This is a genomic window from Rahnella sp. ATs2 (assembly GCF_051851855.1).
Classification (GTDB): domain Bacteria; phylum Pseudomonadota; class Gammaproteobacteria; order Enterobacterales; family Enterobacteriaceae; genus Rahnella; species Rahnella variigena.
The window spans coordinates 1-57,671 of record NZ_JBLYPL010000029.1 but is presented as its reverse complement, the minus strand read 5'-3'; the positions used below and the strand labels follow the sequence as shown (position 1 = coordinate 57,671).

Genomic DNA, 57,671 nt, shown 5'->3' with positions numbered 1-57,671 from the left:
AATTTTTCGCGGACAGTGAGGTTTGCCTGCGTAGCGATTTCACTTCGCAAATGGGCGTTGAGATACAGCGTTTTCATATGGTTGAAGAGCATCTCAATATCGCCATACTCGAAAAGCATTCCGGTTTCTGCATTTTTAATCAGTTCGGCAGTTCCCGTGACATTGGATCCAATCACCGGCGTTTTCAGTAACATGGATTCCAGAACCACCCGCGGTAAACCTTCACTTTTTGAGCCTAATATAAAGGCATCAAAAGCCGCCAGATATTCCAGAGGATTGCTTTGAAAACCGGTGAAGATGACTTTATCCATCATATTCAGTGCGGCAGCCTGCTGGATCAGGCGACGTAAATTCGGGCCTTCACCGACAAAGACCATTTTCCATTTTGCTTCCGGGAAAGCACGGTTAAATTTATCGAGTGCCAGCAGGGTGAAGTGGTGGGCTTTACGATTAATCAGAGAACCGATACTGCCAAAGATGAAAGTATCTTCTGTTGCGCCGAGTTCTGCGCGGATCCTGATGCCATCAGGTAACGGCTGGTTAATATCAATGCCGTTGAAGACGGTAAAACACAGTTCTTTGCGCACGCCACGTTTGAGCAACTGTTCCTGAACCCCCTGAGAAACAGAAATGATGCTGTGGCAAAAACGGTTAACAATGCCCACGACGTCTTTGTTCAGAACCGGTTCGATGCGGCAATGCTGCACGATTTCTGTCGGTAAGCCTGCGGTCGAATAATAGCCTTCCACGTTAGAACTTGGCTGATTATTCATATATAAAATATCAAACTGACCGAGCTCAAGCAGGGAATGGATTTTGCGGATATTGGGGTTTATACGCCAGATTTTATCGACAGAATAAATCGCTTTCTGGCGTAAATTTCCGCTAAAGAAAAACAGCGTTCGCAGGACTTCTTTGCTGATTTTTGCCCAGGTGGGTTGTCTGACCTGAGGAATGAAAAATACCGGCACATTGAGCGAGTTCAATATCTGGCTAATGGTTTCCCCGTTATCCCGGGCGTAGTCATTGTAAAAGCAGCAACTGATTTCAAACTTTTCACGATCGATTCTTTTCAGCAACTCCAACATGCTGTTGGTGCCACCTCCCCATTCTTTGCCGCTGTCGAGCAGCAGAATTTTAGATCGATCTAGTCCCATCGGATAGCGCCCTTGCTCAGCCCGGTTAAAAAAATATGCTACCCATTATAAGAGGCAAATTCTATAAGCTCTACATATTTGATTCTGATACTAAAATCACTCATATCAATATGTTGTATGAATATTTCAAATCCATTTTTTCGAAAATGGGAACCTGCCGCCAGTCAATGTCCCTGAATCCTATTCTTTAGGAAATGTGGTCCATGCTAGATATTGGCGTTCTACAAACTGTATTGCCGGCAATGCAGACAGGCTTTCGCCCAGCACTCTAAACATGCTGTCGGCATACACTTGCGGAACCGGTTGTTTCACGCGGCAGATGCTGATGCCTTTGCGTGATGGTTTGGACGCCGTGATACCGGTCGCTTTCCCCGCCGGGGCGCTGCGCTGGGGTTCGTTGAGCAGATCGCTTGGCCGCACCAGAACGATATCGGAAGGCAAATTCGGCAGCATTTGTTGCAGCACTTTCACCGTGGTCGGATGGGGATGGCCGATGGCGATGGCATAACCGTTCTTGCGGGCGAGCTGAATAGCCCGTTCAAACTGATGGCGGATTTCCGCTTCGTTCTGCACATCATCTAAAAAGACGTTGCGCTTAATCACTTTCACCCGGGTTCCCTGAGCGGCCTGAACCGATTTGGTATTGCCGATGGTCATACTGTCGAGGAAGAATAAGTTGTGAGCATTCATGGCCTGCATGACGTTTTCCATGCCGGTCAGGCTGGAGGTCATGGCGCTGCCCATATGATTGTTGATACCAATCGCATACGGGATATTGCTGATGGCCTGATCGACAATACGCTTCACTTCTGCGGCACTCATCGAAGGTGTCAGCGTATCTTTTTCCAGCGGTTGTTTGCTGAGCGGCGCCATCGGCAGGTGGATCAATATTTCACGGCCCTGCTGATGTGCCTTGTTCATCATCATCTGCGAATCTGGCGCATTAGGGAAAATCGCAACGGATACCGCTTTTGGCATCTGAAGTACCTGGTTTTCCTCATGCTGGCGATAACCGAAGTCATCAATCAGGATGGATAATTTCGCTGCCTGAACCTGACAAACGAAAAACGCAGTACCACAAAGGGCAGCTAAAACGGACTTTTTATATCGCAATGCTATCTTCCCAACCACGGCTGTGGATTTACTGCCTGGCCCTGACGACGAATTTCAAAATACAGCGATGGCTGGCCCTGTCCGCCGCTGTTCCCAACTTTAGCAATGGCCTGACCGGTTCTCACCTGATCGCCAACGCTGACCAGCGCATCCTGGTTGTAACCGTAAAGACTCATATCGCCTTTACCGTGGTCGATAACCACAACCAGCCCGTAGCCCTGTAACCAGTCCGCCAGAATGACGCGTCCGTCGGCAATAGCCCGTACATCACTGCCTTCGCGTGCTGAAATGACAATGCCTTTCCAGCGTAGTTCACCCTGTAGCTGTTCGCCGAAACGATGTATCAACGAACCGTTAACCGGCCACATATTTTGACCAGACGGGCGTCCCAGACCGCCGGTTCGGGCCATCAGTGACTGTTCGCTTTGGGTCGGTTTATAGGTTGAACCTTTTTTCTTCGCTTGCTGTTCTTTCGCTCGCACGGCGGCGGCTTCCCGCGCTTCTTTTTCCGCACGGGCTTTGGCGGCACGTTCAGCGGCGGCAATTTTGTTTTGCAGGCTGGATTCGTTGGCGCGCAGCTCCGTCAGGCTCTGCTCATCTTTTTGCAATGAGGATTCCAGCGCCGTGAGCGTTTGCTTACGGGCGGCACGCGCCTGTTCGAGTTTTTGTTGCTGTGATTGTTGTTCACTCAGCAGGCTTTTTTGTTGTGTTTGCTTTGATTGCAAAGAAACACGCTGTTCAGCCAGCGTGGTGCGGGTCTGTTTCAGCTCTTCGATGGTTTTCTGTCGTTCGGTATTCAGATAGCCGAAATACGCCAGGATCCGCTCATTACGTTCGCTCTCTTCGCCGCTGAGCAGCAGTTGTAAGCCTTTATGCTGACCGATACGGAAGGCAGCATCGAGCTGTTTTGCCAGGATCTCTTCCTGCGTCTTTTGCTGTTTTTGCAACTTATCGATAGAGGCGTTAAGCCCGGCAATGTCTTTGCTGAGTGTGGCGAGGGTTGACTGAGTTCCGCGTAGCTGGCTGCTGGCGGAGGCAATGGTTTTTTCCTGCGCCTGCAATTGCTGCAATAAAGTGCCGCGCTGTTGTTTCTGCTGCTTAACGCTTTTTTCTTTTTCCGCGATATTTTGCTGAATGGTTTTTAGCTGATCTTTATTGTCGTCAGCATGCACACTCACGGAAAGAGAGAGTAAAGAAGCACAAAGTAATAAGGCTGAAGATGGGAAGGCAGATACGGCCTTGTCCTGAGCGGAAAGGCGGGTTCTCATCAGGCTGAAATGAATGAATTTGCTCAAACTTTTTTCCGCTTGTCGACCGTGGATGATAGACAATATGGCTGTCCCTTCTCGTATCGTAACACTAATCAACCGGCTGATGCACAAACAAAAAAGGCGTACCAACGGGTGTCAGTACGCCTTTGTAACAGAGCTTTAAGAGAAATTAGCGTGCGATAAACAGCGGTTTGCCGCTCATTTCTGCCGGAATTTCCATGCCCATCAGTGAAAGCATTGTTGGTGCGATATCAGACAATTTACCGCCTTCAACCGCTTCTGCGTTTCCGCCAATGTAGATTAATGGCACCGGCAGACTGGTGTGCGCGGTGTGTGCCTGACCGGTCGCCGGGTCGCGCATTTGTTCTGCGTTACCGTGGTCGGCGGTGATCAGCAACTGGCCACCGGCTGCTTTCACGGCATCCACAACCTGAGCAACACAATTATCCAGTGCTTCAACGGCGCTCACCGCGGCGTCGTAAACGCCGGTATGACCGACCATATCGCCATTCGGGTAGTTACAAATGATGGTGTCATATTTGCCGCTGGCAATTGCGCCGAGCAGTTTTTCCGTCAGTTCAGCCGAACTCATTTCCGGTTGCAGGTCATAAGTCGCCACGTTCGGGGATTTCACCAGAATGCGGTCTTCGCCTTCAAACGAGTCTTCCATGCCGCCGTTAAAGAAGAAGGTAACGTGTGCATATTTCTCAGTTTCGGAAATACGCAGCTGCGTTTTGCCATGTGCCATCAGCCACTCGCCAAGGGTATTTTTCAGTGATGCTGGCGGATAGGCGCAGGCGGCGTTGATGTCCGCGGCATATTCGGTCAGCATGATGAAATCGCCGAAGTTGATGACTTTTTCGCGGGCAAAACCATCGAAGTCCGGACTGATAAAGGCGCGGGTGATTTCGCGGGCCCGGTCTGCGCGGAAGTTCATGAAGATCAGTGCATCGCCGTCATTGATGGCCGCGGATTCTTCGCCTGCTGCCTGCAATACGGTTGGCTTCACGAATTCATCATTTTCATCACGGGCATAAGCGGCCTGCAGGCCAGTCAGTGCATTATCGGCAGTGAACGCGCCTTTTGCCTGTGACATCAAATCGTAAGCCAGTTGTACGCGATCCCAACGGTTATCGCGGTCCATCGCGTAATAGCGGCCTACGATAGATGCGATACGGCCAGTACCGATTTGTGCGAATTTCTCAGAGAAGAGTTTCAATGCAGCTTCAGCGCTGCGCGGCGGTGTATCACGGCCATCGAGGAAGGCGTGCAGATAAATGGCTTTCGCGCCACGACGGTGCGCCAGTTCCACCATCGCCATAATGTGGTCTTCGTGACTGTGAACGCCGCCCGCAGACAACAGACCCATAATGTGAACCGCTTTGCCTGCGGCAATGGCACGATCAACCGCACCGGTCAGTACGCTATTATTAAAGAAGTCGCCTTCTTTGATTTCTTTGTCCAGACGGGTGAGGTCCTGATACACGATGCGGCCCGCACCTAAATTGACATGGCCGACTTCGGAGTTGCCCATCTGACCATCGGGCAGACCGACGTCCAGTCCGGAGGCTGCGATAAGTGTGTGAGGATGAGTGGCCCACAGATTATCCATCACCGGCGTTTTGGCGTTCAGAATCGCGTTATCTTGTTGCTCTTCGCGATGTCCATAGCCGTCCAGAATCACCAGAACCATCGGTTTTTTGTTGCTCGACATGTCAATTGACCTCAGTTTAAAAGATGAAATGCTCAATAGGCTCGCCCGCTGAAACGGGATAAACAGGCGCGACTAAAGGCATTTAAGCCGGCTGATTTTACCCCAGTGCAGGAAGTGAATAGCCGGAGGAGATCAAAGATGAGGTGAGGTGAGGGTTAACTTTCAGCATAAAGGCGTGTTAATTTTCCGAGACGTGCCGCAGATTGTGGCATTCGCCCGCGCTTACTGGCTGTATTTGCTCCGGCGCGCAGGTATACTCTGAAGCCTTGAATTTTCCCCCAACTGACGGGAGTTGTTACACCCCATGCAAGATATTATGCCGTTCATCAGTGCGCATCCGGTTCTCAGCCTGGCGTGGGTTGCGTTACTGATTGCAGTAATTGTGACCACCTTTAAAACACGTTTCTCTAAAGTGAAAGAGATCACCCGTGGCGAAGCAACACGCCTGATTAATAAAGAAGATGCCATCGTTGTCGATGTTCGCGCGCGTGAAGAATTCCGCAAAGGCCACATCGCTGAATCACAGAATGTGTTGTCTGCTGACATCAAAAACAACAATCTGGGTGAACTGACCAAACACAAAGCACAGCCAGTAATCGTGGTATGTGCCACCGGACAAACTTCCCGTACTGCGGCTGAAGGCCTGATTGCTGCTGGTTTTGAGCGTGTGTTCACACTCAAAGAAGGCATCAGCGGCTGGAGCGGTGAAAACCTGCCTTTAGTTCGCGGTAAATGATTCGCGGTAAATAAGACGTTCAGATAACCGCTACGGCATTAAATTCTACGACTCTGAGGTGGAACCCATGGCTAAAATTGAAATCTATACCAAGGCAACCTGCCCTTACTGCCATCGTGCGAAAGCCCTGCTCAACAGCAAAGGCGCTTCATTCGATGAAATCGCTATCGATGGTGACGCAGATAAGCGTGAAAAAATGATCGCCCGCAGCGGTCGTTCAACGGTTCCTCAGATCTTTATCGACGGACAGCACGTTGGCGGTTGTGATGATTTACATGCACTTGATGCACGCGGTGGCCTTGACCCAATGCTGGGTTAATCAGGGCGGCGGTGGTTTCGCATTACGTGTTTAAAAGGACTATTAACTTAAGGGTACTACTCACATGTCAGAACAAAATAACACCGAGATGGCTTTCCAGATCCAACGTATTTATACCAAAGACATCTCTTTTGAAGCGCCAAATGCGCCTCAGGTTTTCCAGCAAGACTGGCAGCCAGAAGTTAAACTGGATCTTGATACCGCTTCCAGCCAGCTGGCCGAAGGTGTATACGAAGTTGTCTTGCGTGTGACCGTAACGTCTTCTCTGGGCGACGAAACTGCGTTCCTGTGTGAAGTTCAGCAAGGTGGTATCTTCACCATCTCCGGTATCGATGGTAACCAGATGGCGCATTGCCTGGGTGCATATTGCCCGAACATTCTGTTCCCGTATGCCCGTGAGTGCATCACCAGCCTGGTCTCCCGCGGTACTTTCCCGCAACTGAATCTGGCACCTGTTAACTTTGACGCTCTGTTCATGAACTATCTGCAACAGCAAGCTGAAGGCGAAGGTGCAGAACCGCATCAGGATGCCTGATGAAAACCGTCAATGCGTCAATGACAGTGATCGGTGCCGGCTCGTACGGCACCGCTTTAGCGATTACTCTCGCCAGAAATGGCCATCCCGTTGTGCTGTGGGGACATAATCCCGACCACATCAACGCCTTACAACGTGCCCGCTGTAATCAGGAATTCCTTCCTGATGTTCCGTTCCCCGATAATCTGTTGCTCGAAACCAATCTGTCTGTCGCGTTAGCCGCCAGCCGTAATGTGCTGGTTGTGGTACCCAGCCATGTATTTGGTGACGTATTGCGCCAGCTGAAACCTCACTTGCGTCCTGATGCGCGTGTGGTGTGGGCGACGAAGGGGCTGGAGGCGGAAACCGGCCGTCTGTTGCAGGATGTCGCGCGCGAAGAACTCGGCGATGCCATTCCGTTAGCCGTGGTTTCCGGGCCGACATTCGCCAAAGAACTCGCGGCAGGTATGCCGACGGCAATCTCTCTGGCCGCAACCGATGCGACGTTTGCCGACGATTTGCAGCAATTACTGCACTGTGGCAAAAGTTTCCGTGTCTACAGCAACCCGGATTTTATCGGCGTTCAGCTGGGTGGTGCGATTAAAAACGTTATCGCCATTGGTGCAGGAATGTCAGATGGTATTGGCTTTGGCGCTAATGCCCGAACTGCGCTGATTACCCGCGGACTGGCTGAAATGACGCGTCTGGGTGCCGCTTTGGGCGCTGACCCTGCGACATTTATGGGCATGGCAGGGCTGGGTGATTTGGTGTTAACCTGCACAGACAACCAGTCCCGTAACCGTCGTTTCGGCATTATGCTGGGACAAGGCAAAGATGTTCAGACCGCTCAGGACACCATCGGCCAGGTTGTAGAAGGCTATCGCAATACGAAAGAAGTACGGGCTCTGGCGCAGCGTAACAACGTTGAAATGCCAATCACAGAACAGATTTACCAGGTGTTGTACTGCGGTAAAGATGCGCGTGAAGCAGCGATCAGTTTACTTGCCCGTGCGAGCAAGGACGAAAAACACAGCCACTGAAAGGCGTATAAAGTATAGCCACCTTGTTGGTGTTCCCGACAGGGCGGCTTTTTATTACCCGAACTTGCAAAGTCGTAAGGAAAAGTGATGTCGCTAGAAGAATTAGAGCTGGTCTGGAATAACATTAAATCAGAAGCGAGAGCACTGGCTGAGTGTGAACCGATGCTGGCGAGTTTTTTCCATGCGACGTTACTTAAACATGAAACGCTGGGCGGCGCGCTGAGCTACATTCTGGCCAATAAGCTGGGCAATCCGATTATGCCCGCGATGGCTATCCGTGAAGTGGTTGAAGAAGCCTATCGCAACGACGAACAAATGATCTTGTCCGCTGCCCGCGACATTCTGGCTGTGCATCAGCGCGATGCGGCGGTGGATAAATATTCGACTCCGCTGCTCTATCTGAAAGGTTTCCACGCACTTCAGGCTTACCGTATCGGTAACTGGCTGTGGAAGCAGGATCGTAAAGCGTTGGCGATTTATTTCCAGAATCAGATTTCAGTATCTTTCGGCGTAGATATTCATCCGGCAGCGCGCATTGGTTGCGGCATCATGTTTGACCATGCGACCGGAATTGTCATCGGTGAAACGGCTGTCGTTGAGAACGACGTGTCGATTTTGCAATCCGTTACCCTCGGCGGTACCGGTAAAACCTGCGGCGACCGTCACCCTAAAATTCGTGAAGGCGTCATGATTGGTGCCGGTGCGAAAATACTCGGTAATATCGAAGTGGGTGCTGGCGCAAAAATCGGGGCTGGCTCAGTCGTGTTGCAATCCGTTCCTCCGCATACCACCGCTGCAGGCGTACCGGCGCGTATTGTCGGGCGTCCGGAAAGCGAGCGTCCTTCCATGGATATGGATCAGCATTTCAACGGTATTGCGCAGGGTTTTGAATTCGGCGACGGTATCTGACAGGTATGTCCGATGGCATCATTCTGCATGCCATCGTCTTCATTTCCACAACGCTATTCTTTAAGCAATGCGCCCGGATATCCCAGCTGGCGCCAGGCTTCGTACACCACCACTGAAACAGCATTCGACAAGTTCATGCTGCGGCTTTCTGCGAGCATCGGAATACGGATTTTGTGCTGTGCGGGCAGATTATCCAGAATGGATGCTGGCAGACCACGTGTTTCAGGGCCGAACAGCAGGAAATCATTATCCTGATAGCTGACGGCGCTGTGCGCGGGCGTACCTTTGGTCGTCAGTGCAAAAAGACGTTGTGGATTTTCGCTGCTGAGGAACGCGTCATAATTGGCGTGATGCTTAATATGGGCGAATTCATGGTAATCGAGCCCGGCGCGGCGCAGACGTTTATCGTCCCAGCCGAAACCTAAAGGTTCGATGAGGTGAAGCTGACATCCGGTGTTGGCACACAGGCGGATAATATTGCCGGTATTTGGCGGGATTTCTGGTTCAAATAAAACGATGTTAAGCATGCGTCCCCCTGATAGAGGGACGCAGAATAGCAGAAACTTAGCGCTGGTGCAGCGGCAGCCAGATAATCAAACGAAGGCCGCCCAGCGGGCTGTCCTCGGCTCTGACTTTGCCTCTGTGCTGCTGAACCGCAGTATCCACGATAGCCAGCCCAAGGCCGGTACCGCCGGATTCACGGTCACGCGCTTCATCAGTCCGGTAGAACGGACGGAAAATCTGCTCACGATCTTCTTCACTCACGCCAGGACCGTCGTCATCAACGGTGATGGTGATGCCTTCGCTGTCGTGGGCGAAGTTCAGCGCAATGTGATGATGCGAATAACGCAGGGCATTACGCACAATATTTTCCAGTGCGCTGTCGAGTGCCGCAGCGTTGCCGATCAGTTTCCACGGACCAGGCGGTGACGTGACCTCAAGGGTTTTGCCCATCTGTTCGGCTTCAAACTGCGCATCGTCAATCACACCTTCCCACAGTTCATTGGCTTTCAGGGTTTCGCGCGACAGCTCATTTTTGTGCTGGCTGCGGGATAACACCAGTAAGTCATTGATCATACCATCAAGACGTTGCGCTTCATTTTCAATGCGTTGCAGCTCTTTGCCTTCGCCATGGCGACGGCGCATCAGCGCGGTAGCCAGTTGCAGACGCGTCAGCGGGGTACGAAGTTCATGTGAGATATCAGATATCAGCCGTTGTTGCGCCGTCACCATTCGTTCGAGAGCGCTGACCATCTGGTTGAAACTGGCACCGGTCGCAAGGAATTCCTGCGGGCCGGCTTCGAGCTCCGGATGCTGCTTGAGATTGCCGCGTGCAACGTCATCTGCGGCGTTTTTCAACTTACGCGCAGGTTTCGCCAGGCTCCACGCCAGCCAGAGCAACAGCGGGGCGCTGATGAGCATAGTGACGATAAGCAGAAGCAGAGGGCGGTCGAACATCAGGTTGATAAAATCAGACTGAGAACTGCTGGCAGGGCGCATCAGGTAAAGCTGGTAATTGTCTTCACCATCACGAACCGAGAAGGGCCCGACCATTTCCACACGGCCATATTTTTTCTTTTTCGGACGATCTGAGTTATCAGACTGACCGATAAAGTTACGTACAATCTGCATTTCATTGCGCTGAGCGCCAATCACGCGCCCTTCGCTGGTGACCAGCAACAAACGCTGACCCGGCGGAGCCCATTTGTCGATAGCGCGGAACAGTCTGCGCCACCACATCAGATCATTGGCAGGATCGGTCGCCAGCTCAGCTTCGACGTGCTGTTCAATCATCAGGCCCTGCCGTTGTTCGTTATCGAGCAACGGCGTAATCTGGCGTGAATCGAGTTTCGGCACCATCAATACCAGCATTAGCACCAGGGCTAACGTAAACCAGAAAATGGCAAAAATACGTGCCGTAAGGCTGTTTATCATGAAGCAGAAACCATCAGATAACCGCGTCCGCGCAGGGTTTTAAACCACGGATGTCCGTCCTGACGATCGGGCAATTTACGGCGTAAATTAGAGATGTGCATATCAATCGCACGGTCAAACGGTGTCAGGCGTTTACCCAATACTTCCTGGCTCAGATGTTCGCGGGAAACGACCTGTCCGAGATGTTTTGCCAGTAAATACAGCAGGGTAAATTCGGTACCGGTTAGATCCAGCGCTTCGCCATTAAAGCTGGCTTCCTGACGGCCCGGATTCAGCTGCAAGCCATCGACTTCCAGCGTCGGTGAACCGTTGTTCTCATTGGTTTGCTGCTGCTCGCTCCAGTTGGAACGGCGCAACATCGCCCGGATCCGGGCAACCAGTTCGCGGTCATTAAACGGTTTTGGCAGATAGTCATCGGCACCCAGTTCGAGGCCAAGAACACGGTCTAATTCACTGCCGCGAGCGGTTAACATAATCACTGGCGTCTGGTGGCGCTGGCGTAATTCTTTAAGGGTTTCAATGCCGTTTTTCTTCGGCATCATCACGTCAAGTAACAGAAGATCGATGGTATTATCGATTTTCTCTAATGCCTGCTCACCGTCGTAAGCCACCACAACATTAAAGCCTTCCATTTCGAGCAATTCTTTCAAAAGTGAAGTCAGTTCACGGTCGTCATCAACCAACAAAATTTTATTCATTGTATTTACCTCTAGACGCAAAATACGTCATCAATTGCCGCTATTCCATGACTTTACGTACTTTTACAAGCACTGACGCTTGTTTGCAGCAGCAGGTTTAGACTGCTTTTCAATGATTCGCGATGAAGCGATAAAGACTTTAGGAGTATGTGATGTTTAAGGCAGCTTCATTCGGTTTGGCCACGCTTCTGACGCTGAGTTCAGGTGTCGTTTTAGCAGATGGCGCAAAACCAGTGTCGGCGATGCCAGCAGAACATGATAGCACGATGTTGGATAAGCCTCAGGAACGCAACACCATGTTTGATGGTGTAAATCTCACTGAGCAGCAGCGCCAGCAAATGCGTGACCTGATGCACCAGGCTCGTAAAGATCTGCCTCATGTAAATGTAGAACAGATAGAAACGATGCACAGGTTGGTTACCGCCGAAAAGTTTGATCAGGCCGCAGTCCGGGCACAAGCCGAATTAATGGCTCAGGAACAGGTGGATCGTCAGGTCGAAATGGCCCGCATCCGCAACCAGATGTTTAATCTGCTGACGCCTGAGCAAAAAGACGTATTGAACCAGAAACATGAGCAGCGCATGCAACAGATGCGTAAGCAGTTATCTGGATTACAGCCCTCTTCTGCCCAGAAGACGAGTAGTACCAGCACGACCGAGTAAGATCCCTGTTTTTCCTTGCCATAGACACCATCCCTGTCTTCCCCCGCCGAAAGGTGGGGTTTTTTTTGCCTGCAATTTGGGATGGGTTCACAAAAGCGGAAATTAACAAGGTGGAAATCTGCGCGTAACGAACGGGAAATATCTTGTAAAAGCCGTATGAATCAGTAAATTGCGAAGTACAGAGCAGTGTATGCGTATTCTTGCTGACTTGAATCAATTCAGCACCGGTGTTTTGTTATACTATAGGCTCAAACGCTAGTAAGCCCTTTTGGCTGCACAAGAAAAATTCGCCCAACAGGCTGGCTCAAGATTCTTAAGAAATTGCATCTACAAGTTCAGAGGTAGTCATGATCAAAAAAATTGGTGTACTGACAAGTGGTGGCGATGCCCCAGGCATGAATGCTGCGATCCGTGGCGTTGTCCGCTCCGCTTTATCTGCAGATTTAGAAGTCTACGGTATTGAAGATGGCTACCTCGGCATGTACGAAAACCGCATGCGCAAACTGGATCGCTACAGCGTTTCAGACATGATTAACCGCGGCGGTACTTTCCTGGGTTCAGCTCGTTTCCCGGAATTCCGTGACCCGGAAATGCGTAAAGTGGCGCTGCAGAATATGAAAGACCGCGGTATTGATGGCCTGGTGGTTATCGGTGGTGACGGTTCTTATGCAGGTGCAGACTTGCTGACCAAAGAAGGCGGCATCCGTTGTATCGGCCTGCCAGGCACTATCGATAACGATGTTGCCGGTACTGACTACACCATCGGTTTCTTCACGGCGCTGGGCACTGTGGTAGAAGCGATTGACCGTCTGCGTGATACCTCCTCTTCACACCAGCGTATCTCCATCGTTGAAGTGATGGGCCGTTATTGCGGCGACCTGACTCTGGCGGCTGCGATTGCCGGTGGTTGCGAATTTATCGCTATCCCGGAAGTTGAATTCAAACGTGATGATCTGGTTGCTGAAATCAAAGCAGGCATCGCGAAAGGTAAAAAACACGCGATCGTCGCCATCACTGAGAAGTTAGATAACATCGAAGAGCTGGCCAAATACATTGAGAAAGAAACCTGCCGCGAAACGCGTGGCACGGTATTAGGTCACATTCAGCGTGGTGGTGCGCCAGTCGCTTACGACCGCATCTTAGCTTCCCGCATGGGCGCTTATGCTGTTGACCTGCTGCTGGAAGAAGGCCGCGACTATTCTCAGGGCGGTTTCTGTGTCGGCGTAGAAAACGAGAAAATGGTTCACGAGCTGATCTCGGTTTGTATCGCACCAGAGAATAAGAAAAGCAAATTCAAAGAAGACTGGTACGACACTGCGAAAAAACTGTTCTGATACAGTTGATTACGCAATCCAAAGAACCTCCTTTACGGGAGGTTTTTTTTCGCCCGTCTTTTGTTTATTCCAGAAAGTAATAGAAAAAAACCTTTTATTCTTTATACGTTTCATTTTTATCTGGCACGCTCTCCTTAACGAACAAATAAATGAAATCCATAGAAACTATCTCGGGAGAGTACGATGCGTAAATGGGCTGTAGGTTTGGGATTACTGTTGGTGGCAACCGGAGCAATTGCCAAAGATATTCAGATTCTGAACGTGTCATACGATCCAACGCGTGAGTTCTATGAACAATACAACAAAGCGTTCAGCAAATACTGGCAGGCTAAAACTGGCGATACCGTGACCGTGCGTCAGTCACATGGCGGTTCAGGAAAACAGGCCACGTCTGTTATTAACGGCATTGAAGCGGATGTGGTAACACTGGCGCTGGCTTATGACGTTGATGCTATTGCCGAGCGCGGCCGTATCGATAAAAACTGGATCACCCGTCTGCCGGACAACTCTGCACCTTATACGTCCACCATTGTTTTCCTGGTGCGCAAAGGCAATCCGAAACAAATTCACGACTGGAATGATTTGATCAAGCCGGGTGTGTCGGTTATCACGCCGAACCCTAAAACGTCAGGCGGTGCGCGCTGGAACTATCTCGCAGCATGGGGCTATGCACTGCATCACAACAACAATGATAAAGCGAAGGCTCAGGATTTCGTGAAAGCATTGTATAAAAACGTCGAAGTGCTGGATTCCGGCGCGCGTGGCGCAACCAATACTTTCGTTGAGCGCGGTATCGGTGATGTGCTGATTGCGTGGGAAAACGAAGCGTTGCTGGCGACCAAAGAAGTCGGTAAAGATAAGTTTGAAATCGTGACGCCAAGCGAATCTATTCTGGCTGAGCCAACGGTTTCTGTGGTCGATAAAGTGGTGGATAAACGTGATACCCGCACTGTGGCGGATGCTTATCTGAAGTATCTGTATTCACCGGAAGGCCAGACTATCGCGGCAGAAAACTATTACCGCCCTCGTGATCCGCAAGTCGAAAAGAAATTCGCTTCTGAATTCCCGAAACTGAAACTGTTCACCATTGATCAGGTTGCAGGTACCTGGGCACAGGCGCAGAAAGACCATTTCGCGACAGACGGTATTTTTGATCAGATCTCTAAGCGTTAATGACGTTTTACAGACAGGTCTTTCGCAAATAACTCTCTTTGCAACCAAAAAAGAAAACCCCGGCATGCCGGGGTTTTTTTTGCGCAGAAGAAAAAAACAGGCTTACGCTTGTTTAGCTTCTGCAGCCGCTTTCACGATCACTGCGAAAGCATCCGCTTTCAGTGATGCGCCGCCAACCAGTGCGCCATCGATGTCTGGCTGGGTGAACAGCTCAGCAGCGTTAGCCGCGTTAACGGAACCGCCGTACTGGATGATCACTTGTTCAGCAACCGCAGCATCTTGTTTCGCGATGTGGTCACGGATGAATTTGTGAACAGCCTGAGCTTGCGCAGGAGTTGCAGATTTACCGGTACCGATCGCCCAAACTGGTTCGTAAGCGATAACAGCGCCTTCGAATGCTTTCGCGCCCAGAGTGTTCAGAACCGCATCCAGTTGCTTAGCGCAAACGGCTTCAGTTTTGCCTGCTTCGTTTTCTGCTTCGGTTTCACCGATGCACAGAACAGGGATCAGACCCGCTTCTTTCAGCACGCCGAATTTCTTCGCGATGAACTCGTCGCTTTCTTTGTGGTAAGTGCGGCGTTCTGAGTGACCGATGATGATGTATTGCGCACCGATGTCTTTCAGCATGTCGGCAGAGATTTCACCGGTGAATGCGCCGGACAGGTTAGCATCAACGTTCTGAGCACCCAGCGCGATACGGCTGCCAGCCAGAGCGTGTTTAGCCTGTGACAGGTAAACTTCTGGTGGAGCAATCGCAACGCCACAACCTACTACTGTGCTCAGTTCAGTACGCAGAGCAGCAATCAGTTCGTTAACCATGTGGGTGCTGCCGTTAAGCTTCCAGTTACCCATCACTAATGGATGTCGCATGTTTTTTCCTCCAAAAGGGGACGCGAGTGTCGATTAAAATTTCTGCCAAATAAGCAGATTACCTGTGCAACAGTATAGAGATCATTGGACGTAAAGGCTTTGCTTTTTGTCATTAAAAGCCGTCATCTCACGGCTCAGCCAGCGCAAGCTTGACCGGCTCCACGGCGAATGTCAGACCTTTTTCGCCATTGTCTGAAATCACAAAACGCACCGCGCCTACTTCCTGCTTATAAAACTGCTGACCTTTACCTTTCTCAACCATGGACGTCACTTTCGCCACGCTTTGTGGTGCAGAAAGTGTGGCGTCAAACTGACGCATCAGGTTTGCCATGTAGCTGATCGCCAGCGCGCGCGCGGCTTTCTCTTCGGCACCCTGAATCGGCAAATAGGTAATTTGCAGCGTTTTGATTTTGCCGGTGCCTTTTTCCAGCGCCGTCGAGGCGTAAAGATTTTCGTTAATCTTGCTGGCGGCCCGGGTCAGGGAACTGTTCGGCGATTTATCGCTGATAGAACGAAACTCGCCGATCTGCTGGGTCGGATTGGCTTCATTGTATTTGGCGCGGAAATTGATCAGTGTCGTTTCAAACGTCGGTGCGCCAGCCAGCAGGTAAGGAGCTTTGGGCATTTCTTCCGCGCCTGAGTGATCGGCCGGCGGGTCGGCAAGCGCGACATTCTGGCAAGCCAGTATCAACAGCGCGGGCAGCGCCAGACGTAATAAAGATTGAGCAACAGTCATAGGGCATTTCTTATTTTGTTTCAACAGACCGATTAAAGCGGGGAACGGGGGGTAATGTCAAAAGGAGAGCGTAAAGATTCTCGCGGCCGCTGCCTGTGGGTTACACTCCGCTTGATTTAACAATTTACTCCCATTGGACTTTACGGAACGGACTGTCAATGACGTTACAGCATGCACTGTTTTCTTTTAACGGCCGCCTGGGTCGCCGCGATTTCTGGCTCTGGATGGTCAGCTGGCTGATTCTGATGGTGGCTGATTTCTTTTTTGCCGCACAGGAATGGATTACCTATCAGACCGCCGGTTTTGCGCTGGTCGTATTACTGTGGCCGACCGCGGCGGTGCTGGTGAAAAGATTGCATGATCGCAATAAATCCGCCTGGTGGGCATTGCTGTTTGTGCTGGCGTGGATGCTGGTGGCCGGAAACTGGGCAGCGGCAATGCCGCAAACCTGGAGCTGGGTGTTAGGCCGTCTGGCGCCATCCGTGATTTTCATCATGCTGATTATCGACTGCGGCGCGTTTGTCGGTACGCCGGGCACAAATCGTTTTGGCCCGGAACCGGATGACGTTAAATTCCGCTAGTTTTGCAGGAACAGGCTTACCAGTAATGCTCGCTGGTCATGTGGCCCGGCTTGCGTTTGAGATGCTTGCGCATACCCCGCGTGTCTTTCAGGACTTGCTGGGTATCGCGCACCATTTGCGGGTTTCCGCACAGCATCACATGGCTGTCTTCTGCCAGCATCTTCAGGCCGACAGCGCTTTCCAGCGTGCCGTTTTCAATCAGCGCCGGTACGCGACCGCTCAGCGAACCGGCAATCTCTTCGCGGCTGACCACGGTCTGAACGTGTAATTTACCTTCATAGCGACGCTGAAGCTGTTGCATCAGTGGCAGGTAACTCAGGTCAGCCGCGAAGCGTGCAGCGTGAACCAGAACAATATTTTTGAACCGCTCCAGCCCGAGCCCTTCCTGCAAAATCGACAGATACGGCCCGATTGCCGTGCCGGTTGCCAGCATCCACAACGTGTCGCATTCCGGCACTTCTTCGATGACGAAAAAACCTGCGGCTTCTTTGGTGATATTAATTTCGTCACCCGGCTGCATCACGTGCAGGCGCGGGCTGAGCTTTCCTTCCGGCACATTGACCAGATAGAACTCCAGTTCGTTGCTGGAGGGCGGATTCACATACGAATAGGCACGCTGAACGCGTTCGCCATCGATATCCAGAGAGAGTTTGGCGAACTGACCTGCGGTAAAAGGATCGACCGGTGCATTGACCGTGATGCTGAACAAATTGTCTGTCCAGTGCTCAACTTTTTTGACTTTTCCCGTCACCCAATCAGCCATAAAAACTCCCGTTGTTCCTGATTTATTCATGAATACCGAAATTGAGGCCTGATTTTATTTCAAATTTTTCGGATCCCTTATCGGTTAAATGTTATCAGCCTGATCAGCTCTGGTTAGCCAGTATCGATTTTCGTACACCCAGCGTTACACCGCTGGCTTATCCTGCTGCCAGTCTGCAGACGGGATAGTTCACTGCGATACTCGCTTATTCATCTTAATTTGTTAACTTATGCGCCGCCGCCCGTGCGGCCGGTTTTACTGGTTATTTGTTCTGCACTTTTCCATCACTGTCTGATAATGAACTGAAAAATGAAAAAACTGGAAAACATTCACCTGCTTGTAATGCTGATTTTGCTGGTCGCTGTTGGCCAGATGGCGCAAACCATTTATGTGCCGAATATCGCGGATATGGCAACCAGTCTGGCGGTGAAACCCGGCGCCGTGCAGCGTGTGATGGCGGCCTATCTGCTGACGTACGGCGGTTCACAACTGATTTACGGACCGCTCTCCGATAACATCGGGCGCAGACCGGTGATCCTGACAGGTCTGATGATTTTCCTGATGGGCGCGGCGGGCGCAATGATGTCGACCAGTCTGAATATGCTGATCCTGGCCAGTGCGGTTCAGGGGCTGGGTACCGGCGTGGCGGGCGTGATGGCGCGCACTATGCCGCGTGATTTGTACAGCGGCGGCGCATTGCGTCATGCCAACAGCCTGCTGAACATGGGAATTCTGGTGAGTCCGCTGCTGGCGCCGGTCATCGGCGGGGCTTTGTCTGCGTGGCTGGGCTGGCGTGCAAGCTTTGGTTTTCTGCTGATCCTGTGCGCGGGCGTGGCGTTTTCTATGTACCGCTGGCTGCCGGAAACCCGTCCGGAATTCACGGCTGATAATCCGCCGCGTAAAATGCTCGCCAGCCTGCGTTTACTCCTGGCCGACGCCAATTTCAGCCGCTATCTGGTAATGCTGGTGGGTGCGCTGGCCGGTGTGGCGGTCTTCGAAGCCAGTTGTGGCGTGCTGATGGGCGGTGTTCTCGGACTGAGCGGCGTGATGGTCAGCATCCTGTTTATCCTGCCGATCCCCGCGGCATTCTTTGGTGCCTGGTATGCCGGGCGTACCGAAAAAAGTTTCCAGCAGCTGATGTGGCATTCGGTCATCAGTTGTCTGCTGGCCGGGCTGGCGATGTGGATCCCGGGCTGGCTGGGCATCATGAATATCTGGACGCTGATCGTTCCCGCTTCTCTGTTCTTCTTCGGCGCTGGGATGTTGTTCCCACTGGCAACTACCGGTGCAATGGAGCCTTTTCCGTATCTGGCGGGTGCGGCGGGTGCGCTGGTGGGTGGCCTGCAAAATATGGGCTCAGGGCTGGTGGCGTGGATGTCCGCGATGTTGCCGCAAACCGGTCAGTTCAGTCTGGGCTTGCTGATGTTTGCGATGGCGGTGCTGATCTTGCTGTGCTGGTGGCCAATGTCCAACCGGCAGCAGGAGCAGGGCCACACGGTCTGATACTGTTTCCGGCGCATAAAAAAAGCAGAGCCTGAGCTCTGCTTTTTGTCTTTAAGGCATCCGGTCAGATAATAAATTCGTGCAACGCGGCGTCTTTACGGTCGAGATAATGCGTCGAGCGTATACGACGGATGGTGCGGGATTTACCGCGGATCAGCAGCGTTTCGGTGGTCGCCATATTCCCCGTGCGGCTGATGCCTTCCAGCAAATCGCCTTTGGTAATGCCGGTCGCGGAGAAAATCACGTTATCGTTGCGCGCCATATCATCAAGCAGCAGCACTTTACCGGCTTCAATCCCCATCGCCTGGCAACGCGCCAGCTCATCTTCGCCCATGCGGCGATTTTCCGGTGTATCGCCTTTCACGTGATGACGTGCCAGTAAACGGCCTTGCATATCACCATCCAGCGCGCGGATCACTGCAGCGGAAATCACCCCTTCAGGTGCGCCGCCGATGCCGTACAACACGTCCACTTCGCTTTCCGGCATACAGGTCAGAATAGTTGCCGCCACGTCACCGTCCGGGAATGCGAACACACGCACGCCGGAGGCCAGCATTTCACGGATAGCGTCGTCATGGCGTGGTTTCGCCAAAACAGCCACAGTCAGTTCTGTCAGGGGTTTATCCAGCGCTCTGGCGACATTTGCCAGATTCTCAGCCAGCGTCAGGTTCAGATCGATAGCGCCTTTGGCACCCGGCCCGACGGCGATTTTTTCCATGTACATGTCCGGCGCATTGAGGAAAGACCCTTTGTCGCCGACGGCCAGAACGGCCAGTGCGTTGGATTGTCCCATTGCAGTCATGCGCGTACCCTCAATCGGATCGACCGCGATATCCACCGCATCGCCATTCCCGGTACCGACCTTTTCACCGATATACAGCATCGGCGCTTCATCAATTTCCCCTTCGCCAATGACGATAGTGCCGTCGATATCGACTTTGTTGAGCATGATGCGCATGGACTGAACGGCAGCGTTGTCGGCGAGGTTTTTATCACCCCGGCCCAGCCATTTATAACCGGCGAGCGCGGCAGCTTCGGTCACGCGGGAGAACTCGATTGCTAATTCACGTTTCATTGGAAAGCCTGTAGAAAGAAAAAAAGAGGTCGGTGAGGCAGGGCTCATCTGTGGAGCGATTTTAGCACAACGGGGAATCGGCATAAAAAAACTCCCCGTGCGGGGAGTTTCAGAAAGGTGTTGGCGATAATATCCGGCGATTACTCGTCGTGATCTTCCCACGAGCGAACGCGTGCCACCGCTTTTTGCCAGCCTTTATAGCGGACATTACGTTCCGTCGTTTCAATGCTTGGGCGGAATTCACGTTCGATAGTGGCTTTGCTGCGCACTTCTTCCAGATCGTTCCAGAAGCCGACGGCCAGACCTGCGAGGAAAGCAGAACCCAGCGCGGTGACTTCCAGCACTTCCGGACGCTCAACGCGGGTGCCCAGAATGTCTGACTGGAATTGCATCAGGAAGTTGTTGGCAACCGCGCCGCCGTCCACACGCAGCGCCTGCAGACGTGTGCCTGAGTCAGCCTGCATCGCATCCAGCACGTCGCGGGTCTGGTAAGCGATAGATTCCAGTGTTGCACGGATGATGTGGTTGCTGTTGGCGCCACGGCTCAGACCGAAAATGGCGCCACGGGCATACGGGTCCCAGTAAGGCGCACCGAGTCCGGTGAAAGCCGGTACCACGTAAACGCCGTTGGTGTCTTTCACTTTAGAGGCGAAGTATTCGGAGTCTGTTGCGTCGCTGATCAGTTTCAGTTCGTCGCGCAGCCACTGAATCGAAGCCCCGCCAACAAACACCGCGCCTTCCAGTGCGTAGTTCACTTCGCCGCGCGGACCGCAGGCGATGGTGGTCAGCAGACCGTTTTTAGACGCGACCGCTTCAGTACCGGTGTTCATCAGCAGGAAGCAGCCGGTGCCGTAAGTATTTTTAGCCATACCCGGTTGTACGCAAAGCTGGCCATAAAGCGCTGCCTGCTGGTCACCTGCTATACCGGCGATAGGAATACGCGTACCGCCTTTACCACCAATGTTGGTCTGGCCGTAAATCTCAGAAGAAGGACGCACTTCCGGCAGCATTTCACGCGGAATATCCAGCGCTTCCAGCATACGGTCATCCCACTTCAGGTCGTGGATGTTGAACAGCATGGTACGTGAGGCGTTAGTGTAATCCGTTACGTGAACGCGTCCCTGAGTCATTTTCCAGACTAACCAGGTGTCAACGGTGCCGAACAGCAGTTCGCCACGTTTAGCACGCTCGCGGGAGCCTTCAACGTGATCGAGGATCCATTTCAGTTTGGTGCCGGAGAAATACGGGTCAACCACCAGGCCGGTGTTATGACGGATGTACTCTTCCATGCCATCTTTTTTCAGCTTTTCACAGATGTCAGCAGTACGGCGGCATTGCCACACAATCGCGTTATAGATTGGCTTGCCGGTTTCTTTTTCCCACACGATGGTGGTTTCACGCTGGTTGGTGATACCGATACCGGCGATCTGATCAGAGTTGATGTCGGCTTTCGCCAGCACTTCCACCAGCACCGAGCTTTGCGAAGACCAGATTTCCATCGGGTCATGCTCAACCCAGCCAGATTTAGGGTATATCTGGGTGAATTCGCGCTGTGAAACGCTGACGATGTTGGCATCGTGATCCAGAACCACGGCGCGTGAACTGGTCGTACCCTGGTCGAGTGCGACAATGTATTTTTTTTCGTGAGTCGTATCTGCTGACATAATGTTCATCCTGCGAATAAGTAAGCTGTGGAACAGTTTAGCCGATCAGGCCTTACGCTGTTTGGTTGGCTGCGGTGCTTTATCTTCAACCGGCACATTAATCTGATGTGGCAAATGACGACTAATCAACGCTTTATAACCGGCGGCACCCAGGGCAGCACCCACCAGCGGACCGAAAATAGGCACCAGGAAATAAGGGATATCGCGGGCACCGGTAAAGGCGACTTTGCCCCAGCCAGCGAAGTAGGCGAAAAGTTTAGGACCGAAGTCACGCGCAGGGTTCAGGGCGAATCCGGTCAGTGGCCCCATTGATGCGCCGATAACTGCAATCAGAATACCGATCAGCAGCGGTGCCAGCGGGCCACGCGGCAGGCCGTTACCGTCGTCAGTCAGGCCGAGGATCAGCGCCATCAGAACTGCAGTAATCACGGTTTCAACGAAGAATGCCTGTAATACGCTGATGTGCGGGTTTGGATAGGTCGAGAAGATACCGGCCAGATCCAGACTTTCGACACTGCCGCGCACCATGTTGTGGCTTTGCTCGAAATCGAAGAACAGATTGTAATAAAGGCCGTAGACCAGTGCGGCGGCACAGAAGGCGCCTGCAACCTGTGCGATGATGTAAGGCAGAACTTTGCGTCCTTCAAAGTTCGCGAACAAACATAAGGCGACGGTTACAGCCGGGTTCAGGTGTGCGCCTGAAATCGCGGCAGTCAGGTAGATGGCCATTGCCACACCAAATCCCCAGACGATACTGATTTCCCACTGGCCAAAGGATGCTCCGGCAAGTTTCAGCGCAGCAACACAGCCCGCACCGAAGAAAATGATAAGCCCGGTACCCAGAAACTCAGCGATGCACTGACCTTTTAATGTGGAACTCATGGTTTGGCTCATAGTTTGATCCTGCTAAGGATGATGTTAATGGTTAGTTATAATTTTTCTGTCGTGCGTACGTGAACGTAATCGGATTTTGACGTTCATCATTAAATGAGAACGTAATGTGAATTTATCGTTAACGAGCATAAACGAGAAATAGCGAAATCAAATTTTGTGTGTCGTGTCATAAAAATGAGCGATTTCGCGTATTGGCTTAACTTGATGTAGAGCAAAAAGCACAGGGTTTAACATTTTATACGGGCGTTTGAGCCAAACGAACACCCCGCCGCATGGCACTACGGCGGCTAAGGTTATTCGGTATTAAGGACGATTTCTGGTAAGAGGCACCGCTTTTTAAGCATTTCCTGATACCCGGCACTGTTAAATTGCAACAGACTGCGTGGATAAAGGGGTTCTGGGTAGACAGGGCAAAGCTGGCTACATACAATCACCCGTTAAGACACCCGACGTTTATACGAAATTTTGAATTGAATTCGTTATGAAAATCGACGGAGTGCAGGAATTTTTGAGCCGTGTCCGGACGATGCGGCAGAACATAAGATGTGCGCCTTGCGAACATAAGGGGACCGAAAAATGTCATTTGAAGTATTTGAGAAATTAGAAGCTAAAGTTCAGCAAGCGATTGATACCATCACTCTGTTGCAGATGGAAATCGAAGAACTGAAAGAGCAGAACAATACCTTGTCTCAGGAAGTTCAGCAGGCCAGCGGCAATCACGAGTCTCTGGTGCGTGAAAACGCGCAGCTGAAAGAAGAACAACACGTCTGGCAGGATCGTCTGCGTGCACTGTTGGGAAAAATGGAAGAAGTCTGAGTACTTCCGCCATTCAATGAAAAAGGACGCCTCGGCGTCCTTTTTTGTGGCTGAAAACAGCGGTTTACTCAATATCGAGCGGATCTTCTGACAACACGATGCCGGTATTGTCGGCATACAGATGATCGCCGGAGAAGAAGGTGACGCCGCCAAAATTGACACGAATGTCGCTTTCGCCGATCCCTTCACTGCCTGCGCCCGCAGGAATGGCTGCCATCGCCTGAATGCCGATGTCGAGCTCTTCCAGATCGTCTACCTGACGGACAGCACCGTAAATCACAATGCCTTCCCATTCGTTTTGCAATGCCTGGCGTGCCAGTCCGGCATCCAGCAATGCGCGACGAACAGAGCCGCCGCCATCGACCACTAACACGCGGCCACGGCCATTTTCTTCCAGCAGGTCATAAAGCAAGCCATTATCTTCAAAGCATTTCACTGTCGTGATTTGCCCGCCAAATGAAGTACGGCCGCCAAAGTTGGAGAACAGGGGTTCGACGACATTCACTTCTTCATGGTAGATGTCGCAAAGTTCGGAAGTATCGTATTTCATAGGATTTCATCTGGTTGCTGCATGAGTGTTCAGTATATCCCTTTCCGGCAGATGTTGGCAAAATCATCAATTGTTAAATGTGAAAAGCAGCCCGATAAACGCACATCAGGCCAACTTTACTCAGTTCAGCAACAGACCCATTGCAAACAAGACGTTAGTCAGTAACGCCGCTTTTACCATATGTTCCAGAAGGGGACGTACTTCGGTGGATGTTTTAGCGCGCATCACACGCAGGACGTGTTTTGCCAGCATCGGAATCGCCAGAATAAACAACCAGCCAGTCCAGTGATGCAGATGCACGGCGGAGAATATCGCCAGACACACGACAGCGGCCGTCAAAATGGTTGCATGATAGCGGCGGGCATTGACCGGGCCGAGACGTACAGCCAGCGTGTTCTTGCCATTCGCACTGTCGGTTTCGATATCGCGCAAATTATTGATATTGAGCACCGCGGTCGAGAGCAAACCGGTCGCCGTCGCCGGTAACATCACGATCCAGTCGAAATAACCCGCCTGCAAATAGAATGTGCCCGCGACGCTTATCCAGCCGAAGAAAATCAGCACGGAAATATCACCCAGTCCCATGTAACCGTAAGGGCGCGTGCCGACGGTATAGGTGATGGCGGCGCCAATCGAGAGCAGACCGAGGATCAGAAAACCTACCACGTCGCTCGGTTTGTGGCAGGCAACGGCAATCAGTGCAATCCCGCAAACGATGGTCAGCGCAATAGTCAGCATGATGGCGCGCTTCATTTGTGCGGCCGTAATCAGGCCTTTTTGCATACCGCGCAATGGCCCGACGCGATCGGGGGTATCGCTGCCTTTTTCGGCGTCGCCATAGTCATTTGCCAGATTCGACAAAATTTGCAGACATCCGGCAGTCAGAAGTGCCAGAAGCGCGATAAGCGGATGGAAAACGCCTTGCAGGCTGGCAATGGCAGACCCCATGACGATAGAGGCAAAAGCCAGGGGCAACGTTTTTGGACGCAGGCTTTCCAGCCACGCGCGGGCAGGCGTTGTCGGGGTGCAGGGAGTCATTGTGCTCATAGGTGATTTCGCTCAGGTGAAGAATCAGTCCGAAATCTAAAAAAAATCAGGGAGGCAAACGCCTCCCTGAAGATCACTTTCGGAACGTATGAGCAAATTATAAGATAAAACGGCTCAGATCTTCATCAGCTACCAGCTGGTCAAGGTGGCTTCTAACATAATCTGCATCAATGTTTATAGAGATTCCGTTACTTTCACTCGCGTCATAGGAGATATCCTCCATCAAACGCTCCAGAACGGTATGCAGACGACGTGCACCAATGTTCTCGGTGGTTTCGTTCACCTGCCATGCTGCTTCGGCAATACGACGGATACCGTCAGCCGTGAAATCAATGGTCACGCCTTCGGTCGCCATCAATGCTTTGTACTGATGAGTCAGCGAAGCACTCGGCTCGGTCAGGATGCGCTCGAAGTCTTCAGTCGACAGCGCCTGCAGTTCCACACGGATTGGCAGACGGCCCTGCAATTCAGGGATCAGGTCTGACGGGCTGGCAGTCTGGAAAGCACCGGAGGCGATAAACAGGATGTGATCCGTTTTCACCATGCCGTGCTTGGTCGAAACCGTGCAGCCTTCTACCAGTGGCAGCAGGTCGCGCTGAACACCTTCACGGGAAACGTCAGGACCGGAGCTTTGGCCGCCGCGTTTACAGATTTTATCGATCTCATCGATGAACACGATACCGTGCTGTTCAACGGCTTCGATTGCCTGTTCTTTCAGCTCTTCCGGGTTCACCAGTTTTGCTGCTTCTTCTTCAATCAGCAGCTTATACGCTTCTTTGATTTTCAGTTTGCGCGGTTTCTGTTTCTGAGCACCCATGCTCTGGAACATCGACTGGAGCTGATTAGTCATTTCTTCCATGCCCGGAGGGGACATGATTTCAACGCCCATCGGACCGGATGCCAGACTGATTTCGATTTCTTTATCGTCGAGCTGGCCTTCACGCAGTTTCTTGCGGAAGTTCTGGCGTGCAGCAGAAGGTTCCTGCGCTTCGTCGGCCTGTCCCCAGTTATTTTTCGCTGGCGGGATCAGCACGTCGAGAATGCGCTCTTCAGCCATTTCTTCGGCGCGATAACGGTTTTTCTCGATCGATTGCAGGCGCACCATTTTCACGGCGGAATCGGTCAGATCGCGGATAATAGAGTCTACTTCTTTACCGACATAACCCACTTCGGTGAATTTGGTCGCTTCAACTTTGATGAACGGCGCATTAGCCAGTTTGGCCAGGCGACGCGCGATTTCGGTTTTACCGACACCGGTCGGGCCGATCATCAGAATATTTTTCGGGGTGACTTCGTGGCGCAGCGCTTCATCAAGCTGCATACGGCGCCAGCGGTTACGCAAAGCAATGGCCACGGCGCGTTTCGCTTTATCCTGGCCAATGATGTAGCTGTCTAACTCGCTGACAATCTCGCGCGGGGTCATCTCAGACATAATTTTCGATCCTTACGCTTTAGAAGACAATTCTTCGATAGTGTGGAATTGGTTGGTGTAGATGCAGATGTCACCGGCGATGCTCAGCGATTTTTCGACGATGTCGCGTGCTTCAAGCTCTGAGTTTTCCAGCAATGCACGGGCTGCCGCTTGCGCGTACGGGCCACCGGAACCAATCGCGATCAGATCGTTTTCAGGCTGTATAACGTCACCGTTACCGCTGATGATAAGGGATGCGTTTTCATCGGCCACGGCCAGAAGGGCTTCCAGACGACGTAACATACGGTCAGTACGCCAGTCTTTTGCCAGTTCAACGGCGGCTTTCACCAGATGACCCTGGTGCATTTCCAGTTTGCGTTCGAACAGCTCAAACAGCGTGAAGGCATCAGCAGTACCGCCAGCAAAACCGGCGATCACTTTGTCGTTATACAGGCGACGTACTTTTTTGACGTTGCCCTTCATGACGGTATTTCCCAATGTGGCCTGGCCATCACCACCAATAACGACCTTGCCGTTGCGGCGTACACTTACAATTGTTGTCACGAGCGGTTCCTCGTTGCAGACGGAAAAGATCCCCGCAGGTTTGTGAGACACTGAGCGTGTCTCACAAACTTACGGGGCATATTGAAAGTATAGATTGGGGAAGGATTACGGGTTTTCAACCCCCGGTTGCGACGGGAATGCAACCGGAGATGCCAGCGCCTTTGAGGCGCGATAGTGTGCTGTCAGCACCAGAACGGCTGTTGTACGGGCCGATGACGACGCGACTCCAGCCACCGCCGGTGGTGATCCGGCCTTCAAAACCTTCGAATGCCAGCTTGGCGCGCTGGGATTCCGCCTGCTCAGACCCTTTGAACGAACCGCACTGAACCACAAAGTGCTGAGTTTTTTCCTGCGCTTTCGGTTTTTCTGGTGCGACCTGCGTGATTGCCGCCGGTTGTTGCGGTTTCGCCACTTCTTTCGGCACCTCTTTCACCGGTTCTTTGACCTGTGGTTTCGGTTTTGGCTGAACGGCCTGTGTTTGCACCTGAGCCTGCGGCGCACGTACCGGCTGCGTTTGCGGCGTATACGTTGGCTGCACCTGACGCGGCTGAGTTTGTACCGGTTGCTGCTGCGCGTACGTCGGCTGTTGTTGCTGAACCTGGCGCTGTGCTGGCGCTGTACGCGTTTGTGTCGCCTGATTCGGGTCGTTATACGGCACTTCCGACAATTGTGTCGGCGTCTGGCGCATATCGGCCTGCATCTGCTCGAGCAACTGACGTTGTTCCGGTGTCAGCTGCGTCTTGGATTCCACCTGGCCACCGGCCGTCGGCTCGGTTGGCGTGGTCACGCCCATCTGGCGGTTTTCCAGCTCTTTGATGTAGCGCCAGCGTTCTTCTGGCTTAGGTGGCAATCCATTACCCGGACGGACAGGATGCGTCGGCAATACCACCGCTTCTTCATGTTTATTGTGCGCAATAAAATAGAGGCCACCGACAAACACCACCAGCACCGCAACGGCTAACACCACCATGGTTTTGGAGATCGTTGGGGAACTGCGTTTTTTACTCCGGCTGGTACTTTTCCGCCGCGCTCCTGAGCGCCCACGGCTTACATAGTCTCTTTGTGCCACTATCGTTTCGCTGTGTCGTGATGAATGAAGAAGTGCGTCATGTTACTCAACCCTGAACATTTACTGAAATTAAAATCACTGAACAGCCATCAAAACTGACTCATGCTTTGGGCGCGGCGGTGCTTTCACGCACAACCAGTTCGCTGTCGAGCAGCAATGAACCGCTTTGTACCTGATTTCCCTGTAACTGCTCAAGTAATAATAACATGGCCTGACGACCAAGCTGGAATCTTGGCTGCGCGACGGTGGTCAGCGGAGGATCGGTATACTGGCTGGCCTTGATGTCATCGAAGCCGACAACCGAGAGATCCTCCGGGACGCGCAGACCCATTTTTTTCGCCTGGAACATCGCGCCAATCGCCATAATATCGTTATGACAAAAAATCGCCGTTGGCGGCTCCGGCAGCGACATCAGTTCGGTAACGGCCAGTGCGCCGGATTCATAACTAAAGTCACCGTCTACCGTCAGCTGTTTTTCGACGCTTAGCCCGTTACGGCGCAGTGCCTGCACATAGCCTTGTGAACGGTACTGGCACAGCGGCATATGTTTCGGCCCGGCGATGCAGGCAATGCGCTGATGTCCCAGTTTGAGAAGATAATGTACGGCTTCAAACGCGGCGGTCAGGTTGTCGATGTGTACCGTTGGCAGTTCCAGTTCCGGCGCAAATTCGTTAGCCATCACCATCGGTGGCAGATTGCGCTGTTCTTCCTTGCTGGCGTCGAAAGGTAAATCGGAGCCGAGCAGCAACATGCCGTCAATTTGCTTGGTAATGATCAGATTGATAAAGGTTTTTTCTTGCTGATTCTGTTGGGCGCAATCGCCGATGAGCACCAGATAACCGCTTTCAGCCGCTGTGCGTTCGATCCCCTGGATCAGGTCTGAAAAAAACGGATCGCAGATGTCCGGGACGATCACCAAAATCGTACGCGATTCGTTCCGTTTCAGGTTGCGGGACAGGGCGTGAGGAGAATAACCCACGGCCATGACGGCCTGATCAACCTTCTGACGGGTAGAGGCGGAGACTTTCTCCGGATTCATTAACGCGCGGGATACCGTTGCTGTTGAAACGCCTGCTTGTTCAGCCACATCTTTCATTGTCGCGGCGGGTAATTCTTTCTTGTGCTCCAACGTCTCTCTCCTTGCAACAGCATCAAACTGACACAACAACATCAACATTCCTCACCTGGCTACCGATGATGTGTAGCACATCACATTCTAAACAGAATGTGAGTAGGATTTGTTACCTAATTTGCATTAAAAGTGTGATGCAGATGCTTTTTTCGATCCATCACGCAGAAATCCTGACTAATTATGCGGATTTCCTTAAGGGATCAGCTGTCAATCGGGTCCACATCCAGCGTCCATTTCACTTTTTTAGCCTGCGGCAGGCTGGCAATCAACGGCTGAGAACTTTTGATCAGATGCTGTAAAACGCGCCGTGAAGGATGCTGTAGCAGCAACTGCCAGCGGAAGCGTCCGCTGCGTTTAGGCTGCAAGGCGGGAACCGGCCCTAAAATCCACAGCGAATCATCTTTCAGCGGGCTGGATTCGAGCAAATTGCGTAACTGCTGGAGAAACAGCGCGGACTGCTGATTATCGTGATCTTCAGAGCGGATCAGAATATGGCTGGTAAAAGGAGGAAGAAACACGCTTTTGCGCTCCGCCAGCGTTTGTCTGGCGAACTCGTCATAGCCTTGCTGTAACAGAACCTGCAATAACGGATGTTCCGGATGGTGCGTCTGCAACACGACTTCACCCTGTTTCCCTGCACGACCGGCACGACCGGAAACCTGAGTATAAAGCTGGGCAAAGCGCTCGGCAGAACGAAAGTCCGCCGAGAACAGCGCGCCGTCGACGTCTAATAATGACACCAGTGTGACGTCCGGGAAGTGATGCCCTTTCGCCAGCATCTGCGTGCCGATAAGAATGCGTGCGCCGCCGCGATGGACTTCATTCAGATGTTGTTCCAGCGAGCCTTTACGGCTGGTGGTATCGCGGTCAATTCGCGTGATGGGCGTATCCGGGAACAACGGCGCGAGTTCGTTTTCCAGCTGTTCGGTACCAACACCGACGGAAACCAGTTGTGTCGATCCGCAGTGCGGACACTGATGCGGCACAGCGCGCTGGCTGTCGCAATGGTGGCAGCGCAGCTGGCGCTGATTCTGATGCAGGGTGTAATAGTGGTCACAGCGCTGACATTCGGCAATCCAGCCGCATTCGTGGCAAAGCAGTGCAGGTGCATAACCCCGGCGATTCAGGAACAACATCACCTGATTATCGGCTTTCAGATGTTCCTGCATTTTTTGGATCAGCGGCTGCGACAGCCCGACTTTCAGCTGCAACCCTTTTAAATCCAGCAAATTCTGCCGGGCAAGTTTGGCATTCCCGGCGCGCTTGGTCAGTTTGAGCTGGCGATATTTCCCCAGTTCCACGTTGTGCAGGGTTTCCAGCGCAGGGGTCGCAGAGCCCATAATAATCGGGATATTTTCCGCATGAGCGCGGTATACCGCCAGGTCACGGGCGTGATAACGCCAGCCTTCCTGCTGCTTATAAGAACTGTCGTGTTCTTCATCGATAATAATGACGCCCAGACGTGCGAATGGCGTAAAGAGCGAAGAGCGCGTACCAATCACAATGCCTGCTTCGCCATTACGCGCCCGCAGCCAGACGGCGAGACGCTCACTGTCGTTCAGGCCGGAATGCAGCACATCCACCGGCGCGCTGAAACGTTCGCGAAAACGCGCGATGGTTTGCGGCGTCAGGCCAATTTCCGGCACCATCACCAGCGCCTGACGACCCTGCGCCAGAATGTTTTCCAGTACGCTCAGATACACTTCGGTTTTACCTGAACCGGTCACACCGGCCAGCAGCCAGGCGGAAAACTGCTGATCTTCACTGCGGATCGCGCCAACGGCGGTGGCCTGTTCAGTATTGAGCCGTAAACGCTCGCCGACCACCGAGAAATCTTTGCGCCAGTCGAGCGTGGCGGGCGCGATGCTGCGTAAATCCGTCAGACCTTTGGCGCGTAACGCCTGCAACGCCGTATCCGTGAGATCAAGATCGGCGACCTGATGGCGATACAGCGGCTTTTGCATCAGCGCAGCCATGGCCTGCTGCTGTTTTGGCGCACGTTTGAGGCTGTCGAGCGGCGTAGCGCGCCCCTGTTCGGTGGCGAACCATTGCCATAGCGGCGTCAGTTCGGCGGGTTTCCCCTGGCGCAGTAATACCGGCAGCGCGTGGAAAAGCACTTCACCAATCGGATAATGATAATAGTCGGCTGCCCAGAACAGAATGCGCCACAAATCAGGGGTAAACAGACTGGAACTGTCGAGCACTTCGCGTACCGGTTTCAGCTTATCCAGGCCAAAATCACTGGATTCACTGACGTTGACGACAATGCCGATAGCGTCGCGTTTACCGAAAGGCACACTGACCCGGCAACCCTTTGAAACCGCCATGTCAGGTGGCAACAGATAGTCGAAAGTACGGGCAAGCGGGACAGGTAAAGCAACGTGGGCAACAGGCATTGTGGATCCAGACTATAAAAAAATGACGAGATAGTGTACACTGTGTCCTTCGAAATGCATGAACATCATTGCGCGGTTCTCAGAGATTCTGTATGATTCGCCGCCTTTGGTGCATTTCGTACTCAAAGCCTATCATCCACTACGCGTGGTGTCTGACAGAACAGGGTTGGATAGCGACGCGGCCTTAAGAAGAGGTTTTCCATGAAAAAAGGTATTCACCCTAAATACGTAGAAGTTACTGCAAACTGCTCATGCGGTAACGTTATCAAAACTCACTCAACTGTGGGTCACGATCTGAACCTGGACGTTTGTGGCGAATGTCACCCGTTCTACACTGGTAAGCAACGTGAAGTGGCTACCGGTGGCCGCGTTGACCGCTTCAACAAGCGTTTCAGCGTTCCAAGCAGCAAATAAGCTACGCTTGAGAGCAAAAAAAGGCGCCATAGGCGCCTTTTTTGTTGCCTGTCGTTTCACTTCCCGCCAGACAAACCTTCTTTTCTCACAAAGACACTGAAAAAACGCGCGACGGGTCGCACGGTCTTTCAGCATATCTCTGTGCAGCTGCGATCAGTATTCCCAGGTATCAGGATCCACACCCAGTTCACGCATCAGGATCTTCGCCGCTTCCGGGATTTCGTCACTGCGTTCTTTACGCAGGTCTTCGTCATTCGGCAAAGGCTGACCGGTGAAGGCATGAAGGAAAGCTTCACACAATAATTCACTGTTGGTCGCATGACGCAGGTTGTTCACCTGGCGACGGGTACGCTCATCAGTCAGAATTTTGAGGACTTTCAGCGGAATGGATACCGTAATTTTCTTAACTTGTTCGCTTTTCTTACCGTGTTCAGCGTAAGGGCTGACATATTCGCCGTTCCACTCAGCCATGGGACACCTTAAATTTATCAAAAAATAAAATTCTGAAAACCGCGTGATTATGCCCGATTTTCACTGTTCTCACTAAATAAATGTCGGAATTTGACAGGGATATCTCACGATTTCTCCCGCGGCATTATTCGTTTTGTCACCTTGCGCTCAATAACCTCAGCGCGACAGATCTGCCTGACATCTTCATTAACGCCATAATTTTAGCGGGTATTGCTCTGTTGCTCAATCTATACGCAAAGAAGTTTAGATGTCCAGATGTATTGACGTCTATAACTCCGGGCGTTACTCTTGACACCCTCATCCTCCGCATTTCGTCAGGAAGAAATGATTATGACGCACAAGCAAGCCACCATTGCCGTAGGCAGTGGCCTGAACAATGATCAGCAATATGGTTGTGTTGTTCCGCCAATCTACCTTTCCAGTACCTACAACTTTGAAGATTTCAATCAGCCAAGAGCCCATGACTATTCGCGTCGCGGTAATCCGTCACGTGATGTTGTCCAGAAAGCGCTGGCGGATCTGGAAGGCGGTGCCGGCGCGGTACTGACCAGCAGCGGTATGTCTGCTATTCATCTGGTGTGTACAGTCTTTCTGAAACCTGGCGATTTACTGCTGGCACCGCACGATTGCTACGGCGGCAGCTATCGTCTGTTCGACAGCCTGAGCAAACGCGGCGCGTATCGCGTGCTGTTTGTCGATCAGGGCGACCCGCAGGCGCTGGCCGAAACACTGAAAGAACAACCGAAGCTGGTGCTGATAGAAACCCCGAGCAACCCGTTGCTGCGCGTGGTGGATATTCAGGCGATTTGTGACGCATCCCGCGCCGCCGGTGCGCTGACCGTGGTGGATAACACCTTCCTCAGCCCGGCGTTGCAAAATCCGCTACAACTTGGCGCGGATTTAGTCGTTCATTCGTGTACGAAATATCTTAACGGGCATTCTGATGTGGTCGCCGGTACGGTAATATCTAAGACCGCAGAACACGCGACAGAACTGGCGTGGTGGGCGAACAACATTGGTGTGACCGCTGCAGCTTTTGACAGCTATCTGTTATTGCGTGGTCTGCGCACGCTGACGGTTCGCGTGAAACAGCAGCAGGAAAATGCACTGGCAATTGTTGCTTATTTACAGAAACAATCGCAGGTCAAAAAGCTGTATCATCCGTCGCTGCCGGAAAACCAGGGGCACGACATTGCCCGCCGTCAGCAACGTGGCTTCGGTGCCATGATCAGTTTTGAATTTAACGGAGATGAAGCTCAGCTGCGTCATTTCCTGAAAGAATTGAAGTTATTTACCCTCGCAGAATCACTGGGGGGCGTCGAAAGCCTGATTTCTCATACCGCGACCATGACGCACGCTGGCATGGCGCCGGAAGCGCGTAAAGCCGCCGGGATTTCTGACAGCTTGCTCCGTATTTCTGTAGGTCTTGAAGACAGCGAAGATTTGATTGCTGATCTGGAACATGCATTCCAGTCAGTGGCAACGAGGTAAGTATGAATGCAATAGCGGTTGCAGCGCCGGCGGGAAGCCGTCAGTTGCACAAATTTGGTGGTAGCAGTCTGGCCGACGTGAAATGTTATCTGCGCGTCGCCGGGATCATGGCCGAGTATGCCAAACCGGGCGACATGATGGTGGTGTCGGCGGCGGGCAGTACAACCAACCAGCTGATCAGCTGGCTGAAACTCAGCCAGACAGACAGAATTGCCGCGCATCAGGTTCAGCAGGCTTTGCGCCGTTATCAGAGTGATTTGATAACCGGCCTGTTGCCGCCGGAAATGGCCGAACCGCTTATTGCTTCGTTTATTCATGATCTCGAACGTCTGGCTGTTTTGCTTGATGGCAAAATGACCGATGCGATTTACGCCGAAGTCGTCGGGCACGGTGAAGTCTGGTCTGCGCGCCTGATGTCTGCGGTGCTGTGCAAACTGGAATTACCGGCCGCCTGGCTGGATGCCCGTGAATTCCTGCGTGCCGAACGTGCCGCTCAACCTCAGGTCGATGAAGGCCGTTCGTATCCGCTGCTGCAACAACTGCTGGCGCAACATCCTCAGCAATATCTGGTCGTCACCGGCTTTATCGCCCGCAGCGATGCGGGTGAAACCGTACTGTTGGGACGTAACGGCAGTGACTATTCCGCCACCCAGATTGGCGCACTGGCTGATGCCAGCCGCGTGACCATCTGGAGTGACGTGGCCGGTGTTTACAGCGCTGACCCGCGTAAAGTGAAAGATGCCTGCCTGCTGCCGTTGCTGCGTCTCGATGAAGCCAGTGAACTGGCGCGTCTGGCGGCTCCGGTGCTGCACACCCGTACGCTTCAGCCGGTTTCCGGCAGCGATATCGATTTACAGCTGCGTTGCAGCTATCAGCCGGAGCAGGGCTCAACGCGTATTGAACGTGTGCTGGCTTCCGGGACCGGTGCAAAAATTGTCACGAGTCACGATGATATTTGTCTGATCGAAATGGTCATTCCATCCGGCCACGATTTTGGCCTGGCGCAAAAAGATGTCGAGCTGCTGCTCAAACGCGCGCAGATCAAACCGCTGTGTACCGGCATTCACCCGGACCGTAATTTGCTGCAACTGTGCTACACCTCCGAAGTGGCGGGAAGCGCCTTGCAAGTTATTGAAGAAGCGGCACTTCCGGCGCGTCTGACGCTGCGTGAAGGGCTGGCGCTGGTAGCGCTGGTCGGTGCGGGCGTGTGCAAGAATCCGCTTCACAGCCACCGTTTCTATCAGGAAATGAAAGATCAGCCGGTAGAGTTTATCTGGCAGGCGGAAGACGGTATCAGTCTGGTCGCCGTGCTGCGTATCGGCCCGACCGCGCACCTGATTCAGGGGCTGCACAAAACGCTGTTCCGTGCTGAAAAGCAAATCGGTCTGATGCTGTTTGGTAAAGGCAATATCGGTTCACGCTGGCTGGAACTTTTTGCCCGCGAGCAAAAGAACATTTCTGCCCGCAGCGGTTTTGAGTTTGTGCTGGCCGGTGTGGTCGACAGCAAGCGCAGTTTGCTCAATTACGAGGGACTGGATGCCAGCCGTGCGCTGGCCTTCTTTGATGATGAATCGCAGGCGCACGACGAAGAATCACTGTTCCTGTGGATGCGTGCGCATCCCTATGACGATTTAGTGGTGCTGGACGTCACCGCCAGCGCCGAACTGGCCGATCAGTATCTGGATTTCGCCAGCTATGGTTTCCACGTCATCAGCGCCAACAAACTGGCGGGCGCGTCGGATACCCATAAATACCGTCAGATCCGCGACGCGTTTTCCAAAACCGACAGCCACTGGCTATATAACGCCACGGTCGGTGCCGGTTTACCGGTTAACCATACGGTGCGTGATTTACGCGAAAGCGGCGACAGTATTCTGGCCATCAGCGGGATTTTCTCCGGCACATTGTCCTGGCTGTTCCTGCAATTTGACGGCACGCTGCCGTTCACCGAACTGGTGGATTTGGCGTGGCAGCAGGGGCTGACCGAGCCGGATCCGCGTGATGATTTATCCGGTCAGGATGTGATGCGTAAGCTGGTGATCCTGGCGCGTGAAGCCGGTTATGACATCGAGCCGACGCAGGTTCGTGTGGAATCACTGGTGCCGGAAAGCTGTGCGCACGGTTCTGTCGATCAGTTCTTTGAAGACGGCGAGGCGCTGAACCAGCAAATGCTACAGCGTCTGGAAGCTGCCCGCGAAATGGGTCTGGTGCTGCGCTACGTAGCGCGTTTCGATGCGAACGGCAAAGCACGCGTTGGAGTTGAAGCTGTGCGTGAAGATCATCCTCTGGCTTCCCTGTTGCCATGCGATAACGTGTTTGCCATCGAAAGTCGCTGGTATCGCGATAACCCGCTGGTGATCCGCGGGCCGGGGGCAGGACGTGATGTCACCGCCGGTGCATTGCAGTCTGACCTTAACCGCCTGACGCAACTTCTGTAATTTATCTCAGCCCTTCCGGTACTTACCGTAAGGGCTGTTCTTCACTTTTCCGCACCTTCCCCGAAGCAAAACCTTCCCAAAGTGAAATTCTTTCAGATTGCGTGAAGATTAATCATCCCTTGCCCTCATTTTAACGTTGACACTTTGTCCGCTTTCCGTCATTTTCTATCTATACGTTTAGACGTCCAAACGTCCATCATAACGAATCATAATAAAACGCAGTGATCCATGAGGTAGTGTTTATGAGCTTTTTCCACGCAAACCAGCGCGAAGCGCTGAACCAGAATCTGGCCGAGTTACAAGGTCAGATTAACGTTTCTTTCGAATTTTTCCCGCCGCGTACCAGCGAAATGGAAGACACGTTGTGGAGCTCTATTGACCGTCTCAGCAGCCTCAAGCCCAAGTTTGTCTCTGTGACTTACGGCGCGAACTCAGGCGAGCGCGACCGTACGCACAGCATCATCAAAGGCATTAAAGAACGTACCGGTCTGGAAGCGGCTCCGCATCTGACCTGTATCGATGCCAGCCGGGATGAGTTGCGCCAGATTGCAGAGGATTACTGGAACAGCGGCATTCGTCACATTGTGGCCCTGCGCGGTGATTTACCGGCAGGCGGCGGCAAACCGGAAATGTATGCCACCGATCTGGTGCAGTTGCTGAAAGAAGTGGGCGACTTCGATATTTCGGTCGCGGCTTATCCGGAAGTGCATCCTGAAGCCAAAAGCGCGCAGTCTGACCTGATTAACCTGAAGCGTAAAATTGATGCCGGTGCCAACCGCGCCATCACGCAGTTCTTCTTCGATGTGGAAAGCTACCTGCGTTTTCGTGACCGCTGCGCCGGTCAGGGCATTGATGTGGAAATCGTGCCGGGCATTCTGCCGGTCTCCAACTTCAAACAGCTGACACGTTTTGCCACTATGACGAACGTGCGTGTGCCGAAATGGATGAACAGCCAGTTTGAAGGGCTGGATGATGATGCGGAAACCCGCAAAATGGTCGGTGCCAATATCGCGATGGACATGGTGAAAATCCTCAGCCGCGAAGGCGTGAAGGACTTCCACTTCTACACCCTGAATCGTGCAGAAATGAGTTATGCGATTTGCCACACGCTGGGTGTGCGTCCTGAAATTGCCGTGCCGGTTCGCGCGTAATCTTTTCTGCTTAAATCCTGAAAACAAAAAACCCGCGAATTCGCGGGTTTTTCTTTGGCTGCTTTTCTACGGAAACTAGCCGGTATTGCGCATACCTGCTGCCACGCCGGCGATCGTGACCATCAGCGCCTGCTCTACGTTGGCATCTTGCTTACCGTCTTTTTCCAGCTCGCGGGAACGGTGCAGCAATTCAGCCTGCAACACGTTAAGCGGGTCGGTATAGACATTACGCAGTGCGATGGATTCTGCAATCCACGGCAAATCTTCCATCAGGTGATCGTCGTTAGAAATCGCCAGAATCACTTTGATGTCGCTCGCCAGCTGATCGCGCAGCTGCTGGCCGAGCGGCCACAGCTCTTCACCCACCAGACGGTGATCGTAGTATTCCGCCAGCCAAAGGTCCGCTTTCGCAAACACCATTTCCAGCATGCCGATACGGGTGGAGAAGAATGGCCAGTCACGGCACATGGTTTCCAGTTCGTCGCGTTTACCGCCATCCACCACAGACTGCAAACCGGCACCTGCGCCCAGCCAGGCTGGCAGCATCAGACGGTTTTGCGTCCAGGCGAAAATCCACGGAATAGCACGCAGGCTTTCAACGCCGCCGCTGGCTTTACGTTTCGCCGGGCGTGAACCCAGTGGCAGTTTTGCCAGTTCCTGTTCAGGCGTTGCGGCGCGGAAGTAAGGCACGAAGTCTTTGTTCTCACGCACGTACCCGCGGTACATCTTGCAGGACACATCAGACAGCTGTTCCATGATATCCACCCAGGCTTGTTTCGGCTCTGGCGGCGGCAACAGGTTGGCTTCCAGAATCGCAGAAGTGTAAAGCGCCAGACTGCTGATGGTGACTTCCGGCAAACCGAATTTGAAGCGGATCATCTCGCCCTGTTCGGTAACGCGCAGGCCACCTTTCAGGCTGCCCGGAGGCTGAGACAACAACGCTGCCTGAGCCGGTGCGCCGCCGCGGCCGATAGAACCGCCGCGTCCGTGGAACAGTGTCAGGGCAATACCCGCTTTCTCGCAGGTTTTGATCAGGGCATCCTGCGCGCGGTATTGCGCCCACGATGCCGCCATCACGCCCGCGTCTTTCGCGGAGTCGGAATAGCCAATCATCACCATCTGTTTGCCCTGAATAAAACCGCGATACCAGTCGATGCTCAGCAATTGCTTCATGACATCGTCGGCATTGTTCAGGTCGTCCAGCGTTTCGAACAGCGGCGCGACAGGCATCGGGAACGGGCAACCGGCTTCTTTAAGCAGCAGATGCACGGCCAGCACGTCAGACGGCGTACGCGCCATCGAAATCACGTATGCCGCAATTGAGCCTTCCGGCGCTTCGGCGATAACCTGACAGGTATCGAGCACTTCTTTGGTGTCAGCGCTCGGTTCCCAGTGACGCGGCACCAGCGGACGCTGTGAGTTCAGTTCGCGGATCAGGAAAGCCTGTTTGTCGGATTCTGACCAGCTTTCGTAATCGCCCAGACCGAGATAACGGGTGATTTCAGCAATCGCGTCGGTATGACGGGTGCTTTCCTGACGCACGTCGATACGCACCAGCGGCACGCCGAAGCAGCGCACACGACGCAGGGTATCCAGCAACTGACCGTTGGCGATAATGCCCATATTGCAGGCTTGCAGCGACTGGTAACAGGCGTAAAGCGGTGCCCACAGCTGGTCATTTTTCACCAGCAAATCGTGAGGACGCGCAACGCGCTCGCCTTTCAGACGGGCTTCCAGATACACCTGGGTATTGGTCAGCTGCGAACGCAGCTGTTTCATGATTTCGCGGTAAGGTTCGAGGATGTCCGCACCGCCGGCCAGCTCGCGCAGCTCCGGCGTACATTCGGTCATCGACAGCTCTGATACCAGCACTGCGATATCGCGCAGGAACAGGTCAGTGGCTTTCCAGCGGCTCAGCAACAGCACGTGACGGGTGATATCGGCGGTCACGTTCGGGTTACCGTCGCGGTCGCCACCCATCCAGGAGGTGAAGCGCACCGGCACGGCTTCCACTGGCATTTTATAATCCAGTGAGGTTTCCAGCTGTTCGTTCAGTTCACGCAGGAAAGCAGGCACGCCTTCCCACAGGCTGTTCTCAACAACGGCAAAGCCCCATTTGGCTTCATCCACCGGAGAAGGGCGGTTTTTGCGGATTTCATCGGTATGCCATGACTGCGCGATCAGCTGACGCAGACGGCGCATGATTTGTTTGCGCTCGTAATCGGCCAGATCGTTATGGTCGAGTTGTTTGAGGCAGTTATTCACTTCCACCAGTTTGTGGATCAGCGTACGGCGGGCAATTTCTGTCGGGTGCGCGGTAAGCACCAGTTCGATAGAAAGCTGGTCAACGGCATCACGTAATTGCTGTTCAGAGAGATTTTTGGATTTCAGACGATCGAACAATTGCGCCAGCGCTTCAGGATTGCTGGCCGCTTCGCCGTGCGGCGAAATGCTGTGATATTGTTCCGCCACGTTGGCTAAATTCAGGAACTGGCTAAAAGCACGGGCAACAGGCAGCAACTCATCATTGGAGAGATTTTGCAGCGTTGACAGTAATTCCTGTCGATCCGCGTCGTTTCCGGCACGGGAGGATTTCGACAGCTTACGGATTTTCTCAACACGATCCAGGATATGCTCTCCCAACGTATCTTTGATCGTGTCGCCTAGCAATTTACCTAAGGTACTGACATTACTTCGCATTGCGGAATATTGTTCGTTCATATTACCTCTGACCCGTTCTCTCGTTTAATTTTTATATTCTGTAAATAACTTTCACCCGTCAGGCATTCTTGCCCCGTTCACCCTGCCAACCTGGCCACACTTTTTAAAAGCCACCCCTGTTTTAACCCAAAAACCCCCGATCACTCACGTGAAAAATGGTCTTTTTGGCGATGTCGCTGAAATTTAATTACAACAGCGACGATATCAGTTTGGCTAATCAACGTTTTGTACAGTATCAAAGGGCGCCTGTGAGCGCCCTGATTGTTTCTTCATCAATCCGTCATTCAGTATCAGTGATAACAGAAATGATGAACAACCTGAGAAATCAGCTCGCGAGTCGGTTTAATGAACGCAGTATCAATATATTCATCTGGCTGGTGCGCCTGATCGATAGAACCCGGTCCGAGAACCAGCGTCGGGCACAGTTCCTGAATAAACGGCGCTTCGGTGCAGTAGTTAACGATTTCCGTTTCCACACCCAGCAGTTTCTCGACCACCTGCACCAGCGGATGATCCGGCGGGCACTCATAGCCCGGGATCGGCGGATGCAGTTCTTCAATCATGATACGTCCCGGCCAGCGTTCGCTCACCGGTGCCAGAGCCTCGTTCAGCAGACCATCAATGTCGGTCAGCGTCAGACCCGGCAGCGGGCGGATATCCATATGCATTTCGCAGCAGGCACAAATACGGTTTGGCGCATCGCCGCCGTTAATGTAGCCAAAGTTCATGGTCGGGTACGGAATGACGAAACCACTGTGGTTGTAACGGCTTTTCAGCGTATTGCGCAGCGTCATTAAATGGGTAATCGATTCGTGCATCAGTTCAATGGCATTCACGCCACGTGAAGGGTCACTGGAATGACCGGACTGGCCGGTGATGCGGATCGCATTCGACAAGTGACCTTTATGCGCACGAACAGGCTTCAGGGACGTCGGTTCGCCGATGATCGCGCAGTCAGGGCGAATTTTGGCGTTTTTGGAGAAATAGCTGGCACCGGCCATGGTGGTTTCTTCATCGGCGGTCGCCAAAATATACAGCGGTTTAGTCAGTTTGGTCAGGTCAACATCACGCAGTGAATCGAGGATAAAGGCGAAGAAACCTTTCATGTCGGCGGTACCCAAACCATAGAGCTTATTTTCATGCTCGGTGAGGGTGAAAGGATCGCGTGTCCAGCGGCCGTCATCAAACGGAACGGTGTCGGTGTGACCGGCCAGCAGTAAGCCGCCTGCGCCTTCGCCGGTGCTGGCTAACATATTGAATTTATGGCGCGTTCCTGGAACGGGTTGCACTTCGACTTTGAAGCCTAAATCACCGAACCAGCCTGCCAGTAAATTGATTAACGTCTCATTGCTCTGGTCCAGCGCCGCATCGGTTGCGCTGATGGAAGGGGTTGCGATTAACGCCCGGTAGAGCTCAATAAAAGGAGGTAATTTCATCTTCACTGTTGACAGCCTTTAGTTAGGGTAGTATTCATATTCATGCAATAATTGTGAATAAAAATACAATAAGCCAGCGCGTAAGGAAACCGGAAAAAAATTCATCCGGCCCCTACCCAAAAATTGAGAAGGTGAATAAGCCCTATGTTGAATACGCTGATTGTTGGTGCCACAGGTTATGCCGGAGCCGAACTCGCTGCTTACCTGAATCGCCACCCACATATGAACATAACCGGTTTAACGGTTTCAGCGCAAAGTGCAGATGCAGGAAAATTGCTTTCTGATTTGCATCCTCAATTAAAAGGCATCGTCGATTTGCCTGTTTTGCCACTCACTGACGTGGCGGAAGCAGCGAAAGGTGTCGATGTGGTATTTCTGGCGACCGCGCACGAAGTCAGCCATGACCTCGCGCCGCAGTTTCTGGCGGCGGGCTGTGTGGTGTTTGATCTCTCCGGTGCCTTCCGCGTCAGCAAACCTGAGTTTTACACCGAATTCTACGGCTTCGAGCATCAGCATCTCGATTTGCTCGACAAAGCCGTGTACGGCCTGGCCGAGTGGCAGGCTGACAAATTAAAAGACGCGCAGCTGATTGCCGTGCCGGGTTGCTACCCGACTGCTTCACAGCTGGCGCTGAAACCGCTTATCGAAAATGGTCTGCTCAATGACAGCCAGTGGCCGGTCATCAACGCTACCAGCGGTGTCAGCGGTGCAGGGCGTAAAGCCACGCTCGGCAACAGCTTCTGCGAAGTCAGCCTTCAGCCGTACAAACTCTTCAGTCACCGTCATCAGCCGGAAATCGCTGAACACCTTGGCGTGCCGGTGATTTTTACTCCGCATCTGGGCAACTTCCCGCGCGGTATTCTGGCGACCATCACCTGCCGTCTGAATGCGGGTGTGACGGAGCAGGATGTGGCGGAAGCTTTCCATAATGCTTATCACGATAAACCGCTGGTGCGTTTGTACACCAAAGGTGTTCCGGCACTGAAAGACGTGGTCGGGCTGCCGTTCTGCGACATTGGTTTTGCGGTGAAAGGCGAACATCTGATTGTGGTAGCGACGGAAGATAATGTGCTGAAAGGCGCGTCTGCACAGGCGGTTCAGTGCATGAATATCCGTTTCGGCTTCCCTGAAACGCAATCGCTGCTTTAACAATCTCTCTGATTTTCAGCAGACAAAAACAACCGTCCCTGAGCGTTTATTCAGACGCGCAGGGATGCTAGATTAAATGAAACCTATTGTTATTAATTAACATTCTCAACCGGTCGGGGCGCGAACAGCTATGAATCCGTTAGTCATCAAATTAGGTGGTGTGTTGCTGGACAATGAAGAAGCGCTTGAGCGCCTGTTCATGGCGGTAGTGGCTTATCGTCAGGAATATCACCGCCCGCTGGTCATTGTTCACGGTGGCGGCTGCCTGGTTGATGAGCTGATGAAAAAGCTGAATCTGCCTGTGGTGAAAAAGGCCGGTCTGCGTGTTACTCCGGCTGATCAGATTGATATCATCACCGGTGCGCTCGCGGGCAGTGCTAATAAAACCCTGCTGGCGTGGGCGGTCAAAAACCACATCAATGCGGTTGGCCTGTCTCTGGCGGATGGCGGCACGGTCAGCGTGACGCAGCTGGATGAATCACTGGGCTTTGTCGGCAAAGCCGAAGCGGGTAATCCGGCGCTGATCAACACGCTGACCGGCGCAGGTTATCTGCCGATTGTCAGCTCTATCGGCATCACTGCTGCTGGCGAACTGATGAATGTTAATGCGGATCAGGCAGCGACGGCGCTGGCGGCTACACTGGGCGCAGATCTGATCCTGTTGTCGGATGTCAGCGGTATTCTCGATGGCAAAGGCCAGCGCATTCCGGAAATGAGTGCAGAGAAAGCTGAACAGCTTATCGATCAGGGCATCATCACTGACGGTATGATCGTCAAAGTTAACGCCGCGCTGGACGCTGCGCGTTCTCTCGGACGTCCGGTGGATATCGCCAGCTGGCGTCACGCCGAACAATTACCAGCACTCTTTAACGGTGTCGCCATCGGCACACGCATACTGGCGTAACGCACCGGCGGCGCATTCGGTATACCCTTTTCAAGGGCGCAGCATAGTGCGCCCTTTTGCATAATAAATTCAGGAGCAGGAAAATGGCACTTTGGGGCGGACGTTTTACTCAGGCAGCAGATCAGCGGTTTAAAGAACTCAATGACTCACTGCGTTTCGATTACCGGCTGGCAGAGCAGGACATCGTAGGTTCCGTGGCCTGGTCCAAAGCGCTGGTGACTGTGAACGTATTAACAGCCGATGAGCAAATCCAGCTGGAAGAAGCCCTGACCGTATTGCTGGAAGAAGTCCGTGCCAATCCCCGCGCTATTTTAGCCAGCGACGCTGAAGACATTCACAGCTGGGTCGAAGGCAAGCTTATCGACAAAGTGGGCAACCTCGGTAAAAAACTGCATACCGGCCGCAGCCGTAACGATCAGGTCGCGACCGACATCAAACTGTGGTGCAAAGCGCAAGTGGTTGAACTGGGCGAGGCATTACATCACTTGCAGCAGGCGCTGGTCGCGACGGCCGAAGCCAATCAGGATGCCGTGATGCCGGGTTACACCCACCTGCAACGCGCTCAGCCGGTGACCTTTGCGCACTGGTGCATGGCGTATGTCGAAATGCTGGCGCGTGATGAAAGCCGCCTGAAAGATACCCTGACTCGTCTGGACGTCAGCCCGCTGGGTTGTGGCGCTCTGGCCGGTACTGCCTATCCGATGGACCGCGAACAGCTGGCAGGCTGGTTAGGTTTTGCTTCAGCGACCCGTAACAGCCTCGACAGCGTGTCTGACCGCGACCACGTGCTTGAACTGCTGTCTAACGCGGCTATCAGCATGGTTCACCTTTCCCGTTTTGCCGAAGACCTGATCTTCTTCAATACCGGTGAAGCGGCGTTTATCGATTTATCCGACCGCGTGACTTCCGGTTCTTCCCTGATGCCGCAGAAGAAAAACCCGGACGCGCTGGAGCTGATCCGTGGCAAATGTGGTCGTGTGCAGGGCGCACTGACCGGCATGATGATGACCATGAAAGGCCTGCCGCTGGCGTATAACAAAGACATGCAGGAAGACAAAGAAGGGTTGTTCGACGCGCTCGACACCTGGATGGATTGCCTGAACATGGCTTCTCTGGTGCTGGATGGTATTCAGGTGAAACGCCCGCGTGCGAAAGAGGCCGCGCAGCAAGGTTACGCCAACTCTACCGAGCTGGCCGATTATCTGGTTGCCAAAGGCGTGCCGTTCCGTGAAGCGCACCATATTGTCGGTGAAGCGGTTGTCGAAGCCATTAATCAAGGCAAAGCGCTGGAAGAATTGCCGCTGGCGGATTTGCAGAAATTCAGCTCTGTGATTGGCGATGACGTTTACGCCATTCTCGAGCTGCAATCCTGTCTCGACAAACGTGCCGCCAAAGGGGGTGTTTCTCCGCAGCAGGTTGCCCAGGCGATTGCCGATGCGAAAGCGCGTTTAGCGTAAAATAAAAAAAGGCGGATCAGAGATCCGCCAACGTTCACGTAGTCTTACTTTGCTTCTTTTTGTTGGTAATGCAGGGATTTCTTGTCTTACTTCTTACAGCTGTTTCTTATCGAAGATTATTGTGCGACTTCACACAGGTCTTCTGTTTCTGAATGGAGGTAAACCTCCAGGTCGTCACTTCCCCCGATGTGGCGTCCACCGATAAAGACTTGCGGCACTGTCGCCCGGCCCGTCACGGCGCGCAGACTGACAGTCGTTGCATCTTTACCTAATACAATTTCTTCGTACTGAATGCCGCGTTCCTGCAACATTTGTTTGGCTTTCGCACAGAACGGACAGCCCGGTTTGGTGAACACAGACACGGATTCCTGCACTTTAAATTCAGGTGCCAGGTATTTCAGCATGGTGTCGGCATCAGACACTTCAAACGGGTCGCCCGGTTTGTTTGGCTCGACGAACATTTTCTCGACCACGCCGTTACGCACCAGCATGGAATAACGCCATGAGCGCGGGCCGAAACCTAAATCGGCTTTTTCGACCAGCATGTCCATCCCTTTGGTGAATTCACCGTTGCCGTCCGGGATGAAAGTGATGTTGGACGCGTTCTGTTCAGCTTTCCACGCGTTCATCACGAAGGTGTCATTCACGGAAACGCACAGAATGCTGTCAACGCCGTGGCTTTTAAACACCGGTGCCAGTTCGTTGTAACGTGGCAGATGGCTCGAAGAACAGGTCGGGGTAAATGCGCCCGGCAGTGAAAAAACAATCACTGTTTTATTTTTAAACAGCTCATCGCTGCTGAGATCTACCCACTGGTCGCCCTGGCGGGTGTGAAAAGTAACTTGCGGTACGTGTTTCCCTTCCTGGCTTGCAAACATGAATAACCTCTTAATTAATCAATCAAATAGAAAGTATTTTCGGCATTGCCGTTTCGTTGGAAGGCATTATTAACGATAAAGGTTGATAGATATAATCGTTGATTGCTATCTTATCTATCGTTACCGGCTATCGCATTGCCTTTTAGGGACTGGAGGAAAAAATGAACATCCGTGATTTAGAGTATCTGGTGGCACTGGCAGAGTTCCGCCATTTTCGTCGCGCCGCAGACTCATGCCATGTCAGCCAGCCAACGTTAAGCGGACAGATCCGCAAACTGGAAGACGAGCTGGGTGTGATGTTGCTGGAAAGAACCAGCCGTAAGGTGCTGTTTACCCAAGCGGGTTTACTGCTGGTCGATCAGGCGCGCACAGTGCTGCGTGAAGTGAAAGTACTTAAAGAGATGGCGAGTCAGCAGGGTGAAGCGATGTCCGGGCCGATGCACATCGGGCTCATCCCGACCGTCGGACCTTATCTGTTGCCGCAAATTATTCCTTCACTGCACAAGACGTTTCCTAAACTGGAAATGTATCTGCACGAAGCGCAAACCCATCAGTTGCTGGCGCAGCTCGACAGCGGAAAGCTCGATTGCGCGATTCTGGCGCTGGTGAAAGAAAGCGAAGCGTTTATTGAAGTGCCGCTGTTTGATGAGCCGATGAAACTGGCGATCTATGACGATCATCCGTGGGCATCACGCGATCGCGTGGCGATGGCCGATCTGGCCGGTGAGAAACTGCTGATGCTGGAAGACGGGCACTGTCTGCGCGATCAGGCACTCGGTTTTTGCTTCCAGGCGGGCGCAGATGAAGATACCCATTTCCGCGCAACCAGTCTGGAAACACTGCGTAATATGGTGGCGGCGGGGAGCGGGATCACATTGCTGCCATCACTGGCCGTGCCTAATGAGCGCAGCCGTGACGGAGTGACGTACCTGACCTGTGACAAACCGGAACCGCGACGCACCATCGCGCTGGTATATCGTCCCGGTTCGCCACTGCGCGGGCGTTACGAACAACTGGCCGAAGCCATTAAAGAGCACATGCAGCCTTATATGGACCGAACCGCAGTCTTAAAACAGGCGGTTTAATCCGTTCAGTGCCGCAACGCGATAGGCCTCTGCCATGGTCGGATAGTTGAAGGTGGTATTAACGAAATACTCGATAGTATTCCCTTCACCTTTCTGTTCCATGATGGCCTGGCCGATGTGAATAATCTCGGCAGCGCGTTCACCAAAGCAGTGGATCCCCAGAATTTCTTTGGTATCACGGTGGAACAGGAGCTTCAGACTGCCCACGTTCATTCCGGCAATTTGTGCGCGTGCCAGATGTTTGAACTGCGCGCGACCCACTTCGTATGGCACTTTCATCGCTGTCAGTTCCTGCTCGGTTTTACCGACGGAACTGATTTCAGGGATGGTGTAGATACCGGTCGGAATGTTTTCGATCAGGTGGACTTTGGCTTCTCCCTGAATCATTGCCTGCGCGGCAATACGGCCCTGATCATAAGCGGCGGATGCCAGACTTGGGTAACCAATCACATCGCCGACCGCATAAATATGCGACAGCGCCGTCTGGTACATGCTGTTCACTTTCAGCAGACCGCGGCTGTCCGCTTCAAGACCAATATTCTCCAGACCCAGCTGATCGGTGTTACCGGTGCGTCCGTTGGCGTACAACAGCGCGTCGGCTTTCACTTTTTTACCGGATTTGAGGTGCATGATCACACCGTCTTCCACGCCTTCGATCATCTCGAATTCTTCGTTGTGGCGGATAACCACACCGTTGTTCCAGAAGTGATAAGAAAGGGCGTCTGACATTTCCTGATCGAGGAAAGACAGCAGGCGGTCACGGGTGTTGATTAAGTCCACTTTGACGTTAAGACCACGGAAGATCGACGCATATTCGCAGCCGATCACACCCGCACCGTAAATAATCACATGGCGCGGTTCATGGCTCAGTTCGAGGATCAGGTCGCTGTCATAAATGCGCGGGTGACCAAAATCGACATTAGCAGGGCGGTAAGGACGCGAACCGCAGGCAATGACGATATTGTCAGCGGTGATTTGTTCGTGTGTGTTATCGGCGTAGCGGATGCTGACGGTGTTGGCATCCACAAAGCTGGCATCGCCGGAGAACAACTGGCACTGGTTTCTTTCATAGAAACCCTGACGCATACGGGTCTGCTGATTAATAACTGAATCGGCGTGACGCAGAATGTCCGGGAAGCTTGAACTCATGGTGCGTGAGTTATCACTGTAGAGCGGGTTCTGGTTAAATTCGATGATTCTGCTGACGGCGTGGCGCAGTGCTTTGGAAGGGATGGTGCCCCAGTGAGTACATCCGCCACCGACGTTGTTATAGCGTTCGATGACAGCAACCCGGGCGCCTTGTTTAACCAGTCCCATCGCGGCGCCTTCTCCGCCAGGGCCTGAGCCAATGATAATGGCATCAAAATGTGAGTGCTGTGGCATAGTTCGAAACCTATTTTTATACAAAATCACAACGAGAAAGTAACATATTACACCTGTTTACCCCACAAGCGGTTGTCATTTAATGGTAAAGCAGCAACATTCTGACCCACTTTATGCTGTGGTATCTTTGGCTCCGCCCGTCAAAAATTTTGGTATAGTGAATCGGTAACGGGCGAATAATCAAAAAGAAGAATACTATCCGGATGAAGGTTATGGGCGTAAGAGCACAACAAAAAGAGCGCACGCGTCGTTCGCTGATTGAGGCGGCTTTTAGCCAGCTCAGTGCCGAGCGCAGCTTTGCCAGTCTGAGTTTGCGTGAAGTTTCCCGCGAGGCAGGTATTGCACCCACATCCTTTTACCGGCATTTTCGCGATGTGGATGAGCTGGGCCTGACCATGGTGGATGAAAGCGGCCTGATGCTGCGCCAGCTGATGCGCCAGGCACGTCAGCGTATTGCCAAAGGCGGCAGCGTGATCCGCACGTCCGTTTCCACCTTTATGGAATTCATCGGTAATAATCCCAACGCATTCCGTTTGCTGCTGCGTGAACGCTCCGGCACGTCTTCGGCATTCCGTGCCGCCGTCGCCCGTGAAATTCAGCATTTTATTGCGGAACTTGCCGATTATCTGCAACTCGAAAACCATATGCCGCGCAGTTTTACCGAAGCGCAGGCTGAAGCCATGGTGATCATCGTTTTCAACGCCGGTGCGGAAGCGCTGGATGTGGATATCGCTCAACGCCGTCAGCTGGAAGAACGGCTGGTGCTGCAACTGCGGATGATCTCCAAAGGCGCGTATTACTGGTATCGCCGTCAACAGGAACGTACGGCTGTGACTTCCATCAATAATAAGACCTGAGGTAAAGAAGATGACCGAACAACCGAACCAGGATAATGGCACTCTGGTTTTGGCTCTGATTGCCGGGCTGTCGATTAATGGCACTTTCGATGCGTTATTCAGTTCTGTCGTAACGTTTTCGATCTTCCCGATTATTTCTCTGGTGTTGGCGGTGTACTGCCTGCACGTGCGTTACCACCGTGGCGAAATGCCGAAAGGATTACCGGTTCTGGCGGCAGCCTGTTTCCTGCTGGGCTTGGTGCTGTACAGCACCATTGTCCGGGCGGAATACCCTGAACTGGGTTCTAATTTCGTGCCGTCGCTGATCAGTGTCGCGCTGGTGTTCTGGATAGGCCTGAAGCTGAAAAAGCGAAAATCCACGTTACAGTAAGACTTTTCCCCGCCATGCATAAAGGGCAATCTGTGGATTGCCTTTTTTTATTTTTCATCCCCCTCATTCATTTAATGAACTGTCATTTCATTAATATCAAACCCATGTTCAATATTTAGAGATTGATCGCCCACTTCTTTATTTCATTGCCATAAAGTGGCTTTGAGTGGCAAAAACCAAAAGGTTTTCATTCCTGCTCCTCGTTAATTTGAATCATGGCCGGACGATACATTTTCGTTCGCATTCAGCCTACGCCTATAGGTGATTTAACAGAGGCAACACGGCAATGAAAACACGTAAAATTGGATTCTTTAATTACATCGCCTACGGTTCTGGCGATTTTCTGGGGGCAGGCACCACCGCTCTGACGGCAGCATGGCTGCTTTATTTCTACACCACCTTTTGCGGCCTTTCGCCCATCGAAGCGACCTTTATTTTTGCTACTGCGCGCGTCGCCGATGCGGTACTGAGCCCGCTGATGGGGTATCTCACTGATAACTTCGGTAACACCTGGCTAGGCAAACGGTTTGGCCGGCGTAAGTTCTTCATTCTGCTCGGTATACCCTGTGTGTTCAGCTACAGCTTTATGTGGGTGGGCGACATGGGATACGTCTACTATCTGCTGACTTATTTGCTGTTCGATATCGTCTACACCATGATTCTGGTGCCATATGAAACACTGGTACCTGAAATGACCGATGACTTTAAACAGAAGACCAAATTCTCTGGCGCACGTATCGCGCTGGCGCAGCTTTCTGCGATTCTGGCGGCGTTCCTGCCGGGCATTTTGTTGCAGCATTTCGGCAAAGATAACGCCATTTCCTTCTTCTACTCGAGTCTGGTCTTTGCGGTGATTTGCGCCTTCGTCCTGACGCTGGTCTATTTCTTTACCTGGGAACGTCCGGAAGAACTCAAATCGGAAGCCACGAAGAAAATTGAACGCGAGCGTCAGCAACTGACGCTGGCACAAAGCCTGAAACGCCTGAAAGTCGAGTTATCTTCCACGTTACGAATCAAAATTTTCCGCCAGCATCTGGGTTTGTACCTTGGCGGGTATATCGCGCAGGATGTGTTTAACGCCGTGTTCACCTATTACGTGGTGTTCGTGCTGATGCAAAGCGCAGCGATTGCTTCCAATCTGATGGGCATGATGGCGATTCTGCAATTCGTGGCGGTGATCGGCATGATCCCGTTGTGCATCCGCTTCGGCCCTGCGCCGTCTTATCGTCTGGCCGTTACGCTGTTCGGGCTGGCGACCATTTCCTACGGTGTGCTGTATTTCACCGGCATGAATGATTCGATGTCATTACTGTTGCTGATTTCCGCGCTGGCCGGTCTGGGACGCGGCGGGATCAACTACGTACCGTGGAATATCTATACCTATATTGCTGATGTCGATGAAACCATTACCGGTCAGCGCCGCGAAGGGATTTTTGCCGGGGTGATGACGCTGACCCGCAAAGCGTCTCAGGCGGGCGCAGTCATGCTGGTGGGGATCATTCTGCAACTCGCCGGATTTGTTTCCGGGCAAAGCCAGCAGGTACCGGCGGTCGGTCATACGATTCTTGGTGTACTGGTGATCGGGTCATTGCTGATGCTCAGCATGGGTTTCATGATCTCTTTATTCTTCCGCCTGAATCAGAAAACGCACGGCGTGCTGACCCGCGAAACGCAAAAAATGCGTGATGCCAACCGCATCGTGCCGGAACAAATTACACCGGAAGACCGCGCAACGGTCGAAATGCTGACAGGGATGAAATACGAATCTCTGTGGGGCAATAACAACATCGGTTATCTGCATCGCAATAATCCGCCACCCGAAAAGCTGACCCGCGAAAATACTGCTGAAATGCCGGTCCAGGGACGTTTATAAATTTTGAATTCACAGGAGAACCCCATGAAAGTTTTTGAAGTTAAACACAGTGCTTTGCTGCGACAGCCGGAACATTTCATTTCACGCAACGAACTGAAATCGCTGATCCACAACGTGACTGACAATCTGGTGAATATCGAAGATAAAACCGGTGAATTCTTGTTACGCCTCGACGATGGCCGCGTAATTGATACCAAAGGCTGGGCGGGCTGGGAATGGACGCACGGCATCGGGCTTTACGGTATCTATCAGTATTATCAGCAGACCGGCGACGAAAAAATGCGGGCGGTGATCGACGACTGGTTTACCGCACGTCTGGCGGAAGGCACGCCGACCAAAAACGTCAATACCATGAGTCCGTTCCTGACGCTGGCTTATCGTTATGAGGAAACCGGCAATGCAGCATGGCGCCCTTATCTGGAGCGCTGGGCTGAATGGGTGATGTATGAAATGCCGCGCACTGATAAAGGTGCGATGCAGCACATCGTTTATAACAACGAAAATCATCAGCAAATGTGGGACGACACGCTGATGATGAGCGTGCTGCCGCTGGCGAAAATCGGCAAATTAATGGATCGCCCGGAATTTGTTGAAGAAGCGACGTATCAGTTCCTGATGCACGTGCAGTACCTGATGGATCGCGAAACCGGCCTGTGGTTCCACGGCTGGACGTTTGACGGGCATCATAACTTTGCCCAGGCTCGCTGGGCGCGCGGTAACAGTTGGCTGACGATTGCTATTCCGGAATTCCTCGAACTGGTAGATTTACCTGAAAACAACGCAACACGCCGCTATTTATTGCAGGTGCTGGAAAGTCAGGTCAGTGCGCTGGCGAAATGTCAGGATGACAGCGGTTTATGGCATACGCTGCTCGACGATCCGCACTCTTATCTGGAAAGTTCGGCGACCGCTGGTTTTGCCTACGGCATCCTGAAAGCGGTACGTAAACGTTATATCGATGCGTCTTATGCGCCGGTGGCGGAGAAAGCCATTCAGGGTGTGATCAAGCATATCAATCCGGCCGGTGAACTGACGCAAACCTCATTCGGCACGGCGATGGGCAATGATCTCGATTTCTACCGTGAAATCGCCCTGACATCTATGCCTTACGGGCAGGCGATGGCGATCCTGTGTCTGTCAGAATATCTGCGGGTCTATTTGTAATATCGTGTTGTAATATCGTGGACAACGGACTGAAATAAAAACGGGCACTCAAAAGGTGCCCTTTTTTGTTTTTCCATCCGCTGTCAGATTTTTTCCAGCAGCACACCAGATTCCATATGGTGCGTATACGGGAACTGATCAAACAAAGCCAGACGCGTGATGCGGTGCGTTTTGCTCAGGGTTTCCAGATTCGCACACAGCGTATCCGGATTGCAGGAGATATAAAGAATACGGTCATAGCCTGCCACCATTTTCACCGTTTCATCATCCAGCCCGCTGCGCGGTGGATCGACAAAAATGGTGTTGCACTCGTATCCGCTTAAATCGACATCCTGCAAACGGCGGAATTCACGCACGCCATTCAGCGCCTGTGTGAAATCTTCGGCTGCCATGCGGATAATCTGCACGTTATCAATGTGGTTCGCGGCAATGTTGTATTGCGCGGCGGCGACAGAAGGTTTGGCGATTTCGGTCGCCAGCACGCGGCGGAAGTTACGTGCCAGAGCCAGCGAGAAGTTGCCGTTACCGCAGTAAAGTTCCAGTAAATCACCGGTCGAGTTTTCCGTGGCCTTCAGTGCCCATTCCAGCATCTGAATATTCATCTCGGCGTTTGGCTGAGTGAAGCTGTTTTCCACCTGACGATAAATCATATCGCGGCCCGCGACCGGCAGAACTTCATCAACATAATCCTGGTCGAGCATGATTTTGGTTTTCGCGGCACGGCCAATCAGCTGAATATCAAAACCATCAGCACGCAGCTGGTCACGCAGGGCGGTTGCGGCCTGCTGCCATTCGTCATCAAGCTTACGATGGTAAAGCAGCGAGGCGATGATTTTGCCGCTGCGGGTCGACAGATAGTCGATCTGGAAGATCTTACGGCGCAATGCCGGATCTTGCTTAATAGCCGAAATCAGCACCGGCATCAGACGGTTAATCAGTTCGCTGGCGGTCGGAAACTGGTCCACGCGCACGCGGGCTTTGGTCTGCTGATCAAACATGATGTGGTACAGGTCGCCCTCATCGTGCCAGACGCGAAATTCCGCGCGCATACGATAATGGCTGACAGGAGAACGGAAAACGTCAGGCTGCGGCGCATTAAATGGCGACATCATCGCCGTGAGACGTGCGGTCTTTTCCGCCAGCTGGTCGTCGTACTGTTCAATGGGCAGGTTTTCAGGCGTCATCGGTTATCTCGTCTAACAGGGAATGAATGGACAAACTTAGCGGGGGATTGTAGGGAATGTCTCCGTTAAGTCCACCATTGTTACATTTATATCGTGAAAGCTTACTGGCTATTACGGATGTCTGGATTTCCAAATAGGTTGATCGTACGATTGCGCTTCGGCCTCATTGACTGAGTTAAAAGGGAATCCGGTGTGAATCCGGAACTGGCGCGCAGCGGTATGGGGAAATCACGGCGATAGCATTCTTTATTATGCAGACACTGTTTCTTCCTTCTCTCCTTATATAGGAAAGAAGAAAGAGGAGATGGGAAGTCATCGCCCGGTGCGGGTAATTTCAATTAATTACGGTGTAATTAATCAGCCTGCAAATCCTAAGTCCGAAGACCTGCCGATGTTACGTCGCATTAATCATCGTCGTCGCGAATTACCGCCGGTGATCCTCTGCGGCATCCGCCAATTAAGTTTGGATGCTCGATTCATGACAATTAAAAAGCACGTGCTGCTGACGGCATTATCCGTCACGGCTTTTTCAGGGTGGGCGCAAGACAGCACTTCCACAAACAGCAGCGATAATATGGTCGTTACCGCTAACCGTTTTCCACAGCCCGTTTCTTCTGTATTAGCGCCGACGGATATCGTCACGCGTGAAGATATCGACCGGTGGCAGTCAAAATCCGTGGCCGATGTGTTGCGTCGTTTACCTGGCGTGGATATCAGCCAGAGCGGCGGAATGGGGCAACTGACCTCTGTATATGTTCGCGGTACCAGCTCCAGCCACACATTGGTCCTGATGGATGGTGTGCGTCTCAATCAGGCGGGTATTTCCGGATCAGTAGATATCAGCCAGATCCCTCTTTCATTAGTTCAGCGCATTGAATTTATTCGCGGCCCGCGTTCGGCGGTTTATGGCTCGGATGCCATCGGCGGCGTCATTAATATTATTACGACACGCGACAAAGACGGCACAACGCTCGGCGCGGGTATCGGCTCACACGGCTATCAGAACTACAACGGCTCAACGCAGCAGAAATTAGGTGAGAACACCACGCTGACGGCAGCAGGGGATTACACCTACACCCGCGGGATTGACGTGGTCGCTGACGGCAATAACGACGGCGTTCCTCAGGCCGACCGCGACGGCTTCATGAGCAAGACGCTGTATCTGGCGCTGCAACACCAGTTCAATGAAGAGATCAGCGGCTTTGCGCGCGCCTACGGATATGACAACCGCACGGCTTATGATGCGTATTATTCGCCGGGCAGCGCACTGATTGATACCCGCCAGCTTTACAGCCGGACATATGACACAGGTCTGCGTTATCAGAACGGCATTTATGCCACGCAGCTCATCGGCAGCTACAGCCACGTCAAAGACTATAACTACGATCCGAAATATGGCCCGTATGACGCCTCCGCTTCCCTGGACGATTCCGATCAGTACAACGTGCAATGGGGTAATACGTTCCAGATATGGAAAGGGGAAGTCAGCGCAGGTCTGGACTGGCAGAAACTGACTACCGAGCCGGGTACCAGCTATCTTGCCGATGGCTATGATCAGCACAATACCGGCGTGTATCTGACCACGCAGCAAAAAATCAGCGATTTCACACTGGAAGGCGCGGTGCGCAGCGACGACAACTCCCAGTTTGGTCAGCACACCACCTGGCAGAGCAGCGCCGCGTGGGAGTTTATCGATGGCTATCGCCTGATTGCCTCCTACGGTACAGCTTATAAATCGCCGAACCTGAGTCAGCTCTACAGTGATTACTATGGTAATCCCGATCTGAAACCGGAAGAGAGTAAGCAATGGGAAGGCGGGCTTGAAGGCCTGACGGGGCCGCTGGACTGGCGCTTGTCCGTCTATCGTAATGACATCGATCAGATGATCTCTTACAACGACTCGACCAGCAATTATTACAACATCGGCAAAGCGACCATCAAAGGCGTTGAATGGACGGGTTCCTTTGATACCGGCCCGTTGCAGCACAAGATTACTCTGGAATATCTCGACCCTCGTGATGCGACAACCAACGAAATTCTGACCCGTCGTGCCAAGCAGCAGGCTAAATACCAGATTGACTGGGACATCGCTGACATTGACTGGTCGATCAACTATCAGTATCTGGGACAGCGTTACGATACCGACTACGGAACCTATCCTTATCAGACCGTTAAACTGGGCGGCGTCAGTTTGTGGGATCTCGCGGCATCATATCCTGTGACCTCACACCTGACAGTTCGTGGTAGAATTGCCAACTTGTTTGATAAAGATTACGAGACGGCTTATGGCTATGCCACACCAGGACGTGAGTACTACCTCTCTGGAAGCTATACCTTCTGATACAACACAAGTTCCTGACCGCCCGACGGTGCTGGTTTTCGATTCCGGTGTCGGCGGGTTGTCGGTGTATGATGAGGTCCGGCAGATGTTGCCGGACCTGCACTATATATATGCCTTCGATAATGTGGCTTTCCCCTACGGCGAGAAATCCGAAGAGTTTATCGTTGAGCGCGTGGTGGAGATTGTCACCGCTGTCGCGAAACGCCATCCCCTCTCTATTATTGTCATCGCCTGTAACACCGCGAGCACCGTCTCCCTCCCTGCATTACGCGCCAAATTTAGTTGCCCCGTTGTCGGGGTTGTCCCTGCGATTAAGCCCGCTGCTAAATTAACGCGTAATGGTGTGGTCGGATTGCTGGCGACGCGCGCGACGGTACAGCGTCCTTATACGCATGATCTGGTCGCACGCTTTGCGACGGATTGTCAGATTCTGATGCTGGGCTCGGCGGAGCTGGTTGAGCTGGCGGAAGCAAAGCTGCATGGCGAAGAGGTTTCACTGGCTGTATTGAAGAAAATCTTGCATCCGTGGCTGCGTTTACGTGAACCACCGGATACCGTGGTATTAGGTTGCACGCATTTCCCGCTGCTTTCGCAAGAGCTGTCACAGGTTTTGCCAGACGGCACGCGTATGATCGACTCCGGTTCTGCGATTGCCAGACGCGCGCACTGGTTAATTGAGACTTCTCACTTCGCTATTCCAGAAAAAAAAGCCGGTGTTGAAATAGAGAGTGTCGCCTACTGCATGGCGATGACCGCGGAGGCGCAAAGTTTGCTGCCTGTTTTACAGTCATATGGCTTCAGAAGTATCCAGGAATTGCCGCTTTAAACACCATTTGATGAAAGATTCAGCGGTCAGTAAATTATTTGTATTTTAGGGGTTGCGGCCTTCTGAGAACTCCCTATAATGCGCCTCCACTGACCGGGAACAACGACTGACAAGTCGCTCGGACAGGAAGAGAAAAAGTAGAAAGTTCGAATGAATAATCTCTTGACTCTTCAGCGGGAAAACGTAATATACGCCTCCCGCGCCGCATAAGATTCCTTGCGAACTGCGGCATGCTCTTTAACAATTTATCAGACAATCTGTGTGGGCACTCACAAGACGATATCAGCCACTTCGATGGCAAAATATTTATTGACAGTAATGTCAAGTCTTAGAGTGACCAAGCAGTAATTCATTTAGTTGAATTATTACGAAGTAATCTCTGAGCACTGCTTAACTTGTTTAAGCAAATCGAACTTTTAATTGAAGAGTTTG

General features: G+C 52.5%; 51 protein-coding genes and 1 riboswitch (1 of these 52 running past the window's edge). Of the genes, 25 read left to right on the top strand and 26 right to left on the bottom strand.

The annotated features are described in order from the left end of the window. The 4 genes from ACJY2G_RS23120 to gpmM form a co-directional block, all read right to left on the bottom strand. Positions 1-1,157 carry the 5' portion of a glycosyltransferase gene (locus ACJY2G_RS23120; protein WP_112289327.1) on the bottom strand. It extends 67 nt beyond the left edge of the window, so only the first 1,157 of its 1,224 coding nucleotides appear in the window; the start codon lies at positions 1,155-1,157; its stop codon lies beyond the left edge, outside the window. Between the two features lie 180 nt (positions 1,158-1,337). Next, positions 1,338-2,270: a divergent polysaccharide deacetylase family protein gene (locus tag ACJY2G_RS23115; protein WP_430320873.1), complete on the bottom strand. Its 933-nt coding sequence runs from the start codon at positions 2,268-2,270 to the stop codon at positions 1,338-1,340. A 2-nt stretch (positions 2,271-2,272) separates the two neighbouring features. Continuing rightward, positions 2,273-3,538, bottom strand: coding sequence for a murein hydrolase activator EnvC (gene envC, locus ACJY2G_RS23110; RefSeq protein WP_244220250.1), 1,266 nt, complete (start codon positions 3,536-3,538; stop codon positions 2,273-2,275). Between the two features lie 172 nt (positions 3,539-3,710). Continuing rightward, positions 3,711-5,255 carry a 2,3-bisphosphoglycerate-independent phosphoglycerate mutase gene (gpmM, locus tag ACJY2G_RS23105; protein WP_430320872.1) on the bottom strand — a complete coding sequence of 515 codons (1,545 nt, stop codon included), beginning with the start codon at positions 5,253-5,255 and terminating at the stop codon, positions 3,711-3,713. A gap of 304 nt (positions 5,256-5,559) precedes the next feature. Between gpmM and ACJY2G_RS23100 the strand changes: the two genes are divergently transcribed. The 5 genes from ACJY2G_RS23100 (at position 5,560) to cysE (ending at position 8,773) form a co-directional block, all read left to right on the top strand. After that, positions 5,560-5,991, top strand: coding sequence for a rhodanese-like domain-containing protein (locus tag ACJY2G_RS23100; RefSeq protein ID WP_015699203.1), 432 nt, complete (start codon positions 5,560-5,562; stop codon positions 5,989-5,991). Between the two features lie 67 nt (positions 5,992-6,058). Continuing rightward, positions 6,059-6,310, top strand: coding sequence for a glutaredoxin 3 (gene grxC, locus ACJY2G_RS23095; protein WP_013577603.1), 252 nt, complete (start codon positions 6,059-6,061; stop codon positions 6,308-6,310). A gap of 64 nt (positions 6,311-6,374) precedes the next feature. After that, positions 6,375-6,845 carry a protein-export chaperone SecB gene (secB, locus tag ACJY2G_RS23090; protein WP_013577602.1) on the top strand — a complete coding sequence of 157 codons (471 nt, stop codon included), beginning with the start codon at positions 6,375-6,377 and terminating at the stop codon, positions 6,843-6,845. Then, positions 6,845-7,864 carry an NAD(P)H-dependent glycerol-3-phosphate dehydrogenase gene (gene gpsA, locus ACJY2G_RS23085; RefSeq protein WP_113877623.1) on the top strand — a complete coding sequence of 340 codons (1,020 nt, stop codon included), beginning with the start codon at positions 6,845-6,847 and terminating at the stop codon, positions 7,862-7,864. Before secB ends, gpsA begins: the two co-directional genes overlap by 1 nt. Positions 7,865-7,951: 87 nt before the next feature. Beyond that, positions 7,952-8,773, top strand: coding sequence for a serine O-acetyltransferase (gene cysE / locus ACJY2G_RS23080; RefSeq protein ID WP_013577600.1), 822 nt, complete (start codon positions 7,952-7,954; stop codon positions 8,771-8,773). 53 nt (positions 8,774-8,826) lie between these two features. Here cysE and trmL read toward each other — a convergent pair whose 3' ends face one another. From trmL to cpxR, 3 genes are read right to left on the bottom strand one after another with little or no spacing between them, the layout of a single operon-like run. Beyond that, positions 8,827-9,300, bottom strand: a complete 474-nt coding sequence (gene trmL, locus ACJY2G_RS23075; protein WP_112289331.1) for a tRNA (uridine(34)/cytosine(34)/5-carboxymethylaminomethyluridine(34)-2'-O)-methyltransferase TrmL — start codon at positions 9,298-9,300, stop codon at positions 8,827-8,829. Positions 9,301-9,337: 37 nt separating this feature from the next. Beyond that, a complete protein-coding gene (gene cpxA, locus ACJY2G_RS23070) occupies positions 9,338-10,708 on the bottom strand; it encodes an envelope stress sensor histidine kinase CpxA (RefSeq protein ID WP_112289332.1) in 1,371 nt (456 codons plus the stop codon). Next, entirely contained in the window at positions 10,705-11,406 is a 702-nt protein-coding gene (gene cpxR / locus ACJY2G_RS23065; protein ID WP_013577597.1) for an envelope stress response regulator transcription factor CpxR, read from the bottom strand. Before cpxR ends, cpxA begins: the two co-directional genes overlap by 4 nt. A gap of 152 nt (positions 11,407-11,558) precedes the next feature. On the opposite strand from cpxR, the gene cpxP reads away from it, so the two are divergent. The 3 genes from cpxP to ACJY2G_RS23050 all read left to right on the top strand — a co-directional run bounded on the left by cpxP (position 11,559) and on the right by ACJY2G_RS23050 (position 14,575). After that, positions 11,559-12,068, top strand: coding sequence for a cell-envelope stress modulator CpxP (cpxP, locus tag ACJY2G_RS23060; RefSeq protein WP_120163796.1), 510 nt, complete (start codon positions 11,559-11,561; stop codon positions 12,066-12,068). A gap of 347 nt (positions 12,069-12,415) precedes the next feature. Next, on the top strand, positions 12,416-13,402 hold the full coding sequence (gene pfkA / locus ACJY2G_RS23055; protein WP_112289334.1) for a 6-phosphofructokinase: 987 nt from the start codon (positions 12,416-12,418) through the stop codon (positions 13,400-13,402). Between the two features lie 183 nt (positions 13,403-13,585). Beyond that, a complete protein-coding gene (locus ACJY2G_RS23050) occupies positions 13,586-14,575 on the top strand; it encodes a sulfate ABC transporter substrate-binding protein (protein ID WP_113877622.1) in 990 nt (329 codons plus the stop codon). A gap of 102 nt (positions 14,576-14,677) precedes the next feature. Here ACJY2G_RS23050 and tpiA read toward each other — a convergent pair whose 3' ends face one another. Next, entirely contained in the window at positions 14,678-15,445 is a 768-nt protein-coding gene (tpiA, locus tag ACJY2G_RS23045; RefSeq protein WP_112289336.1) for a triose-phosphate isomerase, read from the bottom strand. 127 nt (positions 15,446-15,572) lie between these two features. Continuing rightward, positions 15,573-16,181: a DUF1454 family protein gene (locus ACJY2G_RS23040; RefSeq protein WP_430320871.1), complete on the bottom strand. Its 609-nt coding sequence runs from the start codon at positions 16,179-16,181 to the stop codon at positions 15,573-15,575. 158 nt (positions 16,182-16,339) lie between these two features. On the opposite strand from ACJY2G_RS23040, the gene ACJY2G_RS23035 reads away from it, so the two are divergent. Next, positions 16,340-16,762: a DUF805 domain-containing protein gene (locus tag ACJY2G_RS23035; protein WP_113877620.1), complete on the top strand. Its 423-nt coding sequence runs from the start codon at positions 16,340-16,342 to the stop codon at positions 16,760-16,762. Positions 16,763-16,778: 16 nt separating this feature from the next. Here ACJY2G_RS23035 and fpr read toward each other — a convergent pair whose 3' ends face one another. Beyond that, a complete protein-coding gene (fpr, locus tag ACJY2G_RS23030) occupies positions 16,779-17,525 on the bottom strand; it encodes a ferredoxin--NADP(+) reductase (protein ID WP_430320870.1) in 747 nt (248 codons plus the stop codon). Between the two features lie 309 nt (positions 17,526-17,834). On the opposite strand from fpr, the gene emrD reads away from it, so the two are divergent. Further along, positions 17,835-19,028, top strand: a complete 1,194-nt coding sequence (emrD, locus tag ACJY2G_RS23025) for a multidrug efflux MFS transporter EmrD (protein ID WP_430320869.1) — start codon at positions 17,835-17,837, stop codon at positions 19,026-19,028. Between the two features lie 64 nt (positions 19,029-19,092). Here emrD and glpX read toward each other — a convergent pair whose 3' ends face one another. From glpX to ACJY2G_RS23010, 3 genes are all read right to left on the bottom strand, one after another. Next, on the bottom strand, positions 19,093-20,103 hold the full coding sequence (gene glpX, locus ACJY2G_RS23020) for a class II fructose-bisphosphatase (RefSeq protein ID WP_113877617.1): 1,011 nt from the start codon (positions 20,101-20,103) through the stop codon (positions 19,093-19,095). A 140-nt stretch (positions 20,104-20,243) separates the two neighbouring features. Further along, positions 20,244-21,767 carry a glycerol kinase GlpK gene (gene glpK, locus ACJY2G_RS23015; protein ID WP_112289342.1) on the bottom strand — a complete coding sequence of 508 codons (1,524 nt, stop codon included), beginning with the start codon at positions 21,765-21,767 and terminating at the stop codon, positions 20,244-20,246. Between the two features lie 45 nt (positions 21,768-21,812). Continuing rightward, positions 21,813-22,661 (bottom strand): MIP/aquaporin family protein, encoded by an 849-nt coding sequence (locus ACJY2G_RS23010; protein ID WP_112289343.1) that lies wholly within the window; start codon positions 22,659-22,661, stop codon positions 21,813-21,815. A 576-nt stretch (positions 22,662-23,237) separates the two neighbouring features. On the opposite strand from ACJY2G_RS23010, the gene zapB reads away from it, so the two are divergent. Further along, a complete protein-coding gene (gene zapB / locus ACJY2G_RS23005) occupies positions 23,238-23,477 on the top strand; it encodes a septal ring assembly protein ZapB (protein ID WP_013577585.1) in 240 nt (79 codons plus the stop codon). Between the two features lie 64 nt (positions 23,478-23,541). On the opposite strand, the gene rraA is transcribed toward zapB, so the two are convergent. From rraA to priA, 7 genes are all read right to left on the bottom strand, one after another. Beyond that, the gene (rraA, locus tag ACJY2G_RS23000) at positions 23,542-24,027 is read right to left on the bottom strand and encodes a ribonuclease E activity regulator RraA (protein ID WP_104923992.1); all 486 of its coding nucleotides are present in this window, start codon (positions 24,025-24,027) and stop codon (positions 23,542-23,544) included. A gap of 120 nt (positions 24,028-24,147) precedes the next feature. Then, the gene (locus ACJY2G_RS22995; protein WP_113877616.1) at positions 24,148-25,074 is read right to left on the bottom strand and encodes a 1,4-dihydroxy-2-naphthoate polyprenyltransferase; all 927 of its coding nucleotides are present in this window, start codon (positions 25,072-25,074) and stop codon (positions 24,148-24,150) included. A gap of 97 nt (positions 25,075-25,171) precedes the next feature. Then, positions 25,172-26,506 (bottom strand): HslU--HslV peptidase ATPase subunit, encoded by a 1,335-nt coding sequence (gene hslU, locus ACJY2G_RS22990; RefSeq protein WP_112289345.1) that lies wholly within the window; start codon positions 26,504-26,506, stop codon positions 25,172-25,174. A 12-nt stretch (positions 26,507-26,518) separates the two neighbouring features. Then, positions 26,519-27,049 carry an ATP-dependent protease subunit HslV gene (gene hslV, locus ACJY2G_RS22985; protein WP_015690599.1) on the bottom strand — a complete coding sequence of 177 codons (531 nt, stop codon included), beginning with the start codon at positions 27,047-27,049 and terminating at the stop codon, positions 26,519-26,521. 115 nt (positions 27,050-27,164) lie between these two features. After that, positions 27,165-28,118, bottom strand: a complete 954-nt coding sequence (ftsN, locus tag ACJY2G_RS22980) for a cell division protein FtsN (protein WP_120163790.1) — start codon at positions 28,116-28,118, stop codon at positions 27,165-27,167. A gap of 100 nt (positions 28,119-28,218) precedes the next feature. Beyond that, entirely contained in the window at positions 28,219-29,247 is a 1,029-nt protein-coding gene (gene cytR, locus ACJY2G_RS22975) for a DNA-binding transcriptional regulator CytR (RefSeq protein WP_430320868.1), read from the bottom strand. A gap of 203 nt (positions 29,248-29,450) precedes the next feature. Further along, positions 29,451-31,646 carry a primosomal protein N' gene (priA, locus tag ACJY2G_RS22970; protein ID WP_120163789.1) on the bottom strand — a complete coding sequence of 732 codons (2,196 nt, stop codon included), beginning with the start codon at positions 31,644-31,646 and terminating at the stop codon, positions 29,451-29,453. Between the two features lie 201 nt (positions 31,647-31,847). Between priA and rpmE the strand changes: the two genes are divergently transcribed. Further along, positions 31,848-32,060 (top strand): 50S ribosomal protein L31, encoded by a 213-nt coding sequence (gene rpmE / locus ACJY2G_RS22965; RefSeq protein WP_112289349.1) that lies wholly within the window; start codon positions 31,848-31,850, stop codon positions 32,058-32,060. Between the two features lie 153 nt (positions 32,061-32,213). Here the strand turns inward: rpmE and metJ are convergent, their stop codons facing one another. After that, on the bottom strand, positions 32,214-32,531 hold the full coding sequence (gene metJ / locus ACJY2G_RS22960) for a met regulon transcriptional regulator MetJ (RefSeq protein WP_004392248.1): 318 nt from the start codon (positions 32,529-32,531) through the stop codon (positions 32,214-32,216). Between the two features lie 330 nt (positions 32,532-32,861). On the opposite strand from metJ, the gene metB reads away from it, so the two are divergent. The 3 genes from metB (at position 32,862) to metF (ending at position 37,611) form a co-directional block, all read left to right on the top strand. After that, positions 32,862-34,022, top strand: coding sequence for a cystathionine gamma-synthase (metB, locus tag ACJY2G_RS22955; RefSeq protein WP_439292226.1), 1,161 nt, complete (start codon positions 32,862-32,864; stop codon positions 34,020-34,022). A gap of 2 nt (positions 34,023-34,024) precedes the next feature. After that, positions 34,025-36,460 carry a bifunctional aspartate kinase/homoserine dehydrogenase II gene (locus ACJY2G_RS22950; protein WP_120163786.1) on the top strand — a complete coding sequence of 812 codons (2,436 nt, stop codon included), beginning with the start codon at positions 34,025-34,027 and terminating at the stop codon, positions 36,458-36,460. 242 nt (positions 36,461-36,702) lie between these two features. Then, positions 36,703-37,611, top strand: a complete 909-nt coding sequence (gene metF, locus ACJY2G_RS22945; protein WP_113877611.1) for a methylenetetrahydrofolate reductase — start codon at positions 36,703-36,705, stop codon at positions 37,609-37,611. 75 nt (positions 37,612-37,686) lie between these two features. Here metF and ppc read toward each other — a convergent pair whose 3' ends face one another. Together ppc and argE are read right to left on the bottom strand one after the other, a co-directional pair. After that, complete coding sequence (ppc, locus tag ACJY2G_RS22940; protein WP_120163785.1) at positions 37,687-40,332, bottom strand: phosphoenolpyruvate carboxylase; 2,646 nt, start codon at positions 40,330-40,332, stop codon at positions 37,687-37,689. A gap of 290 nt (positions 40,333-40,622) precedes the next feature. Beyond that, positions 40,623-41,774: an acetylornithine deacetylase gene (argE, locus tag ACJY2G_RS22935; RefSeq protein WP_112289355.1), complete on the bottom strand. Its 1,152-nt coding sequence runs from the start codon at positions 41,772-41,774 to the stop codon at positions 40,623-40,625. A 138-nt stretch (positions 41,775-41,912) separates the two neighbouring features. On the opposite strand from argE, the gene argC reads away from it, so the two are divergent. The 3 genes from argC to argH all read left to right on the top strand — a co-directional run bounded on the left by argC (position 41,913) and on the right by argH (position 45,278). Next, the gene (gene argC / locus ACJY2G_RS22930; RefSeq protein WP_047608610.1) at positions 41,913-42,917 is read left to right on the top strand and encodes an N-acetyl-gamma-glutamyl-phosphate reductase; all 1,005 of its coding nucleotides are present in this window, start codon (positions 41,913-41,915) and stop codon (positions 42,915-42,917) included. A gap of 130 nt (positions 42,918-43,047) precedes the next feature. Beyond that, on the top strand, positions 43,048-43,821 hold the full coding sequence (argB, locus tag ACJY2G_RS22925) for an acetylglutamate kinase (RefSeq protein WP_112289356.1): 774 nt from the start codon (positions 43,048-43,050) through the stop codon (positions 43,819-43,821). 83 nt (positions 43,822-43,904) lie between these two features. After that, positions 43,905-45,278, top strand: coding sequence for an argininosuccinate lyase (gene argH / locus ACJY2G_RS22920; RefSeq protein ID WP_113877610.1), 1,374 nt, complete (start codon positions 43,905-43,907; stop codon positions 45,276-45,278). A 116-nt stretch (positions 45,279-45,394) separates the two neighbouring features. Here argH and ACJY2G_RS22915 read toward each other — a convergent pair whose 3' ends face one another. After that, positions 45,395-46,156 (bottom strand): glutathione peroxidase, encoded by a 762-nt coding sequence (locus tag ACJY2G_RS22915; RefSeq protein ID WP_112289358.1) that lies wholly within the window; start codon positions 46,154-46,156, stop codon positions 45,395-45,397. A gap of 161 nt (positions 46,157-46,317) precedes the next feature. Between ACJY2G_RS22915 and oxyR the strand changes: the two genes are divergently transcribed. Further along, positions 46,318-47,241, top strand: a complete 924-nt coding sequence (gene oxyR / locus ACJY2G_RS22910) for a DNA-binding transcriptional regulator OxyR (RefSeq protein ID WP_112289359.1) — start codon at positions 46,318-46,320, stop codon at positions 47,239-47,241. Here oxyR and sthA read toward each other — a convergent pair. Next, positions 47,224-48,624 (bottom strand): Si-specific NAD(P)(+) transhydrogenase, encoded by a 1,401-nt coding sequence (gene sthA / locus ACJY2G_RS22905; protein WP_112289360.1) that lies wholly within the window; start codon positions 48,622-48,624, stop codon positions 47,224-47,226. The genes oxyR and sthA overlap by 18 nt on opposite strands. A 212-nt stretch (positions 48,625-48,836) precedes the next feature. Here sthA and fabR point away from each other — a divergent pair, with 212 nt between their 5' ends. The 4 genes from fabR to bglB all read left to right on the top strand — a co-directional run bounded on the left by fabR (position 48,837) and on the right by bglB (position 52,888). Next, positions 48,837-49,481 carry an HTH-type transcriptional repressor FabR gene (fabR, locus tag ACJY2G_RS22900; protein ID WP_120163782.1) on the top strand — a complete coding sequence of 215 codons (645 nt, stop codon included), beginning with the start codon at positions 48,837-48,839 and terminating at the stop codon, positions 49,479-49,481. A gap of 10 nt (positions 49,482-49,491) precedes the next feature. Continuing rightward, complete coding sequence (locus ACJY2G_RS22895) at positions 49,492-49,851, top strand: YijD family membrane protein (RefSeq protein ID WP_113877606.1); 360 nt, start codon at positions 49,492-49,494, stop codon at positions 49,849-49,851. Between the two features lie 286 nt (positions 49,852-50,137). Next, a complete protein-coding gene (locus ACJY2G_RS22890; RefSeq protein ID WP_112289363.1) occupies positions 50,138-51,724 on the top strand; it encodes an MFS transporter in 1,587 nt (528 codons plus the stop codon). 24 nt (positions 51,725-51,748) lie between these two features. Next, positions 51,749-52,888 carry a beta-galactosidase BglB gene (gene bglB, locus ACJY2G_RS22885; protein ID WP_430320867.1) on the top strand — a complete coding sequence of 380 codons (1,140 nt, stop codon included), beginning with the start codon at positions 51,749-51,751 and terminating at the stop codon, positions 52,886-52,888. Positions 52,889-52,971: 83 nt separating this feature from the next. On the opposite strand, the gene trmA is transcribed toward bglB, so the two are convergent. Continuing rightward, a complete protein-coding gene (gene trmA / locus ACJY2G_RS22880; RefSeq protein WP_430320866.1) occupies positions 52,972-54,072 on the bottom strand; it encodes a tRNA (uridine(54)-C5)-methyltransferase TrmA in 1,101 nt (366 codons plus the stop codon). 141 nt (positions 54,073-54,213) lie between these two features. Beyond that, positions 54,214-54,479, top strand: a riboswitch (cobalamin riboswitch). Between the two features lie 71 nt (positions 54,480-54,550). On the opposite strand from trmA, the gene btuB reads away from it, so the two are divergent. Both btuB and murI read left to right on the top strand, forming a co-directional pair. Beyond that, positions 54,551-56,413 (top strand): TonB-dependent vitamin B12 receptor BtuB, encoded by a 1,863-nt coding sequence (gene btuB / locus ACJY2G_RS22875; RefSeq protein ID WP_430320874.1) that lies wholly within the window; start codon positions 54,551-54,553, stop codon positions 56,411-56,413. After that, positions 56,358-57,239 carry a glutamate racemase gene (gene murI / locus ACJY2G_RS22870; RefSeq protein WP_430320865.1) on the top strand — a complete coding sequence of 294 codons (882 nt, stop codon included), beginning with the start codon at positions 56,358-56,360 and terminating at the stop codon, positions 57,237-57,239. Before btuB ends, murI begins: the two co-directional genes overlap by 56 nt. Positions 57,240-57,671 lie beyond the last annotated feature (432 nt).

Bases quoted from the DNA above. Each gene is read 5' to 3' on its own strand.
- envC (WP_244220250.1), bottom strand. From the start codon at position 3,538: ATGAGAACCCGCCTTTCCGCTCAGGACAAGGCCGTATCTGCCTTCCCA.
- gpmM (WP_430320872.1), bottom strand. From the start codon at position 5,255: ATGTCGAGCAACAAAAAACCGATGGTTCTGGTGATTCTGGACGGCTAT.
- ACJY2G_RS23100 (WP_015699203.1), top strand. From the start codon at position 5,560: ATGCAAGATATTATGCCGTTCATCAGTGCGCATCCGGTTCTCAGCCTG.
- grxC (WP_013577603.1), top strand. From the start codon at position 6,059: ATGGCTAAAATTGAAATCTATACCAAGGCAACCTGCCCTTACTGCCAT.
- secB (WP_013577602.1), top strand. From the start codon at position 6,375: ATGTCAGAACAAAATAACACCGAGATGGCTTTCCAGATCCAACGTATT.
- gpsA (WP_113877623.1), top strand. From the start codon at position 6,845: ATGAAAACCGTCAATGCGTCAATGACAGTGATCGGTGCCGGCTCGTAC.
- cysE (WP_013577600.1), top strand. From the start codon at position 7,952: ATGTCGCTAGAAGAATTAGAGCTGGTCTGGAATAACATTAAATCAGAA.
- trmL (WP_112289331.1), bottom strand. From the start codon at position 9,300: ATGCTTAACATCGTTTTATTTGAACCAGAAATCCCGCCAAATACCGGC.
- cpxA (WP_112289332.1), bottom strand. From the start codon at position 10,708: ATGATAAACAGCCTTACGGCACGTATTTTTGCCATTTTCTGGTTTACG.
- cpxR (WP_013577597.1), bottom strand. From the start codon at position 11,406: ATGAATAAAATTTTGTTGGTTGATGACGACCGTGAACTGACTTCACTT.
- cpxP (WP_120163796.1), top strand. From the start codon at position 11,559: ATGTTTAAGGCAGCTTCATTCGGTTTGGCCACGCTTCTGACGCTGAGT.
- pfkA (WP_112289334.1), top strand. From the start codon at position 12,416: ATGATCAAAAAAATTGGTGTACTGACAAGTGGTGGCGATGCCCCAGGC.
- ACJY2G_RS23050 (WP_113877622.1), top strand. From the start codon at position 13,586: ATGCGTAAATGGGCTGTAGGTTTGGGATTACTGTTGGTGGCAACCGGA.
- tpiA (WP_112289336.1), bottom strand. From the start codon at position 15,445: ATGCGACATCCATTAGTGATGGGTAACTGGAAGCTTAACGGCAGCACC.
- ACJY2G_RS23040 (WP_430320871.1), bottom strand. From the start codon at position 16,181: ATGACTGTTGCTCAATCTTTATTACGTCTGGCGCTGCCCGCGCTGTTG.
- ACJY2G_RS23035 (WP_113877620.1), top strand. From the start codon at position 16,340: ATGACGTTACAGCATGCACTGTTTTCTTTTAACGGCCGCCTGGGTCGC.
- fpr (WP_430320870.1), bottom strand. From the start codon at position 17,525: ATGGCTGATTGGGTGACGGGAAAAGTCAAAAAAGTTGAGCACTGGACA.
- emrD (WP_430320869.1), top strand. From the start codon at position 17,835: ATGAAAAAACTGGAAAACATTCACCTGCTTGTAATGCTGATTTTGCTG.
- glpX (WP_113877617.1), bottom strand. From the start codon at position 20,103: ATGAAACGTGAATTAGCAATCGAGTTCTCCCGCGTGACCGAAGCTGCC.
- glpK (WP_112289342.1), bottom strand. From the start codon at position 21,767: ATGTCAGCAGATACGACTCACGAAAAAAAATACATTGTCGCACTCGAC.
- ACJY2G_RS23010 (WP_112289343.1), bottom strand. From the start codon at position 22,661: ATGAGCCAAACCATGAGTTCCACATTAAAAGGTCAGTGCATCGCTGAG.
- zapB (WP_013577585.1), top strand. From the start codon at position 23,238: ATGTCATTTGAAGTATTTGAGAAATTAGAAGCTAAAGTTCAGCAAGCG.
- rraA (WP_104923992.1), bottom strand. From the start codon at position 24,027: ATGAAATACGATACTTCCGAACTTTGCGACATCTACCATGAAGAAGTG.
- ACJY2G_RS22995 (WP_113877616.1), bottom strand. From the start codon at position 25,074: ATGAGCACAATGACTCCCTGCACCCCGACAACGCCTGCCCGCGCGTGG.
- hslU (WP_112289345.1), bottom strand. From the start codon at position 26,506: ATGTCTGAGATGACCCCGCGCGAGATTGTCAGCGAGTTAGACAGCTAC.
- priA (WP_120163789.1), bottom strand. From the start codon at position 31,646: ATGCCTGTTGCCCACGTTGCTTTACCTGTCCCGCTTGCCCGTACTTTC.
- rpmE (WP_112289349.1), top strand. From the start codon at position 31,848: ATGAAAAAAGGTATTCACCCTAAATACGTAGAAGTTACTGCAAACTGC.
- metJ (WP_004392248.1), bottom strand. From the start codon at position 32,531: ATGGCTGAGTGGAACGGCGAATATGTCAGCCCTTACGCTGAACACGGT.
- metB (WP_439292226.1), top strand. From the start codon at position 32,862: ATGACGCACAAGCAAGCCACCATTGCCGTAGGCAGTGGCCTGAACAAT.
- ACJY2G_RS22950 (WP_120163786.1), top strand. From the start codon at position 34,025: ATGAATGCAATAGCGGTTGCAGCGCCGGCGGGAAGCCGTCAGTTGCAC.
- metF (WP_113877611.1), top strand. From the start codon at position 36,703: ATGAGCTTTTTCCACGCAAACCAGCGCGAAGCGCTGAACCAGAATCTG.
- ppc (WP_120163785.1), bottom strand. From the start codon at position 40,332: ATGAACGAACAATATTCCGCAATGCGAAGTAATGTCAGTACCTTAGGT.
- argC (WP_047608610.1), top strand. From the start codon at position 41,913: ATGTTGAATACGCTGATTGTTGGTGCCACAGGTTATGCCGGAGCCGAA.
- argB (WP_112289356.1), top strand. From the start codon at position 43,048: ATGAATCCGTTAGTCATCAAATTAGGTGGTGTGTTGCTGGACAATGAA.
- argH (WP_113877610.1), top strand. From the start codon at position 43,905: ATGGCACTTTGGGGCGGACGTTTTACTCAGGCAGCAGATCAGCGGTTT.
- ACJY2G_RS22915 (WP_112289358.1), bottom strand. From the start codon at position 46,156: ATGTTTGCAAGCCAGGAAGGGAAACACGTACCGCAAGTTACTTTTCAC.
- oxyR (WP_112289359.1), top strand. From the start codon at position 46,318: ATGAACATCCGTGATTTAGAGTATCTGGTGGCACTGGCAGAGTTCCGC.
- sthA (WP_112289360.1), bottom strand. From the start codon at position 48,624: ATGCCACAGCACTCACATTTTGATGCCATTATCATTGGCTCAGGCCCT.
- fabR (WP_120163782.1), top strand. From the start codon at position 48,837: ATGGGCGTAAGAGCACAACAAAAAGAGCGCACGCGTCGTTCGCTGATT.
- ACJY2G_RS22895 (WP_113877606.1), top strand. From the start codon at position 49,492: ATGACCGAACAACCGAACCAGGATAATGGCACTCTGGTTTTGGCTCTG.
- ACJY2G_RS22890 (WP_112289363.1), top strand. From the start codon at position 50,138: ATGAAAACACGTAAAATTGGATTCTTTAATTACATCGCCTACGGTTCT.
- bglB (WP_430320867.1), top strand. From the start codon at position 51,749: ATGAAAGTTTTTGAAGTTAAACACAGTGCTTTGCTGCGACAGCCGGAA.
- trmA (WP_430320866.1), bottom strand. From the start codon at position 54,072: ATGACGCCTGAAAACCTGCCCATTGAACAGTACGACGACCAGCTGGCG.
- btuB (WP_430320874.1), top strand. From the start codon at position 54,551: ATGACAATTAAAAAGCACGTGCTGCTGACGGCATTATCCGTCACGGCT.
- murI (WP_430320865.1), top strand. From the start codon at position 56,358: ATGGCTATGCCACACCAGGACGTGAGTACTACCTCTCTGGAAGCTATA.